Raw genomic sequence first — 56740 nt, forward strand, 5'->3', positions numbered from 1 at the left:
CGCGGCGCGGATAGATCCGGCTTCGGCTGGTTCAGGCAGAGGTAGCGGCCACGACGACGCGATCGCGCCCCTCTGACTTCGCACGGTAGAGCGCCGCATCCGCGTTCTCTATCAGGGCCTCCCCACTCGCGCCGTGCTCGGGGAAGGCCGCAACTCCCAGGGAGACGGTCACCGGGCCCAGGGACTCGCCCAGGTGCGAGACGTGCAGGTGCTTGGCGGTCTCCCGGAGCTGCTCGGCACGCGACCTGGCGCAGTTCAGCGCTGCCTCGGGCAGAATCAGGACGAACTCCTCGCCTCCGAAGCGGCACGCGATGTCGCCCGCGCGCAGGTTGGCGCGCAGCATTGTGCCCAGCTCACGCAGCAATGAGTCGCCGGCGCTGTGACCGAACGTGTCGTTGAACTGCTTGAAGTGATCGAGGTCCAGCATCATCACGCTCAACGGCCGCGCTCCACGCTCGGCCCGCCGGATCTCCCTCTCCAGCGTCTCCTCCATGTACCGGCGGTTGAACAATCCGGTGAGCGGATCGCGGACCGACTGGCTGCGGAGCGTTTCGCGCAGTCGGAGATTCGCCAGCGCCAAGGCCGATTGCTCTCCCAGCGTTGAAGCTACCATCTTCCTGGTCTCCAGCAGCGGCAGGAGAGCGCCTTCAGCGGTGCCCGGGCGGGTCAGGCAGAGCAGTCCCATTGCCTCGCCGTGGGCCACAAGGGGGATGCAGAAGTATGCCTGCGGCAGGGGACTGGAGAGGTGCCTGCAGTTTGGGCCTTCGGCGGTATCCTCCACGATGTGGGCCCGGCCCCTCCGCAGCGCCCAACAATCGTCCGGCGAGAAGACCCGCTGCGTGGAAGGCTCTTCGCCCCACGAGGCCACCACCTCGACGAAGTTGCGCGACGCGCTCTGCATGCACAGCGCGCCCGGCTCACCCGGGAACAACCTCTGCGCGGAATGGGCGATGACCGAATGGGCCTCGGCCATGTCAGAGCAGGCCTGCAGGAGCTCGCCCATCTTGCTCAGCACGGAGATCTCACTCGTCTGCCGCTCCAGGTCGCCCACCCACACCTTGAGCTTGTCATTGGCCTGCCGGAGGGCCTCTTCGGCCTCCCTGCGCGCGGTGATGTCCTCCAGCGAGCCCTCGAAGGAGAGCACCCGGCCGTCGCTGTCGCGAACGGCGCGGGCGTAGTCCCGCACCCAGATGATCCGTCCGTCCCTGCGGCGTAGTTTAAGCTCGACCCCGCGCACCACGCCCTCGCGTTCCATCAGGGACAGCCATCGCTGCCGGTCCTCTCCGTCGGCATAGACATCGGGCACCTTCGCGGACAAGAGGGCTTCACTGCTCGGATATCCCAGAATCTGCGCCAGCGCGTGGTTCGCGGTTACGAACTCACCCGATGGGGTAGTTTCGTAGAGGCCGATGGGCAAGCCGTCGAACAGACTCTGATATCGCTCCGCGCTGGTCCGCGCAGTCGCTTCCGCCTGCAGGCGTTCTTGCATGAGAACAGCGCGTTCGCCTCGCTGGCGGCGCAGCCGCTCGAAGACCACGGCGGCAAAACCGTTGATGATAAGGAACACCCCGACCAACGCTACGTCCATGGCGGGCAGGTGGATGGCCAGGGTGCGGGCGTAGTAGGCCAGAGCGGCGGCGTACCCAGCACCGGCGAAGCTTCCAAGGATCATAACACCCCAGAAACCTATCCGCCCGGCCACGAAGAGCAGCGCGGCCATCCACGCCATCAAGAACAACTCCCGAACCTCGGGTGCGATGAAGGCATACAGGGTCAGCAGGCCGGCAGTGGCTGCCATCGGCAGGTAGACATAGTGCCTGTCCCACTTCAGGCGTGCGTCCCAGCCGAAGTGGGGGATTAGCCAGAGCACCGCCTGCACGACGATCGTAACGGTGAAGGCCATCGCCCAGCGGGAGAGATCGAGCGACACGATGTCCATCTTGTGCAGGATCGGCACGACCAGCTGCAGGAACACCAGCCCGGCGCTGGCAAGCAAGACGCCGCGCTTCTTGACCTGGTTCTGGGTGGTCCGTTTGGCGCGGGCTCCGGTCAAGGTGCTCACCCGCCTTCGCGCTTAGGTGCCTGCCCGGGGCTGGCAGGTAGTATTCTCCGCCGACGCTGCATCGCCTGCCGAGCGAAGCGACGAAACAGGCCGTGTGGGCCCGGTGATCAGCCAGCGGCCGGAAGGGTGAAGGAGAAGGTGCTGCCGCGTCCGGGGCCGGGGCTGGCCGCGCGAATGCTTCCGCCGTGGGCCTCGACCAGGTACCGGGCGATCGTGAGGCCCAGGCCGCTGCCGCCTCCGCTGCGGGCGCGCGATCGGTCCACGCGGTAGAACCGTTCGAAGACGTGCGTCAGGTGCTCGGCCGCGATACCCAATCCGGTGTCTTCCACGTCAATCCTGACCCGCGGTCCCTCGGGGCGCGCGCTCACCGTGATGCGGCCCGGCGGCGGCGTGTACTGGATTGCGTTGCCGATCAGGTTCGCCAGCACCTGCTGGATGCGGTCAACGTCCACGATCACCGCGGGCAGTGCCTCGGGCACGGTCACCTCCAGTACAAGCCCCTGGTCATCGGCCTGCGGGCGCAGGCGCTCCACGGCCGCGCCCACGATCCGGCGCACGGGCACTGTCTGACGAATCAACCGGAGCACCCCGGCGTCCAGCCGCGAGAGCTCCTCCAGGTCGGTCACCAGCCGCTGAAGCCGGTCAACCTCCACGGCGACCCGGGCATAGGTCTCGGGCCCGGCTTCGATCACGCCGTCGGACAGCCCCTCCATGTACCCCTTGATGCCGGAGAGCGGCGTTCGAAGCTCGTGGGCCACATCGGCCAGGAGAGTCCTCCGCCTGATCTCCGTCTGCTCCAGGGCCCCGGCCATGGTGTTGAAGCTGTCGGCAAGGGCACCCATCTCATCGGTGCTCTGAACCGGCGCCCGCTCGTCGTAATGGCCCGCGGCCAGGCGCTGGCTGGCGGCGGCCAGGGCCTGCACCGGCAGCACGATCCTCCTGGTCACGTACATGCTGAGGGCGCCGGCAGCCACGATCGCAGCGATGCCTGCTGCGACCAGGGCGTCGGCGACGCCGGTGCGGAAGATCCGCTCAATGTTAGTGGCTGGGGGCCCTCCGAACCGCGGCCCAGTGCCCTCTACTCGGCGGGCCACATGCCGCGAGCCGAGGAAGTTGAGCGCCGCCGTCAGCACCACCATACCCACGACCAGAACGATCAGGTACGAAACGAAGACCTGGACTCCCAGTGACCGCCTCACCGCGCCTACTCCGCCTCGAACCGGTAGCCGACACCCCGCACCGTGGTGATGAACGCGGGTCGGCCCGGATCGTCCTCCAGCTTCTTGCGCAGTTCCTTGATGTGGACGTCCACGACGCGCTCATCGCCGAAGAAGTCGGGCCCCCAGACCCGTTCGATGATCTGCGGTCGGGTGAACACCAGGCGGGGCGCTCCGGCCATGGCCAGCAACAGGTCGAACTCCAGCGTGGTCAGCGCCACGGGGTTCCCGTCCTTCCACACCCCGCGCTGGCCTGGGTCTATCCGCAGGTGCCCAAAGGTGAGCGGTCCGGGCTGCCTCTCGCCACCCCGGCTGCGGCGCAGGAGCGCCTTGACGCGCGCGACCATCTCGCGAGGGCTGAACGGCTTGGTCAGGTAGTCGTCACCTCCCACGCCCAGCCCCACGACCTTGTCGGTTTCGTCGGAGCGCGCGGTCAGAAGCAGCACGTAGGCGTCCGACCACTCCCTCAGCCGCCGGAGCACCTCCAACCCGTCCATGCCCGGCAGCATGATGTCCAGGACTATCAGGTCTGGGTGCGCCCGGCGGGCCAGGGCGAGCGCGGCCACGCCGTCCGCGGCGACCTCGACCGTGAACCCCTCGCGCGTCAGATACCGCGAGACGACGTCGCGGACAGACGCCTCGTCGTCAACAACCAGGATCGTGCGGCCGGAGGACATCTGTTCCGGGTGCTCCCCCAATGCCCAGAAGGGCAGAGAGACCGCTCCGCGGCCTCTCTCCCAACCGGGCTTGAACCTGCCAAGACGCGGGACCGCGATGCGGTCCCGGTGGGCTAGCCTATGGGCTTGACGTTGGAGGCCTGGGGACCCTTCTGACCCGTCACGACCTCGTACTCTACCTTCTGGCCCTCGCTGAGGCTCCTGTAGCCATCGGCCTGAATCGCGGAATAGTGGACGAAGACATCCTTGCCGCCCTCGTCGGGAGTGATGAAGCCGTAGCCCTTCTCCGCGCTGAACCACTTGACTGATCCGATCGGCATGCCCTACCCACCTTTCCTTCTTTGCCGTCCGACGACTCCGCCGGACGGCAGTGCAGCATCGCCCTACGAAACTGTTATATTGGCACCCCGGGCGGGGGATTCCTCCTTGGCGGGCGAATCCTTGATAGCAATCTGTGTGGGGATCTGTATGGGGGGAGGCAGGGTGCTCAAGAGCCGTGCGGCCCGAGCCGCCATGTTGCTGGTGGGGCTGCTGGGCGCGCTGGTGTCCGCGGGCCTTAGCCCTTTGCCCGGGACCGCCCAGGTCCGGGCGCCTGGCGGCGCCGTGCGCTCAGTGCTCGAGAACGGGTTGACGGTAATCGTCCAGGAGCACCGCGCCGCGGACGTCGTGGCCCTGCACACCTGGGTTCGGGGCGGGTCGAAGGACGAGGATGACGAGACCAACGGCGCGGCCCACTTCCTGGAGCACATGCTCTTCAAGGGCACCGCGAAGCGGCGGGCCGGTGAGATGGACCGAGAGGTCGAAGGAGTCGGCGGCGTCCTGAACGCGGGCACCTCGCTGGACTGGACCTACTACCACGTGGTGTCGTCCAGCCGGCACTTCGACCAGATGCTCGAACTGCAGTCCGACGCTATGATGCGCTCGACGCTCGAGCCCTCAGAACTCGAGCGCGAACGCAGGGTCGTGCTTGAGGAGATCAACCGTCGCGACAACTTCCCGACGACGCGCGCCTTGGAACTGATGCGGGGACTGGCGTTCACCGTGCATGCCTACAGACGTTCGGTGCTGGGCACGCGCGCAACGATCGAGCGGATGCCGCGGGAGACGCTGCAGCGGTTCTACCGAACCTACTACGTGCCGGATAACATGACGGTGGTTGTGGTCGGGAACGTTCGGGCCTCACAGGCCTTGGCCAGCGTGAGGCGTGCCTACGCGGGATTCAGCGGCCCGTCGGTTCTGCGCCAGCCGGCTCCGGTGGAGCCACCGATAGAGGGCGTGCGCCGCCTTGTGGCCGAGCAGGACGTCCGCGTCGCCTACCTGGTCTTGGGATTCCCGGGCCCGACGGTGCGCGACCGCGACGTGCACGCGACGGATGTCCTGGCGTACGCGCTGGGGCGGGGGCTGGGCGCGCGGCTGCGCCAGCAGGTCGTGGAGCGCGCCCGCCTGGCGCAGAGCATAGGCGTCTCGTTCCTGACCACCGAGGATCCCTACCTGTTCGTCATCTCCGCGGTCGCCGAGCCGGCGCACGCGGAGCGCGCCGAGGCCGCGATCCTGGCGGAGGTGGCCGCGGTCGCCGACCAGGGGATCACCGAGGTCGAGCTGGCGCGCGCGCGGAATCTGCTGGAAGGCGAGCACATCTACGGCACGCATACAACCCGCGGTCAGGCGTACACGTTGGGTTTCTACGCCACCATCGCCGACCTGGAGTTCGCATCCGCCTATCTGGCACGCGTCCGCCAGGTCACCAGGGATGACGTACAGCGGGTCGCGCGGCGCCTGTTCGACGCGCGCCGGTACGCGGTCGCTGTCATCCGGCCCGCCGGGAGGTGAGGCGGGCCTTGCGTCTCCTTGCCGCTGCCCTGCTCGTTTCTCTCCTGGCCGCCTCCGGCCCCGCGGCTGGCGCGACGGTCGTTTTCCGCCAGGCCGCCGCATCACGCCACCTGCTGGAGAATGGGCTGACCGTCATAGTCAAGCCCAACCCTGTGAGCGACCTGGTCGTAGTGGAAGCCCTGGTCCGCGCCGGTCCACGCCTGGAGGAGCCAGCACAGAGCGGGGTGACCTTCTTTGTGCGCAGCATGCTGGTCCGCGGGACGCACCGCCGCTCCGCTGATCAGATCGCCCAGACGATAGAGGGAATTGGCGGCCTGCTGGGAGGCGGAACCGGCTCAGACTTCACCTCGCTGTACACGGTGACGCCGGGCCGCCACCTTGATCTTGGAATGGAGCTGGTAGCCGACCTTCTGGCGAATGCCCGGTTCGATCCCAGGGACATCGAGACCCAGCGCGGGGTAGGCTTGTCCCGGATCAGGCAGAATGCCGACCAGCCGCTCCAGCGCGCGGTGGACCTACTGGGCGCTGCCCTGTATCCTTTTCACCCCTACGCGCAGCCCATCATCGGGACCGCGGAGACGGTCGCTGCGCTCACCCGCGAGCAACTACTCGAGTTCTACCTGACCCACTTCACGGCATCCAACATCGTCCTCGTCGTTGCTGGGAACACCACCGAGGCCCAGGCGCTGGAGAAGGCGAAGCAGGCGTTCGGCGGGCTGCGCGCAGGGTCGCCGCCGCGCCGCGTCCGATGGCTGCGCACGGTGGAGCGCGCCCTGGTGCCTCCCCTGGCATCGCCGCAGGAGGTGCGGGAGGTGCGCCCAATCGCGGCCGCATGGATTGCCATGGGATACCTGGGTGTGCCCATGGGGCACCGCGACTTCGCGGCGTTGCGCGTGCTCAGCGCCATTTTGGGCGAGGGGATGTCGTCGCGGCTGTTCACCGAGATCAGGGAAAGGCGCGGGCTGGCCTACCAGGTCGGTTCCGCGTATCTGGTGCGGGCAGGCCCGGGCCACATCCGCCTGAGCGCAGGGACCGATCCGTCCACGCTCCCGGCGGTCACCGCTGCCATGCTGCGTGAGGTGGAGCGGCTTCGCGCCGAGGTCCCTCCTGCAGACGAGCTGGAGCGTGCCAGGAGGGGGATTATCGGGCGCTACGCCCTGGCCCGTGAAGAACTGGAGGCCCAGGCGTTCTACCTCGGGTGGTACGAGATCCTTGGCGTTGGGTTTGCCTACGACGAGCGCTTCCCCGAGGAGATCGACCGCGTCACTGCAGGCGACGTGCTGCGGGCGGCGCGGAGGTACCTGACTGTCCCGGCGCTGGTGATCGTTGCGCCATAGCTCCACGGTGCCCGGAGGTGCGCGGCACAAGGTAACGAACTGGTAAACGCTCAATGGCCCTGGGGGGTCGAACACAGAGACCACATCACGCACGAAGCAACGATGGGAGGCATTCATGCGAACAGTCTTCGGAACGGCCTACAGGGCATTGCTTGTCGCTCTATTGGTATCGGTTGCGGTGCCGCCGGTGGCCCAAGTCACGGCAGGGCCGGCTCCGTCGCTCTTTCCGCTCGTCACCGGCGCGGTGTGGACCCGCAAGAACGATGATGGAGTCGAGTCTGTCACAAAGGTCGTGGGCCCCAAGACCGTCGGCACCGTCCGGTGCATCGTAGCCGAGCGCAAGGCGATCGAGCGCGGCCGCGAGCGCACTGAGCGCACCTGCTACCAGGTAACAGCGGCCGAGGTCCTGATCATCGAGTGGACCTCGCCCAGGGGTGGGCTAACCGTGAGCAACCCCCCGCGCCCATTGATGAAGCTTCCTCCCAAGGCAGGGCAGGCCTGGTCGTGGAGCCCGGCGGATTCCGCGTTCGAGTTGAAGATCACCTCGAAGTGGATCGCTGAGGAGACGGTCAAGGTGGCCGCCGGGACGTACAAGGCCTGGAAGATGCAGACGGTGACGGCCGGTGAGGACACTGAGATCACGGCTTACACCTGGTACGCGCCGGGCGTCGGCGCGGTGCGGAGCGAGCGGAAGGGCTATCGCGGCGATCGCCAGATCAGCGGCTGGACCGAGCTGGTTAGATACAAGGCACCGTAGAGCCGGGCCTGCGGGCCAGTAGCCCCGGGACTCCATCAGGGAATGAGTGAGAGGGCGGCGATACCCCCGCCCTCTCGTAGTCAATGTCGCAGGTTGCCCCGAAGGTTGCGCTGCAGTTCGCTCCGCTGGCTGTGCCGCCTCACCGTAGCCGCATGGTGATTGCCGCGTACCAGCCGTCCCAGGCCATCGTGCACGGGCACGGGGTCCTTCCCACAGCAGTCGTTTCCCACTTGATTGACCGGTAGCCCACCTCGAGTCCGGCCTCCGGCGACAGCGACCTTCCCAGTGCCAGGCTGTAGTCCCTGACGCTGGCCGTGCCGCCTGGCGGGTCGAGTACCCCACCCAGGCTGTGATTGATCGTCCACGACCCAAAGGCAGCCGAGCCCGACAGGTACCACGCCTCGCGGAACGGCACGTACAGGTCGAGACCGTAGCGCAGGCCGCGTGCAGAGAACTCGCGAGCTCCACCTCCCGACGAAACGCCCAGGAACCCGCTGCCGTATCCGGCAAACACGGTCATCTCAGCGCCGCGCCAGTTGGCCGGCGCTATCAGGTAGTGAAGGTTCGTGGAAAAGAACCGGTTCGTGCCGGGCGATGCTCCGAACCCGCCCTCGGTGTCCACAAGGTTGTTCACGCCGCCTGTATCGTAGGCGATACTCCAGATGAACCGGTTGACGGGTCGCGAACGGAACTCAAACCCCAGCAGCGTGGAATCCCAGACGATGTTGCCGGGTGCCAGACTGTCGAGGTAGTTCTGGGTGCGGATGCGGGATGGACCGTTGGGTTCCTCCCCGGGCAGCGACGCGCTTGGTGGGGTTGACCACAATCTGAGCTTGAAAGTCTGGGCTTCGGCCGCTTCGGGCACCCATGCCACTAGCAGCGAAATCGCGAGGACGGCAGCCATGATGGCTGTAGTTCTGCGCACGTTCCACCTCCGAACAGGTAGGGTCTTGGCGGATACCTTTCGCCCCATGCGGGCATGATTCTGCTCAAGGGGGAGAGCAGCGCGCCCGCAGGGAATACCCGGGTGATGTCTCCTGCCGGCACCACATCCGCCAGCCGCCAGACCTGGATGCTGCTTGCGACGGTCTTTCTGGTGATGGTGGGCTTTGGCATCGTGATGCCGATCCTTCCCTTCCTCGCGCGGCGGTTCGGGGCCTCTTCACTGCAGATGGGTCTGCTCATCACGGCATGGGCGGTCGCTCAATTCGCGGCATCACCGTTCTGGGGGCTGGCCGCCGACCGGATCGGCAGGAAGCCGGTGCTGATCATCGGCCTGTTCGGCTACACGCTCGCGTTTCTGGGCATGGCGCTCGCCCAATCCTACGAGATGCTGCTGGCCGCGCGTGTTGTAGGCGGACTCATCTCGGCCTCCGTGCTGCCGTCCGCGCAGGCCATCGCCGCAGACCTCAGCGCGCCGGAGGAGCGCAGCACGGTGATGGGCAGGATGGGCGCGGGGTTTGGCCTGGGTTTCCTCGTGGGGCCCGCGGCCGGCGGGATCCTGGCGCTTGCCGGGCCACTCGTTCCTTTCCACGTTGCTGCTGCCACGTCGGCGCTGGCCGTGCCTCTGGTTGTCCGGCTGGTGCGCGAACCACCCCCCGACGCCCGGCGTGCTGCCGCTGCGCGCCTCGGCACGCGAGCGCTGGCGCAGGCCCTGCGGAGCCCGGAACTCCCCCTGTATCTGATGGCCCTTGCCACGACATGGGGGGGGTCGAGCCTGTTCTCGATGCTCGGCTACTACGCGATTGACCGGGCAGGCGGGACACCCGCGGACGTCGGCGTGATGTTCACCGCCCTGGGGCTAGGATCGGTGGTGGCGCAAGGCATAGCCGTGGGGCCGGTGACGCGGAGGTTGGGAGAGGTCCGCACCATCCGCGCCGGATTCGTCGCCGGTGCCGCGGGGTTCTTGGTGGTGGCGCTGGCCGGATCGGTGGCCGCGATCACCGTAGCCGTCTGCATGACCTCGCTTGCGATGGCGTTTCTGCGGCCCTCACTGGCCGCGCTCAACTCCCGCACCACCCGGCTGGGCTACGGCACCTCGCTGGGGATGCAGACGTCGTTTGACAGCCTGGGCCGAGCACTGGGGCCGCTGGGGGCAGGGACGCTGTACGGCATTGTTCAGGCCGGACCGTTTCTCGGGGCCGCGGCGGTCTACCTTGTCGCGGCCGTCGGCGCTCTGCGACTTCAGGACGGCGGCGGGCGCCGTCCTACCGTCCCCAGGTGAGCACGCATGCGGCCCAGGTGAAGCCGCCGCCGAAGCCGATCAGCACGAGGTGATCGCCGTCCTTCATGCGGCCGTCGGACCGTGCTTCCCAGAGCGAGATGGGCACCGACGCCGAGGAGGTGTTTCCGTAGGACTCGATGGTGCTGACGAACCGCTCCAGCGGGAGGCCAATCGCGCGGGCCACTGCTTCGGTAATGCGCTGGTTGGCCTGATGCGGCACCACCAGCGAGATGTCGTCCAGCGAGAGCCCCGCCTTTCGAACGACCTCAAGGATAGTCTCGGGCACGATCCGCACAGCGAGCTTGAACACCGACTGCCCGTCCATGCGGGCGCGGTGGAGGCCTTTGGCGACGACCTCCTCGGTCATGGGGATGCGGCTGCCGCCCGAAGGCAGCTTGAGGATGTCCGCGGCGGAGCCGTCCGAGCCGACGACCGTCGACAGCACGCCGCCGCCCCCCGAGGAAGGACCCATCACGACGGCTCCGGCGCCGTCTCCGATGAGTACGCTGGTGGTGCGGTCTCTCCAATCCGCGAGTCGGGTCAGCACCTCGGCGCCAAGGACGAGCACGTGCCTGACAATCCCGGCTTCGATCATCTGCGCGGCGGTGACCACGCCGTAGACGAAACTCGAGCAGGCGGCCAGCAGATCGAACGCCCCGGCCCGCGCCGCGCCGATCCGTTCCTGGACAAGGCACGCGGTGGCAGGGAAGATCATGTCGGGTGTCGTGGTCCCGCAGATGATCAGGTCTAGTTCCGCCGCCGAGATCCCCGCGTCGCGCAGCGCGGCTTTGGCCGCGGGTACGGCCAGGTCGGACGCGGCCTGGTCGCCGTCAACTATCCGCCGCGTCCGGATGCCGGTCCGCGTGACGATCCACTCGTCGCTGGTTTCGACGATCTTCTCTAGGTCGGCGTTGGTCAGGATCCGCGGCGGGACATGGATGCCGAGCCCCAGGATGGCGGCCCGCGTGACGATCTGCTGTACCTCTGGATGGCTGGGCGTGGCTTTCGTCTGACACATGCTTCCCTAGTTTCGGCGGTCTGGGGGGCTGTCCTGCCTGCCGTGGTGCGGCCAGGGAATCGGTCCGCGGCCCGCAGCGTTGGACAGGAGGAATCCAAGGCAGAGGAGGACCCCATGTCCACGCAACTGGACGAGGCGACACGCGCGTTTCTCGGCGAGCCCAATCCCGCGGTGCTCGCAACGGTTTCCCCGGAGGGCCGCCCGCAGGCCACGCCGGTCTGGTTCACGCTGGAAGGCGACCAGATCCTGATCAACACGAGCAAGGGTCGCGTGAAGCTGCGCAACCTCAAGGCCTAACCACACGTGGCCCTGACCGTTGTTGATCCGAAGAACATGTACCGCTACGTGCAGATTCAGGGTAGGGTCGTCCGCCTCGACGCCGAGAACGGCGCCCGCGACATTGACCGGCTCTCGGTGCGCTACACGGGGAAGCCGTACTCCTACGAATACGGCGGAGGGCCCGAGGATCGCGTGAGCGTGCTGATCCAGCCGCTGGCCGTCAGCGGGATGGGGCGCTAATCATCCAGCGCCGGAGACCGTTCAGGTCGCGCACGGTTAGATCGGGGCGGGGATCACCGTCAGTTCGGGACCGCTCCGCCGTAACGCCGGTGAGTACAAGGATCGTGAACAGCCCGGCGGCGCGGCCCGCCGCTATGTCGGTGCCGAGTTGGTCGCCAACCATCGCGGTCTGCGCCGGGCGCGTCCCTATCCGGGCCATCGCCTCACGAAGCAGCCGGGGGTCGGGTTTGCCGATCACGACCGGCTTCCGGCCGCTGGCGTATTGTAGCGCGCTGACCAGAGCCCCGGCGCCGGGCATGGCACCGGTCTCTGTGGGGACCAGCGGATCCGGATTGGAGGCCACGAACTCTGCTCCCCGGGCAAGCGCCTCGGCGGCCAGGGCGAGCTTCCGGTAGGTCATCCGCCGGTCCAGCCCTACCACGACCGCCGCGACGTCTTCCCACGCCAGGACAAACCCTGCCCTGGCTATCGCCCGCCGGAACGGCGGTTCGCCGACGACCAGCACGCGGGATCCGGGCTTCAGGGTGGCGCGCAGGTACGTCGCTGTTCCCACCGAAGAGGTAACGATGCGCTCGACCGGCACTCGCATTCCCATCGTGGCGAGGAACCTGGTGTACTGGCGCGGGGTCCGGGTGCTGTTGTTTGTCACAAGCGCGAAGGGGACACCCTTCCGGTCGAGATCCGCCAGCAGCGCGCGTGCGCCAGGGAGCACGCGCCTGCCCCGATAGAGTACGCCGTCCATGTCGAAGAGGAAGCCGCGGAGCTTTCTCAGGATCATGGTTGCGGCTTCTCCGGAGCTGAACGACTCCCCTTCCGGATTGGAGTGGACGCAGACGGGAAGAACAGGAGGCCATGATGGCAGCAGCAGACGTGATCGTGGTAGGAGCCGGCTGCACCGGCGCGAGCGCCGCATTCTGGCTCGCGTCACGGCACGGGCAGAAGGTGGTGCTTCTTGATCGGGGCACCGTTGGCGGCGGACCCACCGGCCGCTCCAGCGGCATCGTGCGCATGCACTACTCCTACGCACCCCTGATTCAGCTGGCACTGCGCAGCCGCGATGTGTTCGTGAACTTCGATGCCGTCGTCGGCGGGAGCGCCGACTTCAGGAAGACCGGATTCCTGCTGCTGGTACCGCAGGGGCAGGAGAGGACTGTCGAGGCGAACGTCCGGCTGCAACGCGCTCTCGGTGTGGACACCACGGTGCTGGACCGCGAGGCCATCGCCGATCTCGACGCCCGGCTGCGCACCGACGATGTGGGCGCAGGGGCCTACGAGCCCGGCTCAGGGTATGCCGACGGGTACGCCACAGCGACCGCGTTCGCAGCCGCGGCCAGGCGGCACGGTGCAGAGGTGCGGGAAGGCACGCCGGCCGTCCGCCTGGTGGTCGAGGGCTCACGGATCGCCGGGGTGGAAACCCCAACAGGCCGGATTGCGGCCGGGGCTGTGCTGGTTGCCGCCGGGCCGTGGACGCCAGTACTGCTGGGTCCTCTGGGGATTGATCTGCCCATTCGCACCACGCGCCACCAGGTGGTGCTGTTCGAGGTGGAAGAGCCGGCAGCGCCTCTCGGCTTCATCCTCGTGGACCTGGGGATGGGTTTCTACATGCGCCCCGACATTGGGTACCAGTTCCATGGCGGGTCGGTCGAGGAGTACCCAGACGAGGAGGTGCCTGCCGATGCCTTCAACGAGGGAACCGACTTTGATTTCGTCGAGAAGATGGCTCAGCGATTGGCGCACCGCGTGCCTGCTTTCTCGGGCGTGGGGGTGAAGGGGGGGTACGCCAGTCTCTACGACGTCACCCCGGATTGGCAGCCGATCCTGGGCCCGATTCCTGACGTGGGCGGCCTGTTCATCGCCGCGGGCTTCAGCGGGCACGGGTTCAAGTTGAGTCCCGCGCTCGGAGAAACCCTGGCAGGTCTTGTCGTGACCGGTCGCTGCGGCGAGATAGATCTTGGCCCGTTCCGGCCATCACGGTTCGTCGAGGGCGCTTTGTTCCACAGCCCGTACGCGCACGGGATCGTGGGCTGACCGAGCCGGGAGGCCAGAGCCCCCTGCATCCGCGCCGCAGGCCATCAGGCGGGGCAGCACGGCGGTCAATCCCGCGGTGTGGAAGGCCTTCTTCTGCGGTCTATGTGGTCCGCGACGGAACCGAGGTGCCCTGTGACTCCATGAGGCGCCAGGATTATCGTTAGCATGAACAGCGTGCCGATGACGGTCGCGTGCCGGTGGGTGAGTTGGCCGATGAAGCTCTCGAGCAGCACCACGATCGCCACACCCACGACCGGTCCCGCGAATGTCGCCACGCCGCCCAGCGTCGAGACAAGCAGGATCCAGACGGAGCGCTGAAGGTCGAAGACGCTGGTATGTACAAATCCCGTGTGGTAGACGAAGAAGATCCCCGAGATGCCGGCAAGCGTCCCCGCCAAAACGAAGGCCAGGTAGCGCAGTAGCGATACGGGGTAGCCGAGCGCCGCCATGCGCGTGGGGCTGGCGGCTATCCCCCTGAGTGCGAGGCCGAAGTGGGAGCGCGTTATCGCCAGCATTACGGTGAGGCAGACGAGCGAAGTTGCCAGGAGCGCGAAGTAGAAGTTTCGCGGGTCCTTGAGGGCGACCCCCATGACCACGGGTGGTACTACCCCGGGGATCCCGTCGTATGCATGAGTCAGCGACACCCAGCGATTCGCGACTCCCCACATGACCTGTCCGAGCGCGAGGGTGATCATGAGGAAGTAGATCCCGGTCGTGCGGATCACGATCAGTCCAGCGGCGGCGGCCAGCAACGTTGCGCCGCCCACCCCCACGACAACCGGCCACGGGAACGCGATGCTGTACCTGACAGACATGATCCCCACCGCGTAGGCTGCGAATCCAAAGAACGCTACCTGGCCGAGTGAGGTCATACCCGCTCTCCCGGCAAGAAAGCTGAAGCTCACCGCCAGCAGGCTGTAGAATAGGATGCGGTTGGTCAGGGTCAGATAGTACGCGGGCATCCATCCTGGCAGCGTCACAAGGAGGGCGGCTCCCATGACGACGATCGCCCAATGCCAGATCCGGCGCATGGCCACACCTATCTCCCAAACAGGCCCTGAGGCCTGACCGCAAGAACGAGCGCCATTGGCGCGAACACGAAGAACAGGGAGAAGTCCGGGAAGTAGGCGGTGGCGAAGCTGAGCGTCATCGCGGTTATCAGGGCCCCCACGGCCGCACCGATCAGGCTGCCCATCCCGCCAATGACTATCGTGACGAGCGAGAGGGCGAGTGCCTGGAAGTCCTCGCCCGGGGCGAGCGCCCAGTAGGACCCCCCGATCACTCCCGCGAAGCCCGCCAGCAGCCCGGCCAGCATAAACACCGCGGTCATCGTGCGGCCGACGTTGATGCCGAGCGCGGCGGTTGTCTCCCGGTCATCCACGCCTGCCCTCACGGCCATTCCCAGCGAGGTCCTCATCAGCAGCAGCCACAGCCCTATGCCCACAAGGACCCCAAAGATCAGCACGAAGACCCGGAACCCTGGGTAGACCACCCCGAGCACGTGCAGGCGCGGCGTGAGCAGCGCGGGGGGCTGGAGGTTGAGAGGATTGCCTCCCCAGACCGCCACGGCCGCGTCACCGAGGATCATGGCCACCGCGAGCGTAAGCAGCGACTCGGGCAGCTCCTTGCCCCTCACCCACACCAGGAGCGCCCGCTCAATCAGGCAGGCGATGGCCGCGATAGAGAGGCCGCCGGCGAGCAACGCGAGGGGCCAGCTGCCCGTGATTCTGAAGGCGGTCAGACCCAGGTACCCACCGACCAGGTAGTAGGCACCGTGCGATAGGTTCACTATGCGCATGAGTCCGAATGCGAGGGTCAGCCCACTCGCCATCACGAACAACAGCGCAGCATAGGTCAGACCATTCAGGAACAGCAGATTCAGCATCTGGTCACCGCCGGCTTCCCAGCCCGGCGCCCGTAGACGTGGCCGGGACGGCCAACCGCGCGCGCCGGGCTGGTCCTTGCCTCAGGCAAGCCTGATCGACTTGAACGAGCGCACCTGCTCGGTGATCGCGCGCTCGGTGGGTAGCCGCTCCACGCTGGAAGCGCCGAAGAACCCAGCGATTCCTGGCATCCTTGCTAGGGCCTTCGCCACGTTCTCCGGCTCGTCGAACGGCCCACCATGACAGAGCACGAGGATGTCCGGCCGCACGGCCTTGGCCGCCTCTGCCATGGCCATGACCTTCTGGATCGCCTCGTCGAGGGTGAGTGCGACCGCAGCCCCGATCGTGCCCGCCGTGGTCAGCCCCACGTGGGGCACGAGGATGTCCGCGCCGGCCGTGGCCATCCTGTTGGCAGTGTCGGCGTCGAAGACGTAAGGTGCGGTTATCAGGTCCATCTCGTGGGCCAACCGGATCATCTCGACTTCCTTGTCGTATCCCATCCCGGTCGCCTCCAGGTTCTCCCGGAAGACGCCGTCGATGAGCCCCACGGTTGGGAAGTTCTGGACGCCCGAAAAGTTAAGCCGGGCCACCTCGCCGAGGAAGACCTCCATATCCCTGAAGGGATCAGTGCCACAGACTCCGGCCAGGACCGGCGTGTGCTTGATCACCGGGATGACCTCGTATGCCATCTCTATCACGATGGCGTTGGCGTCACCGTACGGCATCAGCCCGGCGAGAGAACCCCGCCCAGCCATGCGGTAGCGACCGGAGTTGTAGATGATGATCAGATCGATTCCGCCGGCTTCTGCCATCTTGGCCGAGATGCCGGTACCAGCACCGCCGCCGATGATCGGCTCGCCCCGGCCGATCTTCTCACGAAACCGCTCGAGGACAACCTGTCGCGGAATCCTCTTGCCCATGGGGTTGCTCCTTTCGCTATGTCGTTCGTGCAAGGAACTGCAGCATCTTGGCGCTCACCGCGTCGGCGAACGCGTCGTCGTTTATGTTGTTGTCGAGCTCGTGGACCTCGACGCCCGCGCCGGTATGCTTCTTGATGGCGTCGAAGAGCGACCGGTCGGCCTCTGGCCACCAGAACTCCTTGCCAGGCGCGTCCAGCATCGAGACACCCCGTAGCGGCAGAAAGATGGCCGCCGGTCCGGCAGACCGGCTGACCTTCTCAGCGATGATGCGCCCCAACTCGGCGTTTTCCTCAGGGGAGGTGCGCATCAGCGTCACGTTTGGATTCCAGTGGTAGAAGCGACGGTCCCTGAACTTCTCAGGCACCGTCTCGGGCGCCCAGAAGTTGGCCATGTCCACGCATCCGGGCACGACCACCTGCGGAATGCCCTTCTTGGGCGCCGCGTCCATCCGCGTGGGGCCCGCCGTTAGGACTCCGCCCACCAGCTCGTCGGCCCACTCGGTGGGCGTAATGTCGAGCACCCCGGTGATGTATCCGTCGTCTATCAGGCTTTCCATCGTCTGGCCACCTGTCCCCGTGGCGTGGAACACGAGCACCTCGAACCCGTTCTCTTCCATGATGCCGCGGCAACGGTTGACTATCGGAGTCGTGTTGCCGAACATCGAGGCGGCCAGGAGCGGCTTTTCTCGGATTGCGGGCGTCGGCGTCTCGACCATTCCCACGATTGCACCGGCGGCATTGGCGTATATCCGCGCGCTGATTCTGTTGACACCGGCAACGTCCACCACCGAAGGCACCATTACGACATCTTTGGTCCCGACGTAGGGCTTCGTGTCCCCGGAAGCCAGCGTGCTGACCATCACCTTCGGGACGCCCACAGGCAGCGCGCGCATCGCGGAGGTCCCGATGATCGTCCCGGCCGATCCCCCCATCGCGAGCACCCCGTCTATCCTTCCAGCGTCGTACAGCTCCTTCACGACCGCCGCAACGCCGCGTGTCATGACTTCCATCGCGTACCCACGGTCGGCCTTTGCCTGCAGCTCCTCGACCGTCGATCCGCCGGCTTCTGCCACACGCTCTCGCGGCACATCCGCGGGGAACGCCGGCATCCCTACCACGCTTGTGTCTATGACGACGACTGCGTGGCCCCGCCGCTCGACCTCCTGCTTTACGAAGGCGAACTCGGGCCCCTTCGTGTCCAGTGCGCCCACGATTGCGATCCGCTTTCCCATCGCTCGCTCCCTTCGGCTACGGTCTAGATCCCAAGATGCTGCCGCCTTGCCTCGGTGTCGACCGCGAACTCCTTCCCCGTGGCGTGGTGAACGATGCGGCCGGCGGTCAGCACGTACACCCGGTCGGCGAGCACATCCGCGATCCTCTGCTGCTGCTCGACGAGCAGCAGGGCAGTCCCCATCTCTCTGAGCCGCCGCAACGTTGCGATGAGGTGCTGGACAACCAGCGGGGCGAGACCCTCGGAGGGCTCATCGAGCAACAGCAGGGCGGGATTCGTGACCAACGCGCGGCCGATGGCCAGCATCTGCTGCTCGCCTCCGCTCAGCCGTGTCCCTGGCAGTTTCCTCCTCCGGGCGATCTCGGGGAAGAGGTCGTAGACCGCGTCAGGAGTCCACGCCGTGCCGTCGGCTCCCTTGCGGAAGGTGAGTCTCAGGTGCTCGTCGACCGACAGAGACGGGAAGAGACGGCGGCCCTGAGGGACGTACCCGATGCCCAGGGACGCCGCCTGGTGCGAGTGCAGCCCGTCGATCCGGCGGCCCCTGAACGTGATGAGGCCGTGAGAGGCGGGCGGGGTCATGCGCAGTATCGAGCGCAAGAGGGTTGTCTTCCCCATGCCGTTGCGCCCAACAACCGCGACGCACTCGTGCCCCGCCGCGAGCGACACGTCCTGGAGCACATGGCTCGTACCGTAGAAGGCATTCAGACGGACGACTTCGAGCAGGTATTCACCCATGGTTGACCCACTCGCCCATGTAGACTTCCTGGACGCGGGCGTCCGCACGCACCACATCGGGCGCGCCATCCGCGATCACCCGCCCGTTGTGCAGCACGGTCACGCGGTCGGCAAGCCCGAGCACCACATCCATGTCGTGTTCCACGAGCAGCAGTGTCACTGAACGGTCGAGGCTCCCGAGGAAGCGCATCATGCGCTGGCGCTCAGAAGGCGCCAGTCCCGCGACCGGCTCGTCGAGCATCAGCAGCCTCGGGCGGGCGGCAAGCGCAACGCCGATCTCGAGCTGGCGCTGCTCGCCGTGCCCCAGGGCGTCGACCTTCGCCGAGATCCTTTCACCCAGTCCGACGAACTCTGCCACTTCTCGCGCCCTGTCGAGGCGCGCCGAGTTACGGCGCCAGGGCTTGAGGACATTGGTGGATACGCTCCCGCCAGAGGCAAGAAACAGGTTCTCTTCCACGGTGAGGTCCAGGAAGAGATTGGTGACCTGGTACGTCCTGCCGATGCCCAGCCGGGCCCTCTGCTGAACGCTCAGGTGGGTGACGTCTTCTCCAAACAGCGACACGCGGCCATGATCTGGTGGTATCTCGCCCGTGATCGAGTTGAAGAGAGTCGTCTTTCCGGCACCGTTTGGGCCAATGAGGCCCCGGCGCTCACCGGCGGGGATGGAGAGGCTCACATCATCGAGGGCAGTAATGCCTCCGAAGGTCTTGGTGAGCCTCTCCGCTCGCAGAGCTTCCGGCGATCGGTGGTCCATGGTGCGCGTTCTACTTGTGCCAACCCGAATCCGCCATGGTGCCTACCTTCCGCGAAGCCGAGGGAGTCTCGCGAGCACCGCCGCGCAGTCACTCGGCGGGAAATCACGCGAGTCCGGAGGCGCCGCAATGTAGGCCTCCGGGTCGAACGGGCCGAACTGGGAAACATCCTTGAAGGTCGCGATGACGGTGTTAGCCAGGATGTTCCCGATGCGCTGGACCTTCCGGATGTAGATGTTCTGAACCGGGTTGCCGTACTCGTCCAGATAGAATGGGCCGCGTGGAGCGTCCGGCATCCTGGTCGCGCGCAGCGCCTTGATGAACGCGTCGCGGTCCTCGATCCTTCCACCGACAGCCGCGATAGCGCGAAGCACCATCTTGGCCCCGACATAGCCGTGCTCGGCTGAGGTTGGAGGGATCTCATTCCACCGCTTCATGTAGGCGTCCCGGAACCTCAGGAAGGCCGGGGTCTTGAGCGTCTCCGCGTACTGTATTGCCGACAGCGAGCCAATTGCGCTGTCGCCGAGCTCCTGGAGTGTGATGGGCTCGTAGGCGTTGGACGCGCCGAGCAGAACGTACTTGTCAAGGAGGCCGAAGTCGCGGAACTGCTTGTAGAATGCCACCATGTCCGTCCCAGCGCCGTCGTACATGACCGCGTCCACGTCGCGCGGCATCGCTGCTATGATTGAGCTGTAGTCACGCGTCCCGACAGGGTGCCAGATCTTGACAACCTCCTTGCCGCCGGCCATGCAGAAACCCCGGATGAAGCCCCCGAGCTGGTTCCACGGGAACGAGTAGTCCTGTCCAATGGAGACGATGCGGCGGTACCCGAAGGTCCGGGCCACGTACTGGCCAAACGGGAACATCGGCTGAGCACCGCTCCAACCCGCGCGCACCACATTGTGCGCGCGCAGCCGCATTGTGATGTCCTCAGGGGCGGAGTAGCCGATTACCACTGGCAGGCCGGTGCCCCTCGCCCAGTCCACCATGGCCAGGCCCTCTCCACCGCAGGTGGGTCCCACGACGGTATCCACCCTGTCACGCTCGTGGACCGCCCGCACCTTGGTCATCATTATGTCCGCGGTGCACTGGGTGTCCTCGATGAAGGTGCGAATGCGGCGCCCGGCCGCCATGTAGTTGGCCTCTTCAAAAGCGAGAATGGAGCCCCTGATCTGCGGCTCGCCGAAGGCCGTGAACACGCCCGTGCGTGCCCCGAGCAGCCCCACGCGTATCTCGCGGGCCTGTCCCAGGGACTGCAGGGCGCCAATGGGGGAAAGGACCATGACAACGGCAATTGCGGCTACTGCTGTCCAGGTAACCGCCCTGGTCCAGGGCCTGAAGCTGCTCACCCTTCCTTTCATCGCTGTTCGACCTCCTCTCTTGATTCTCCCCGCTGAGACGTACCCCACAACGGCGGAGCGGATCTTGACCAGCCTGTACTGCCTTGCTCTACCCCGTGCCGCTTGCCTGACCCCTGCAATGGCCCCCGGCGGCCATTGACCCGCTGCGACTCCGGCGGCTGGCTGACGCCCTCTAGGCTCTCCGCCCTGGGACGGCCCGCCCTCTTCTGCGTCCGCACTCCATGTAGCCGGCTGGAGCGCGCTCCGGATGCCTCTCTTCTCCGGGCTCGACGCCGGTCAGCGCGCTTGCCAGGCTCCGCCCCACAATCGCTGCGGCTTCTTCCAGTTGCGGCTCGTCGAGGCCCGCAAAGCACAGCCGCATTGCGTATGGATCGCCTCCGCTCGGCCAGAAGGCCGGGCCTGCCACGAAGTCGACCCCCTTCGCCGAGGTGCTCTTCAGCAGGTCGGCGGCCTGCACGGGGGCGGGGAGCCGCGCCCACACGAACAACCCGCCCTCAGGTCTGCGAGCCATCAGGCGGCCGCGAGCGTGCCGCGCGAGCGAGGCCAGGAGCAAGTCTCGCTTCGACCGGAGGCGCTGGCACGCCCGCCGGAGATGTGGCTCAAGCAGGTTCTCCTCAAGCAGCCGCGCCATCGCCCACTGCGGGAGGCTGCTGACGTGCAGCCCGCCCCCGGCCTTGGCAACGGCTGCCTGACGTATGACGCCGGGCGGTCCCGCGATCCATCCGACGCGGACCCCGGGGAAGACCAGCTTCGAGAAGGTGCCCACATGTATGACACCTCCCCATGTGTCGAGCGCCTTCAGGCGTGGAAGCCGCGCACCTTCGTAGCGGAGCTCCCAGTAGGGATCGTCTTCCACAATCGGTACCGCGCGGCGGGCGGCGGCTTCGATGAGCAGATGCCTCCGCTCGAGCGATAGAGAAACACTGCTCGGGTTCTGGAATGTCGGGATTACGTAGATCAGCTTCGGCCTCGTGTAGGCCAGCACGGATTCAAGAGCCTCCAGATCCAAGCCGTCACCGTCAGTCGGCACGCAGATGATGCGCGCGCCAACACCCTGGAAGGCCTGGATGGCACCGCGATACGTGGGCCCTTCGGTAACCACAGTATCGCCTGGGTCAACCAGGATTGACGCCAGGATACTCAGCGCCTGCCGCGCCCCTGCGGTGATGAGGATCTCCTGTGGCCGGACGTCGGCGCCTCCCGCATGCAGGTGAGCGGCCAGTGCAGCGCGCAGCGCGGGAATCCCCTGCGGGGGGCCCGGCTCGAAGGCTCGTGCGCCCTCGCGCTCAAGGACCAGGTCGAACATCTGCCTGAAGGTGCCGATTATGGACGGATCGGCCGCGACCTTACCCGAGGCCAGGCTGAGCCTGCCCGCCTGTTCTGTGTTCACCTCACCCATGAACGGGCGCGTTACCCTGCTGATTGATGCGGAGAACTGCGGCTGCCACGAGGGGTTGGGCACCGCGCGGTCGAGGGGAAGGGCCGCGAATGTGCCCCGCCCCACGCGGCTGCGCACCCATCCACGGCGCTCAAGCTCGCGATAGGCCTGAACCGCTGTGTTCCTGCTGACACCGACCAGTTCCGCGAGCGCTCTCTGCGGAGGTAGCCGTTCGCCGATGGCAATGCGGCCGTGCCCGATTCGGTGCTCGATCTCGGACGCTATCTGGAGGTACAGGGGGGTCTGCGACGATGAATCGATGCGGAACCCCGCGAGCCACGTCCCCACCGGGCCTTCCGGCATCAACCTCGTCAGCGCCGATCTGTTCATGTGGCCCCCTGGGCGCGCGCAGCCCTTGTGCGGCCGTTTCTCTGCGAGAGGCCAGTGACAGAGTAGGTGCGCAGCGATGATCCGTAAAGTACCAGGGGCGAATTGGTTCTCTCGCGTCCGTCACGCACACAGATACTACCCGGGCTCCTTTCCGCGTTCCTGCTTCGGACGGCAAGATCTCTGTGCGGCGCGGAGCACACAGCAGGCCCCGCAGCGCGGAGCTGTGGGGCCTGGTCGCTGAAGGGTCGGGGGTGGAAACCGGCACGACGTCCTCCGGCACCGTTGGACCAGAGGGGACACCCCCGACCCGAGCCTTCGCCTGCACACTTCAGCCACTCGCAGCCAAGAATCCTCCCATACATTCCGCCGGCCTCCGCGGGCCAGCCAACTTCAGTGCCCGGGTGCCCGGGTGGTTCAATCCAAGTGAAGTTCTGTGGCCTCCTGGAAGGAACTTCACCAACCTGTGTCGAACACAGCATCACTTCGGGCATCCAGCTTCATACGCACCCCTCGCGCCATACTCCGCTGCGGCCTGCCCGGTGGGACGCTCAAGGAGGAGGACCACATGCGCAAGATCATCGCCCTTGCCTTCGCGATCTCGCTTGTAGTGGCGGCAACCTCCGTCCAGCCCGTACCGATGTCCACCGCCGGTCACGGTGACGGCGAGCTGCTGAACGGTGGCTGGGCCGGTCACGGTGACGGCGAGCTGCTGAACGGTGGCTGGGCCGGTCACGGTGACGGCGAGCTGCTGAACGGTGGCTAGCCGAAGCCACAAGCGGAGGGAAGACCGTGACGCTTGGTGAGAAGGTCCGCCAGGCCCGCAAGAGCCGTGGCCTGACTCAGCGACGGCTGGCAGCGGGCGACCTATCCGAGAGCTTCATCAGCATGCTCGAGCACGACAAGGTTCGCCCTTCACTCGAGACGCTGCGGGTGCTAGCCGGCCGGTTGAACGTGCCGCTTGCAGATCTGCTCGATGCCGACCCCCCCCCGCGCAAGAAGGTGGCCCTGAAACTCGAACTCGGTACATCGCTGTTGCGGAAACACAGCTTCACCGAAGCCCTGGAAGCATTCCAGGAGGCGGAACGGGCTTCGGCTCCGGATCCCGGGTTGGAGATCGCCTTCCGCATCCAGATGGGGTTGGGCCAGGCGCTCACGGGTCTGAGGCAGTTTGAGCTGGCCGAACTCCACCTGGAGCGCGGGCGTGCTATCGCGGGTGCGCTCGGGCGGCCGGATCTCGTCGCGCGCGTGGCAAGCGCCACTGGGTTCCTTTCCCTCCGGCAGCGCGACTACCCGGCCGCCCGAGATGCGTTCTCCCGGGCCTTGAGCGCGATCCGCTCAGTCGTCCCTGTAGACGTTGAGTTCGAGGGCAGGCAACTGGCCAACCTCGGTCGGACCTACTCGGAACTCGGCCTACCCGCTCAGGCCCTTGACTGCTACCAGGCAGCCCTCGAACGGCTCGAGCCGCTGGGTGATGTGGGCGCGATGGGACTGCTCCACTTCAACCTCGGCGTCGCCTACGAGCGGCAGCAAGCCTTTGATCTGGCCCATGACCACCTGGCGCGGGCCGCCCTGTTGTTCGAAGCCCAGGAGAACCTCCATCTGCTGGGCACGGTCAAGCGCAGCCTGGGCATCCTGCTGGTGAGCCGCGGACGCCTCGGTGAGGGAACAGAGGCGCTCGAGCAGAGTCTTACCCTTGCCGCGCGCCTGGCCGACGACGCCGGACGGGCGCAGACGCTGACCGAGCTCGCCCGGGCCGCCATGCTGCGCGGAGATCTCGCGGAGGCGCGTGGCCAGGCAGAAGAGGCGATCCGCCTTTCAGTGAAGCTCCAGGATCCTTCAGAGGCGGCGCGGGCCGAGGCAGTGGTGGCAGCGGTCTGCCATCGTGAGGGCCGTCTCGACGAAGCCGCCCACAGGTACGCCTTCGCGCTGGAGCAGTTCGAGCGTCTCCAAGCAGCGGGAGAGATCGCCCGGATCAGCCGTGACTACGCCTTCCTCGCGCTCGAGCGCGGGGAGGAGGGAAGCGCGGCCAGGCTCTTCGCCCGGGCGTTCCGCGCCCAGGAGGCCGCTCTCGCCGCAAGTTAGACTACCAGCACCCGGCCGGCTTCGGAGGTGGGCGCGATGCCCGACCATGGGGATGAGGCAGGCCCGCCGCGCGGCCAGCGTGTGGATCTCGTCTTCGAGGGCGGAGGGGTCAAGGGGATCGGGCTGGTCGGTGCCCTATCGGTCCTCGAGGAGCGCGGCTTCGTGCCCCAGAACGTGGCCGGGACCTCCGCCGGCGCCCTCGTTGCTGTCCTGCACGCAGCCGGGTACTCTGCCTCGGAGCTGCGCGAGATCATTCTGAAGCTTGACCTGCGCAGGTTCTTGGATGCCGCCTGGGAAGATCGCATACCCGTCGTCGGGATGCCGCTCAGCATCCTGCTGGACCAGGGGATCTACGAGGGTGACGCATTCCTCGCGTTTGTGCGCGGCCTGCTGGAGGCGAAGCGCGTGCGTACGTTCTCCGATCTGATCCACCCCGAGTTTGCGGATCAGCCACGATACCGGTACCGGGCTCAGGTGATCGTTTCAGACCTGACCGAACGCCGCCTGCTGGTGCTACCCCGGGACGCGCAGAGGCTCGGCGTGCGCCCGGATGACCTCGACGTGGCGCTGTCGGTTCGGATGAGCATGAGCATTCCCATCTTCTTTGAACCGGTGCGGTTTCGGCACGCGCGTACCGGGCGGGTGCACTTGATAGTCGACGGCGGGATGCTGTCCAACTTCCCGGTCTGGTTGTTCGACACCGAGGATGAGCCACCGTGGCCCACCTTCGGACTGTTGCTGGTCGAGCCCGATCCGAGGACCCCGGTGTCCGAACGCCTGCCCAGGCCCGAGGAGGCCCGCGGTCCGGCCCGCAGGGTGGTTGACTACCTCAAGAGCATCGTTCTGACCATGCTGGAAGCCCACGATCGCCTCTACGTCGAGAGCGCCGACTTTGCGCGCACGATCCCGATACCAACGCTCGGCATCGGAGGCACGGAGTTCCACCTGCCGCGCCACCAGGCCATGGCCCTGTACGAGTCCGGCCGGATCGCGTCCGAACGGTTCCTTTCGTCCTGGGACTTCGAGGGGTACGTCGCCGAGTTCAGGCAGGGCAAGGACCAGTCGCGCCGGAGGGAGATCGCAGGCCGGATTCGACGGGCACGGACGCTACGGCCTCGAGGGGAGTCCTGATGCCGCGAATCGTGCCCGACGCGTGGATGCCCGAGTGCCGCATGCAGCGCATCATCACCCACTGGACCGGCGGAGCGCACCACGCCGGCTCAGAGGACCGGGAACACTACCATGTCCTGATCGAGTCCGACGGACGTCTGGTGCGCGGCGACCACGCAATATCGGACAACGTGAGCACGGCCGGCGACGACTACGCCCGGCACACCCGGATGATGAACGCGGGAAGCATCGGCATCGCGGCATGCGGCATGGCCGGCGCCATGCAACGACCGTTCCGGGCCGGAAGGTACCCGATGAACGCTGGCCAGTACGAGGTGATGGCAGCGGTGGTAGCCGATCTCTGCGAGCGGTACCGCATACCGGTGGCTCCCCGCACTGTGCTGGGGCACGGCGAGGTCGAGTCCGCGCTCGGCGTGCCGCAGGGAGGCAAGTGGGATCCCATGGTGCTGCCATGGGATCCGCAGAGGTCCACGGTCGAAGTGGGCGAGGCATTTCGCGCGAGGGTTGTGCAAAGCATGGGTGGCGCCGCGCGAAGGGAGCGGCTACTTCCGGTGCTCGTGGTCGTGGACGGCCGCACGGTCTCGGACGAGGGACTGCTCAAGGGCGGGTCTGCATGGTGCCCCCTGCGACCGCTGGCCGACCTCTTGGGCTGGGCGATCCTCCGTATTGACGGTCGGGACGCCACCCTGCGCACCGAGGTTGGGGACTGCGATCTGGCCGCGAATGTGCGGGGCGACCGCGGCTACGTGAAGATCTCCGAGTTGTGTGCCCGGTTGGGATGGCCGGCTCCTGTCTGGGACGCTGCCACGCGCACGGTCCGCGTGCACTCATTCAAGGGAGAGAGGGGGTCGCGATGAGCGATCAAGAACAGCGGGAGATGGTGGCGGGTTTGGCGCGGAGCGTGGTGGAGGTCATCGCGCCCCAGGAACTGCCCGGCTTTTCTGCCTGTCAGGAGGCGTTCTTCGCGGATGCCGCGGGCTCCCTGGAGGATCGGACCCGTGAGGCCGCGCTGCGCGCGTCTGGCACGGCCGGGGGAGCCGCGGTGGTTTCCCCGGTCGCGCTGGCAGTGGCCAGCGAGGTCGTGGCGTTCATACTGAACGAGATCAAGAAGACGCTCAGACAGGAAGCGGCGAGCGCAATCAGCGCGTTCGTCAAACGGTGGTTGGCCAGGTTGCGATCCGCGGGTCGGACCGGTGAGCCGGGCGTCCAGGGAGGACCTGGGGAGGAGCGGTCGGAGCCGGACGCGCCGCCCGAGCTCAGTTCCGGCCAGATCGCGCAGATCTACGTGCTGGCCGTCGAGACCGCCCGCCAGTTCCGCCTGTCCACATACGAGGCCGCCCGCATGGCCGACGTCACGGTCCGGAGTCTGGCCGCGGGAGAGCCGTAGCCGAAACCGCTACCTGCGCGACCGCGCCGCCATTCGCGCTGCGGCTTCGAGCCTGCGCCGGGACTGCCGGATGTCACCTGCCCGCGCGAGCGCCTCGCCGAGACCCTCCAGCGCCCGGGCCGTCAGGTCATCGTGCCGGGCAGACCTGCGTGATTGGCCAAGCGCCCTTCTGAACGCCGCGGTCGCCTCGGGTACATCATGCCTTCTAAGGGCAAGCAGGCCTTCAGCCAGGATCTTCCGAATGGCGATGCGGGGGTCGGCCAGGACTGATGGTTCTGGAATCCGCTCAAGCGCGCCCGCCGCCCGGTCGTTGGCCCCCGACTCGATCTCAACCTCTGCCAGGAGCAGACAGGCCTCTGCGCGGCGTCGGTGCCACCCGTGGGCCGTGGCGATCTCGATGCTGAGCTCGATCGCGCGGCGCGCGGCATCGGTGCCGCCGGCCTTCCGCGCCTCCTGTGCCCATGCCAGCAGGCCTTCCACAGCTGCCAGATGCTGATCGGCGACGCTGCCTGCCATGCTGGACAGCGCCATCTCCAGCCTGCGGCCCAGGTAGCGCAGGGTATCCATGGAGGGGTCCGCGTGCCCGCTTTCCATCTGGCTGATGAAGCTCTTGGTGTAGACATCGCCGGCCAGGTGTGTCTGGGTCATCCCGATCTCGCGTCTGCGCTCGCGGATCCGTCCTCCGATCGGAACATCCTCGGGTGATGCGTGGCGCCGTGATGGATGACGTCCCATCCGATGGTCTCCCTGCGCGGGTGGGGATACTTCACCCCACCTTGTTTGCTCCCCAATAGAGTAGTCGCTTTCCACTGGCGTGGCTACACCGATCTTCGCGCGCCTTGACACACCATGGTCCGTCTGTTATACGGTGGCCAACACCGCGCAGGGGGAGGCACAGTGAAACCCAGTTCCTGGAAGGGAATCATCGCGGCGTACCAGGAGTTCCTGCCGCCCGTGGCCACACCGGTCACGCTGCACGAAGGCAACACGCCCCTGGTTCCCTCATCGTGGCTGGAAGGGCGCCTGGGGCGCCGCGTGTGGCTCAAGATGGAAGGCAGCAACCCAACGTGCTCGTTCAAGGACCGCGGCATGACCGTCGCCGTGAGCCGGGCCGCGGAGGAGGGCGCCCGTGGAGTGATCTGCGCTTCCACCGGCAACACCGCGGCCTCGGCCGCCGCCTATGCCGCCCGGGCAGGGCTTTCGTGCGGCATTCTGCTGCCCGCCGGCGCGGTGGCTCGGGGGAAGCTTGTTCAGGCCGCGGCGCACGGCGCGCGCGTGATCGCGGTTGAGGGGGAGTTCGAGGAGATCCTCGGCATGGCGATGAAGCTGGCAGCGGAAGAGGGATACACGCTGGTCAACTCGCTCAACCCGCTTCGGCTCGAGGGACAGGCCACGGCATCGTACGAGATCTGCGATGCATTGGGCCGCGCGCCTGCGGCCGTGGTTCTTCCGGTGGGGAACGGCGGCAACATCACCGCGTATTGGATGGGGTTCCTCCGCTACCATGCGGCGGGGCGGATCAACTCGCGCCCCTGGATGATAGGAGTGCAGGCCGAGGGTGCCAACCCCCTGGTGCGGGGCTCGCCCGTGGCCCGTCCCGAGACCGTGGCGTCGGCGATCCGCATCGGCCGTCCGGCAGGATGGAAGGGTGCGGTCGAGGCCGTGGAGGCCTCGGGGGGCCGGTTCCTGCAGGTGAGCGATGCCGAGATCCTCGCGGCCCAGCGGGCGCTCGCGGAGGAAGGGGTTTTCGTCGAGCCCGCCTCGGCCGCCGCTGCCGCGGGCGCCCTGCATCTTCCCGAGGCCGGGTTTCCCGACGGCGACCTTGTGTGCGTGCTGACGGGCCACGGCCTGAAGGACCCCGACGCCGTGCGAATGTTGGAGCCGAAGCGGGTGCCGCTATCGCCGGGAGGATTGCGGGCCGCGCTCGCGTAGCCCTGTGGCGAGGAGGGGAACCGTGGGGCTCATCGTGCAGAAGTATGGGGGCAGTTCGGTGGCGACGGCCGAGCGCCTGCGGCATGTCGCCTCCCGCGTGGCCTCGACGCGCCGGGAAGGCGCGAACGTGGTGGTCGTCGTGTCCGCGCCGGGACACATGACCGACGACCTGATCGCGCGCGCGCGCGAGATCTCCCCGCGCCCGCCGGCGCGTGAACTCGACATGCTCATGGCAGTGGGCGAGCAGATCTCGATCTCGCTCCTGAGTATGGCGGTCCAGGAGATTGGGGAGCAGGCGATATCCCTGACCGGTGGTCAGGTGCGGATCGTCACCGACGGCGTGCACACGAAGGCCCGAATCCTCGATGTTGACCGGCGGCGCATAGATGCCGAACTGGCGCAGGGCCGCATCGTCATCGTGGCCGGGTTCCAGGGGGTTACCCCCGAAGATGAGATCACAACCCTGGGACGCGGTGGGTCCGATGTCACCGCGGTTGCGCTGGCGTCGGCCCTGGGCGCAGATCAGTGCGAGATCTACACCGATGTGCCGGGCGTGTTCACCGCCGATCCCAGGATCGAGCCCAACGCCAGGCAACTGGCCCGCCTGTCGTACGACGAGATGCTCGAGATGGCCTCCAGCGGAGCAGTCGTCCTGCAGGCCAGATCTGTGGAGTACGCCAAGGCGTACCGCGTGCGGATGCACGTGCGCTCGACCTGGAGCGAGGCGCCAGGCACCATCGTTGAGGAGGTCCCCGACGTGGAACGCATTCGCACGGTTACCGGAGTTACCCACGACGTTGACGTTGCGCGCATCACGATCACCGACGTTCCTGACATCTCGGGCATCGCCCACCGCATCTTCTCGGCGCTGGCCGAGCGGCAGATCAACGTGGACATGATCGTCAAGGCCGCCAGCCGGGGCGGCAAGGCGGACATCTCATTCACCGTGACCAAGGCCGACGCCCCGGTCGCGGAGGAGACCGCCCGAGGGGTGGCGTTGGAGGTCGGCGGTGGGGAGGTGGTGGCCGTCGAGGGCGTGGCGAAGGTCTCGGTCGTCGGGGCCGGCATGGCGAGCAACCCTGGTGTGGCCGCCAAGGTGTTCGGCGCGCTGGCGGATGCGGGCATCAACATCCAGATGATCAGCACTTCGGAGATCAAGATCTCGTGTGTGGTGTCCGCCGAGGAGATCCAGAACGCCGTGCACTCCCTGCACAGCGCCTTCGATCTGGAGGGAGTCCGGCCGGTTCAGTAGGAATCCGCAGTTCGTCTGTTGAAAGGATACAAACTACAGGGGTGAGGCGATGCGGTACTGTGCCCCCACGCACGACCCCGCGGCGCGCGATCCGCTGGTGCGCGCGTGCGAGCCGCTCGTGCGTGGGATCGCCTCCGACTACCGGAACCCGGGTCACGAAGAAGATCTCGTGCAGGTTGGGTTCCTGGGGTTGCTCAACGCCATCGAGCACTTCGATCCATCAAGGGGGACGCCATTCCAGGTCCTTGCCCGCCATTTCATCCGTGGGGAGATCCGGCATTACCTACGGGATCACGCTTCGGTCCTGCGCCGGCCCAGATGGCTGGATCAGGTCAGCGGCCAGATCGAACAGGCGGTGGGCGCGCATCTCGGCGAGAACGGCCGCTACCCCGGGCTCGCCGAGCTGGCCGAGATGCTCTCCATGGACGAGGAATCGTTGACCAAGACCCTCAAGACGCGTCAGGTGGTCCGAACCATCTCGCTCGACGTGGACGACGAGTGTGGCCAGCCCAGGGTGGACGCGGACAGCGCCGGACGACCGCGGACGGCCTGGCTGGAGGTGCCAGTGGAAGACCGGATGATGCTGATAGAGGCCCTGGAGACGCTCAACCCGATCCAGCGCGTCGTCGTCTTCTACATCTTCTTCACCGATCTGACGCAGTCGGAGTGCGCCGCGCGGGTTGCTGATGCCAGACCCGCCCGCGACCTGACCGCTCAATCCTAGACGTCCTCTTCGTATCGCTCCCGCAGGCCCTGAATCACCGTAGGATCCGCCAGCGTTGTTGTGTCGCCCAGCACGCGGCCATCGGCGATGTCGCGCAGCAGTCGCCGCATGATCTTCCCGCTCCGGGTCTTTGGAAGCTCCGCGGTGAACATGATGCGGTCGGGGCGGGCAATCGCGCCGATCTTCTGGGTCACGTGCGCCCGCAACTCGTCGGCCGTATCGCCGCCGCCGTCAATCCCCTCCTTGAGCGTGACGAATGCCGCCAGCGCCTGTCCCTTGATCTCGTGCTGCATCCCGACGACGGCAGCCTCGGCCACCCTGGGATGGGCCACCAGCGCGCTCTCGACCTCCATTGTGCCGATCCGGTGGCCTGCGACGTTGATGACGTCGTCCACACGGCCCAACAGCCAGAAGTGTCCGTCCTCGTCCCTGCGCGCCCCGTCGCCGGTGAAGTACACTCCCGGAATCCGCTCCCAGTACTCTCGGCGAAAGCGGGCCGGGTCGCCGTATATGCCTCGGAGCATCGCAGGCCACGGCCGGCGCAGCACGAGGTAGCCGCCCGTGTTGGGAGGGACCTGGACGCCGTGCTCGTCCACGACCCGGGCCTCAATGCCCGGAAACGGCACCGTGGCCGAGCCGGGCTTCAACGTCGTGATCCCCGGGAGCGGGGTGATCAGAACCATCCCGGTCTCGGTCTGCCACCAGGTATCCACGATCGGGCAGCGGTCTCCCCCGATGTGCTTGCGATACCACATCCACGCCTCGGGATTGATTGGTTCGCCCACGGTGCCCAGCAGCCGGAGCGCCGAGAGATCATGCCGTGCCGGCCAGTCGGCGCCCCACCTTATGAAGGTGCGGATCGCGGTCGGCGCGGTGTAGAGGATTGTGACGCCGTACTTCTCGACGAGCTCCCAGAAGCGGTCGCGCTCCGGCCAATCGGGTGCCCCTTCGTACATCAGGATTGACGCGCCGTTCAGCAGCGGGCCGTACACGACGTAGGAATGACCGGTTACCCATCCGATGTCGGCGGTACACCAGAACAGGTCTTCCTCCCTGAGATCGAAGATCCACTTGGTGGTCAGGTAGGTTCCGACCATGTAGCCGCCCGTCGTGTGGACGATGCCCTTTGGCTTCCCGGTGGTTCCGCTGGTGTACAGGATGTAGAGCAGCTCCTCGCTCTCCATCTCCTCGAATGGGGAGTCCAGGCGCATCCCATCCAGGGCACGGTGCCACCACCGGTCGCGCCCCTCGACCATGTGGATTGCCGCGGCCTCGCCGATGCGCCGTACGACCAGCACGTTCCGCACCATGGGAACATCGGCGATGGCGTGATCCACGTTGCGCTTGAGCGGGATGATCGTGCCTCTGCGATAGCCACCGTCCGCGGTGATGACCGTGTTGGCCTGGGCGTCGTTGATGCGGTCGCGCAGCGCTTCCGCCGAGAACCCTCCGAAGACCACCGTGTGCACCGCGCCGATACGTGCGCAGGCGAGCATTGCGATGGGCAGCTCGGGAATCATCGGCATGTAGATGGCCACGCGGTCCCCGCGCCGTACGCCCATGGAGAGCAGGGCGTTGGCGCAACGGTTCACCTCACGCGCGAGATCCCAGTACGTGAGCACGCGCGTATCTCCGGGCTCGCCTTCCCAAAGGATGGCGGCCTTGCTACGCCGGGCCGTGGTGAGGTGGCGGTCCAGGCAGTTGAAGGCCATGTTGGTGCGGCCGCCCACAAACCAACGCGCTTCCGGCAGTTTCCAGTCAAGGACCTGGTTCCACCTACGAAACCAGTGCAGATCGCCGGCCGCGCGTTCCCAGAAGGCCTCAGGCTCGCGGCCTGCCTCCTCGTAGATCCCCTCGTCGGTGACGACCGCACGTGCTCTAAACGCCTCTGGCGGGGGGAACCTCCGGCGCTCATCCAGGAGTGATTCGATTGGACGGCTGGACATGTGCCGCCTCCGGGTGCCTGGTTTGGGCAGGGTATTCCACCAGGATGCGGCCGAGTCCTATCCCGGCAGGAGAGGGACATTGGGGTCGGTCCGAAGAAGGGATCAACGATGAGTGAGATCACCGACCTGCCGGCCTTGGCGCTGGCAGAGAGGATCCATGACGGGCGCCTCACCGCTATCGGCGTGGTCGAAGCGTACCTGGAGCGGATCTTCCACGAAGACCCGCGGATAGCGGCGTACGTCACCCTCCTGGCCGGACGCGCCCGGGCCGAAGCGGTCACCCGCGATGCCGAGGCGCGTTCAGGGCGCTGGCGCGGGCCGCTGCACGGCGTGCCGGTTGCCGTCAAGGACCTGATCCAGATTGAGGGCGTGCCGCTCACCGCGGGTTCGTCGTTCCTTGGGGGCGAGCCCTCGCCCGAGACCGCGACCGTGGTGCGGTTGCTGGAGGATGCGGGGGCGATCGTGCTGGGCACAACGACGCTGCACGAGTTCGCCCTTGGAATGACCTCACTCAACCCGCACGGCCGCACCCCCCGCAATCCCTGGCGGCTCGATCGCGTGGCGGGCGGATCGAGTGGAGGTTCGGCCGCGGCCGTGGCCGCCCATCTGGCGGCGGGCGCTGTCGGCACCGACACCGGCGGCTCTGTACGCATCCCCGCGGCCCTCTGCGGCGTGGTGGGCCTGAAGCCGACCTTCGGCCGGATCAGCCGACACGGCGTCCTGCCGCTGTCCGGATCGTTTGACACCGTAGGTCCCATAGCGCGGTGCGTCACCGACGCGGCGTTGTTCCTGGGCGTAATGGCAGGTGTAGATCCGGCCGATCCTGCATCACGCGACGTGCCGGTGGATGCCTATCTTGAGCAGGCGGAGCGGGCACGGCCGGGCCTGCGCGTGGGCCGGCTGTCTGGCCCGTTCTTCGAGTCGGACCTCGACCCTGCCGCGGCCCAGGCGGTGGAGGACGCTGCCCGCGCGTGCGTTGAGGCCGGCTTCACCGTTCGTCCGGTTTTCCTGCGGACTCCCGAGGAGGCCAACCTGGCGCAGGTAACGCTGCTTCTTGCCGAAGCGGCCGCGTTCCACCGTGATGCCTATCCGGGGATGCGGGAGCGCTACGGCCGGGATGTGCGCGCACTGCTGGACCAGGGAGAGACAGTCACCGCAGAGATGCTTTCCGAGGCGCGGAAGGTACAGTCGCGGGTCATGGCCGAGATCTCCGGTGTCTTCGGTGAGGTGGATCTCCTGCTGGGGCCTGCGCTGCCCGCCGGCGCCCCTCGTCTGGAGGATGCCGACCCGCAGGGCGCCGCATGGTCCCAGGTGCGCCAGATGCTGGGCAGGTTCTCCCGGCTGCACAACCTGGCGGGCCTTCCCGCGATCGTCCTCCCGGCGGGTCTCACCAGTGAAGGGCTGCCCGTGGCAGTGCAACTGGCCGCGGGCCAGTTCCGCGAGGGCACGCTGCTTGGTTGCGCGCGAGTGATCGAGCAGGCGCTGGGATGGCCGCCTAGTGGATGAGGGCGCGCCCGCGTTCTATCGCGACAGCAGGATCCATCCCAACAGGCCAATTGCCGCGGCCATCGCGATCGCGTACGGAGCGGTGGCCCGCATGACCCTGCCCTCCTGCCCCAGCAGCCCGGTGGTTGCGGTCGCCAGGACCACCTTCGCCGGCGCAATCATCGAGCCGAGCGAGCCCCCGGAGGACTGCAGGGCGGCCATCAGGGCCGGGTTCATGGCCAGCATCTGCGCTCCGTCGCGCTGGAGCGCGCCGAACAGCACGTTCGAGTTGGTGTTGCTTCCGGTGATTACCGCTCCCAGCAGGCCGATGAAAGGCGATATCAACGGGAAGAACGATCCCACCAGCAAGACGAGCCCGCGGGCCAGGAGGTAGGTCATGCCGCTGTAGAGCATGATCATGGCGGTGCCGACCAGGGCCAGTATCGTAAGCGTTGTTGGCAGTCCCTGCTTGCTCACGCCCTTCCAGACAGCGCCCCAGTCCGGCGACGGGCGGCCCAGTAGATTGAACAGCACTGCCGCGATCCCTGAAGCGTATAGGAGCAGCGCGCCGGGGTGGCCGAAGATCGGGAGCGCAAAGGCCCCTGCACCCGTCTTCCAGCCCAGGCCGGTCGTGATCTCGGGGTACCTGAAGGAGAACGCCACGTGCTCGAGGGTCTGGTGCAGCCCTGGCACGAACGTGGCCGAGGCTATCACAGCGATTAGGACGTAGTAGGGCAGAAAGGCCATCTGGAACGGCATCTCCCCGGTACCGGAGCCGGCAATCTGCTCCAGGGGGGCACGCGTGGGCACGGCGCCGGCGTCACCGCGCCTGCCCAGTCGGGTGAGGCCGATGCCGACGGCGAGGCCGACCATTCCGGCGCCGAACGAGGCGATCGTCCAGTGCTGCGTGACGGAAAGCACCAGGTGCGTCAGGCCCATCGCCAGGCCCATCGTCAGGATCGAGCCGAACGCGCGCCCAGACGATCGGGCTCCGCCGTGCATGTGGGCGACCGCGAACCCGCTTGCAACCGCGGAGAGCCCCAGGAACACCGCGATCCAGTTTCCCATCTCGTGCGGCGGCAGGCCGGTGACGGCGCGGAGCGCCTGGAACGAGGAGGCCATGTCTCCCATCGTTACCGACCAGGCGTGGCCGATCAAAGGGATCGCGGCGGACTCAAGCGGCGTGAAGCCCAGCCCCAGGAGCAGTGGGGCGGTTACTGCGACGGGAACGCCGAACCCGGCCACTCCCTGCAGGAACGAGCTGAACGCGAACCCGATTATCAGCAACTGCAGCACGCGGTCGCCGGTGAGGTGCCCGATGGCGCGCCCGATGCTCCGTATCGCGCCCGACTCGTCGGCGAACTTGTACAGGACCAGGGCAGCCCAGATGATGTAGAGCACGTGAAGGCTCAAGGCAAGAGAGCGCCACAGCGCAACGGCCACACCACCTGCCGGCACCGCGAAGATGGTCAGACCAAGCGCGGCGGCGGCAGCCAGCGCCACGGCGCCCGACCGCACGCCACTCCAGTTCAGTCCCAGCAAACCCACGAGCACGATGACGATGGGTACGGCGGCCAGCCCGACGCGCCACACTTCATCGGGCATTGGGATCACCCCGGCTGGTGTCATCCTGCAGTACGCCTCCTCAATCCGCAGATGCGATGAACGAACGACAAGATTCCATCCTGACCGACCGATCACCTCCACCTGGAAGGACGCCCGCCGCGGTTGAGGCGGGGAAAGGGGCGGTGTACACTGGGATAAGGCGGGCGTTTGGAGGCTTCTGTTGCAGGCGATCGAGAACCTAAAGACGTTTTTCGCGCAGCCGCGCGAGGTCGCGGCGGTATATCTTTACGGCCGGTACGGTCATGGTCCGAGCTACCCCGACACGGACATCGAGGTTGGCTTGGTCTTCGACGACGGCACAGAAGAGGACGAGGTGCGCGAGTTCCTCGACCGTATCTCCGACGTCAACCCTCTGGGGGGCGAACCGGGCGTAGTCATGCCGTTCGCGCTCAACTCGCACATCCTCCCGGTTATTCACGAGGTTCTGACGAGCGGGACGCTGCTGGTGGACAACCGTCCCCAGGTGCGGGAGTCCTTTGTCGAGCAGGCCCGGCAGCGATTGGCGGATGAACGCGCCGGCCTTCTGGACGACGCCAAGGAGGCCATCATGCAGGCCCGATCGCTCGGCCTTGCCGTGACGGCCACCGCCGGGTTCGTGCTGCCCCAACCGCCCGGGTATCTGGATCCGATCCGCATCGGCTGGCGCATCGGGCGAATCCTGGCATCCGTAGCCGTGCTCGAGGCTACCACGCGCGACCTGGAAGCCGTGGCAAGAGATCCCGAACGGCTCGGCCAGTCTGTGGGGTGGTTCAGCAATGCCGCGGGTGCCGCGGCCGGCATAGCCAAGGCCATGCTGACGATGTTCAACATGGAAAGGCCGCCGCGCCGCTGGCAGGTGTTTCTTCCCATCGCGGATACCGGGCTGATGACGATGGACCTGGCGCTTCATCTGGGCGCGCTCACCGAACTGCGGTGGCAGATGCTGGCCTCCGGCGGGATCCACTCCACGGACCGGATGCTGGGCGGAATCCGCGCGGGTCTCGCGCCCTTGATCGCCTTCGCCCGGCTGGCGGCCTGGTACTGCGAAATGCCTGGCGGCCGCGGCGACGCCAAGGTCCATTGAGCCAGCAGCCGCGATCATCCCAGAATCAGCCAAGGAGACCGAAGTGAGCGATCCCCTGACCTTGAAGATCCTGCCCACGCCCAACGTCAACGCCCTGAGGTTCTTGGTCGGCCGCAGGCTAACCGAAGGCCGCAGCCAGACATTCCGTTCAGAGAAGGAAGCCGCCGGTCACCCGCTGGCGGCCGGCCTGTTTGCCATTCCCGGGGTCGTTCAGGTGTTTGTGCTGAACGACTTCGTGACCGTCACGCGCGACCCGGCGGCGGGGTGGGACGAGATCGCCGGTCGCGCCGAAGCCACGATCCGGGAGCACCTGGCCGGAAGCTAGACCGCCGGCCGCTCAATCACCAGAGCCACCGGGTTCTCGAGCAGCCGACGTATCTCGCCCAGGAACCGAGCGGCTTCTACTCCGTCGGTGACGCGGTGGTCTGCCGATAGCGTTGCCTGCATCACGGTCGCGACGGCCAGTCTGCCCTCGCGCACCACCGCCTGCGGTCTTGCCGTGCCCACGGCCAGGATTGCCGCCTGTGGCGGATTGATGATCGCGGCGAATGCGTCCACATCGAACATCCCCAGGTTACTGACAGTGAAGGTGCCGCCGACGAGGTCTTCGGGGCGCAGGCGTCCGGTGCGCGCGCGGTCGGCGAGCCCGCGGGCCTCGACAGCGATCTGCCAGACCGGCTTGCGAACGCAGTCATAGAGCGTCGGCACGATCAGCCCCTCGGGCAGCGCGACCGCAACGCTGACGTTCACTTCCGACAGACGTCGCACCGCGCCGTCCGCGAACACGGCGTTCAGGTTGGGGAACCGCACCAGCGCCAGCGCCGCCGCTTTGACGATCAGGTCGTTGATCGAGACCTTCTCGGCCTCGCTCCTTCCGTCGTTGAGCTGCCGGCGCAACGCCAGAGCATCGTCCACGGCGACCGAGACCGAGATGTAGAAGTGCGGCGCCTGCTGCTTGCTTTCGGTCATCCGCCGGGCGATAGTCTGGCGCATGCGGGTCAGGGGGATCTCGGTCGCGGGTGCGGCGCCCGGGCCTGCGGCTGCCCGCGAGGCCGTTGCCCGCAAAGCCGCCACGGCCGCCTCGACGTCCTCCTTTGTGATCCGGCCCTCCGGGCCGGTGCCGGGGATCGCCGACAGCGATATCCCGTGCGCCGCGGCCATCTTCCGGGCAAGCGGCGAGGCGCGCACCCGCGCTGCGGTATCTGTCGCAGCCACGCGCTCGATAGGCGTCTTCACAGATGTCGGGCCGGTTTGCTCACCGGACCGGGCGAGCAGCGCGATCGGCGCGCCGACCGCCGCCACCTCGCCGGCGGGCACGAGCACTTCGGTAAGCACGCCGTCCCACTCGGCCTCGAGACTCACGTTCACCTTGTCGGTTTCGATCTCGGCGATTGCCTCACCCTGCGTGACCGGGTCACCGGGCTGTTTCATCCACCGGATGACCTTGCCTTCCGTCATGGCATCGCCCATCTTGGGCATGATCACCTCAGCCATCGCTCTGTCCTCCCGAGGGCCGTGCATTGGGCGTTGGGATCTCCCGATAGAGGGTCCTGGCAGCCGCCCTCACGATGTCCTCAGCGCCCGGGAGGGCCAGAATCTCGATATTGCGCGCGTACGGCATTGGAACGTCGGCACCGGTGACCCTTTCAACCGGCGCGTCCAGGGAGTCAAACGCGCCCTCGGCGATCGTGGCGGCGATCTCGGCCGCCGTCCCGAACGGCCGCCACTGCTCCTGTACGACCACCGCCCGATGCGTCCGGCGCACCGACTCCAGGATCGTGCGCTGGTCCAGCGGTCGGAGCGTACGTAGGTTGATCACCTCGGCCTCGATACCCTCCACTGCAAGGTGCTCCGCCGCTTCCAGGGCGACCCCCCGCATGCGGCTGTAGGCCACGATCGTGACGTCGCCGCCCGACCGGGCGATCTCGGCTGCGCCGAACGGCATCGCGAAGTCACCGTCGGGCACCTCGCCCTTGAATCCATATAGCGAGGCGTGCTCGAGGAAGATCACCGGGTCGCTACCGCGGATCGCAGTACGGAGCAGTCCCTTGGCCTCGGCAGGCGTGGCCGGCACAACTACATGCAGACCCGGGATGTGCGCGTAGAGGGCCTCCAGGCTCTGTGAGTGCTGAGCGGAGAGCTGGACGCCCGCGCCGTTGGGCCCGCGGACGACCAGGGGGATGTTCACCTGCCCGCCGGAGAAGTACCGGATCTTTGCCGCGTTGTTGACGATCTGGTCGAAGGCCACCAGGGAGAAGTTCCAGGTCATCATCTCAACGATCGGCCGCAGTCCGAGCATCGCCATGCCGATTGCTGCGCCGATGAATCCGGTCTCGGAGGTGGGGGTGTCAATGACCCGGCGGGGGCCGAAGCGTGCCAGCAGATCGGCGGTTACGCGGAACGTGCCCTGGTAGAGACCGACCTCCTCGCCAAGCAGGATGACCGTCGGGTCGCGGTCCATCTCCTCGATCAACGTCGAGCGGATCGCTTCGCGGTACGAGAGGATGGGCACCGGCTACGCCTCCCAGCCGTAGACGTCGCCGTAGACGTCGGCGTGGAGTGCTTCCGGCGGCGGCGGTGGGCTCTCCTCGGCATACCTGACCGCGGCCAGCACCGACTGCTCAGCCTCTTCGCGGATCGCGGCGACCGCCGCGTCGTCGAGGAGCCCGACCGCGCGCAGGTGGCCTTCGAGGGCAGGGATCGGGTCGCGTCGCCGGGCCTGCTCCACCTCTTCCTTGCTGCGGTAGGATTGGACGACGTCGGCCGCGCCGTGGCCGGCGAATCGGTAGGTGACTGCCTCCACGGCAGTGGGCCTACCCGAGGTCCGGGCCTCGGCGATCGCGCTCTCGGCCGCCAGGCGCACCGTCAGGAAGTCCATCCCGTCCACGCGCTCGCAGGGGATCGCGTAGCCGGTGAAACGCGCGGCGAGGTCGGTCACAGCGGACGAGCGGGCTACCGACGTGCCCATTGCGTACCCGTTGTTCTCCACGATCAACACCAGAGGGCAATGCCCGGCCTGCCCCCACAGACCGGCCATGTTGAGGGATTCGTGGAACGCGCCGGTGTTCATCGCGCCATCTCCCAGGAAGCACAGGCAGACGCGGTCGCTCCCTCCATAGCGCAGCGCATAGGCCGCGCCCACGGCAAGCGGGATGTGCCCACCGACGATGCCGTAGCCCCCGTAGAAGCCGCGGCCGACGTCGAACAGGTGCATTGACCCGCCCTTTCCTCTGGCCAGGCCCGTGGCCTTGCCGTACAACTCGGCCATGACCACGCCGGGCGGCGAGCCGCGCAACAGCGCGATCGCGTGGTCACGGTACGAGGTAAAGCAGATGTCGTCGCCACGCATGGCGCTGATGAAACCGACGGCCACCGCTTCCTGCCCAGAGTAGACGTGCAGGTATCCCCCTATCTTACCTCGCCGGAACGCCCGCTCGGTCTCTTCCTCGAAGCACCGAGCGAGCACCATCCGGCGGTACCATGGCAGTGCAGACTGCAGGTCGGCCATGACGGCTAGATTAGGGGTTTGCCCCCTGTTCCCTTCTGCCCGTATAATGGCGCTGCACCCCGGAGATCACAGTGGTTGCCGTGACAGAGCTTCCTTACATTGCCGCCCTCCCGAAAGTCGAGCTCCACGTCCACCTTGAGACGTCGCTCCGCCTTCGCCGTTTGCTCCGACGGCGCGACCCCGACATCCCGCTGATCGGACAGCCCCACCTGGTGGCAGATCCCTCGCGGTTCGCCGGCTACGACCGACTCCGACGGCTTCGGTATGCTGAGAGGGCAAACCGCCTGCCCGATGCCGCGTACACGCGCGCAAGCATCGCCGCGATCACAGCCGAGTTGATCGCCGAGGCCTCCGCGCAGTCGGTCAGGCACATCGAGGTACGCGCCGGAGGCCGGCGCGCGTTTTCCGTGCTGGGAGTCCGCGGCATGCTCGAGGCCATGGCCGAGGGCGCAGGGGAATCCCGGCGCCTTGGGCTGTCCTACGGGACGGTCGTGACGGTGATCCGCGAGCGCGGGCCCGAGGAGGCCGACCGGATCATCGCCGAGGCCGTGGCGGCTTCCGGCTGCGCCGTGGTGGGCGTGGATCTGGCCGGTGACGAGGAGAACTACCCTGTGGCGCTGTTCTCGGCGCCCATTGCGCGTGCCCGCGACGCGGGTCTGGGCATCACGGTGCACGCCGGCGAGTTCGCCGGCCCGGCCGGGATCTGGGCCGCCGTCTATCAGCTTGGCGCGACGAGGATCGGTCACGGCATACGGGCCATAGAGGATCCCGCACTGTTGGACCGGCTCCGCGAACGAGGTGTGGCGCTGGAGATCTGCCCGACCAGCAACCTTCGCCTCGGCCTGGTGTCCTCGCTCTCGGCTCATCCCGTGGGGGCGCTCTTGAATCAGGGTGTCCCGGTTACGATCAACAGCGATGATCCGGTAATGCTGGGGACGACGCTGACCGGAGAACTCGCCTGCATTGCACGGGTACACCGCCTGGGCCCAGATACCCTTGGGAACCTCCAGGTGACGGCCGCGCGGGCGGCCTTTCTGCCGGCCGGAGAGCGCGAGTCGCTGGAGCAGACCATCCGATTGAAATCTTGACCAAATCAGTCTAGAATGTCCGGGTGGCGCGCCCCTGAGGGACGCTGATTGGCGCCGGAAGGAGACAGGCATGGCAGATCTGGACATCCGCGACCTCCACGTGCAGGTTGAGGACAAGGTCATTCTCAAGGGGGTCAACCTGCAACTCAGCGCCGGGGAAATCCATGCCATCATGGGGCCTAACGGTTCGGGCAAGAGCACCCTGGCCAACGTCCTGATGGGCAACCCCTTCTACCAGGTCACGAGCGGCGAGGTCTTCTACCGGGGCGAGGATCTCCTGGCGATGGCTCCCGACGAACGCGCCAGGAAGGGGCTGTTCATCGCGTTCCAGTACCCGGTGAGCATCCCGGGCGTGACGATGGCCAGCTTCCTGCGCACCGCGGTCTCGGCGCGGCGGGGATACAAGCAGGAATTGATGCCGGTCTCCGAGTTCCAGAAGCTGCTCCGCTCCAAGATCGAGGCGCTGAAGATTGACCCAGAGGTCCCGGGCCGGTACGTGAACGACGGGTTCTCTGGAGGCGAGAAGAAGCGGGCAGAGATCCTCCAGATGGCGCTGCTAGAACCGCAGATCGCGTTCATGGACGAGACCGACTCCGGTCTGGATATTGACTCCGTCAAGGTGGTCGCAGACGGCATCCTCAGGATGTACGACGAGGCCCAAGGCGGCATGGGCGTGCTGGTGATCACGCACTACTCGCGCATCCTGCACTTCCTGCGCCCCCACCACGTGCACATCATGTACGACGGCCGCATCGTCGTCTCGGGCGGCCCGGAGCTCGCCGAGGAACTGGAGCAGCACGGCTACGAGGGCATCCGGCAGCAGTTCGAGGTGGTGGCGTCTGAGGTCCAGGAGGAGGGTGCGGTCAGGCGCGCCGGCAAGGTCTTCTGGGTCGTTCACTAGTTCTCGGGGAGAGCCGAGTGGCCGCAAACAACCCGCTGGGCATAGACCTCGACCACTACGAGTGGGGGTTTCGCGACCCGGAGAAGTACGTCTTCAAGGCCCGCAAGGGCCTGGACCGCGAGATCGTGGAGATGATTTCCTCCATGAAGGGCGAGCCCGAGTGGATGCGCGCCTTTCGCCTGCACTCGCTGGAGCACTTCTTGCGGCGCCCGTTGCCCACGTGGGGCGCGGATCTCACGCAGATAGACTTCAACGACATCTACTACTACCTCAAGCCCACCGATGGCAAAGGCCACACATGGGAGGACGTGCCCGAGGGGATCAAGCGGACGTTCGACCGTCTGGGCATCCCCGAGGCCGAGAAGAAGTACCTGGCCGGGGTGGGTGCTCAGTACGAATCCGAGAGCGTATATCACAACCTGAAGGAGGAGTGGGAGAAGCTCGGGGTCATCTTCCTGGACACCGACTCGGCCCTCCGGGAGCACCCCGACATCGTGCGCGAGTACCTCGGGACCGTTGTGCCGCCCGAGGACAACAAGATGGCCGCGCTCAACAGCGCCGTGTGGTCCGGCGGTTCCTTCATCTACGTACCCGCGGGCGTCAGTGTGGACATCCCCCTTCAGGCCTACTTCCGGATCAACGCTGAGAGGGCAGGCCAGTTCGAGCGCACGATGATCATCTGCGAGCCCGGTTCCTACGTTCACTACATCGAGGGGTGTACGGCCCCTGTCTACACCACGGACTTGCTCCACAGCGCGGTAGTGGAGATCATCGTGAAGGAGGGCGCGCGCTGCCGCTACACTACGATCCAGAACTGGTCCACGAACACCTACAACCTGGTGACCAAGCGCGCGGTGGCCTACCGGGACGCGACCATGGAGTGGGTTGACGGGAACATTGGCTCCAAGATCACGATGAAGTACCCGAGCGTGTACATGGTCGAGCCCGGCGCCAAGGCCGAGGTCCTCTCGCTGGTCTTCGCTGGGAAGGGCCAGTCCCAGGACCCCGGTGCGAAGGTGATCCACGCCGCTCCACACACCCAGTCCACCGTGGTTAGCAAGTCCATCGCGAAGGATGGCGGACGGGCCGGATACCGCGGGCTCGTGAAGGTTTACCCCGGCGCCGTGGGCAGCAAGTGCGCCGTGCGCTGCGACGCCCTGATACTCGACGACCGCAGCCGCTCCGACACCTACCCCTCCATGGAGGTTGACGAGATGGACGCCTCGATTACCCACGAGGCCACCGTCTCCAAGGTGAGCGACGAGCAGCTCTTCTATCTCATGAGCCGCGGGATCAGGGCCGACGAGGCCATGAACATGATCGTGCGCGGCTTCATCGAGCCGGTCGTGAAGGAACTACCACTGGAGTATGCGGTGGAGCTGAACCGGCTGATCGCGATGGAGATGGAGGGTTCCGTTGGCTAGTGGCTCCCCTGGCGCGGCCTGCGTGACCCGCGAGACCGTGCAAGCGTTGAGCACCAGGATGCGGGAGCCCGACTGGGTGCGCGCCCGGCGTGCTGCCGCGTGGGATGCGTTCGAGCAGCTTCCCATGCCCCTGGTGACGCACCCTGAGAAGTGGCGCCGGACCGAACTGGGCGACCTGGACCCGGGCGCGTTCTGTCTCCCCAACGGGACCGGGGACACCGCCCAGCCGCGGTTCATCGGAACGATCGCCCGGGAGGCCGGCGAACGTGCCGGGCTTGTCACCCATCTGGACGGGAGTCTGGCGGCCCGCGAGCTCACGGCTGCCGCGGCCCGACAGGGAGTGCTCCTCTCGGACATCGCCACTGCGGTCAGGGAGCACCCGGACCTGGTGCGCGATCACCTCATGACCACTGTGGCGATGCCCGACGAGCACCGGTTCCGGGCGCTGCACGCCGCGCTTTGGACCGGGGGCACCTTCCTCTACGTGCCCAAAGGGGCAGAGGTCGTCCTGCCAATAGTGAGCCAGACCTGGTTGGGCGTCCAAGGGTGCGCCCTCTTTCCACACACCCTCCTGATCGCGGAGGAGGGGAGCAGCGTAACCCTGGTCGAGCTGTTCGCTTCCACGGGAGACGGAGGGCGCACGCTGTCCTCGGGTGCGGTCGAACTGATCCTGCGCGCCGGAGCGCGCGTTCAGTATGCGGCCGTTCAAGAGTGGGGCCTGTCTATGTGGGAGGTGGGGAGCCTGATCCGCGCGCACCTCGCCCGGGATGCCTCACTGCGCAGCCTGGTTGTTGCGCTGGGTGGGGGGCTCGTCAAGGTGGACGTCGAATCGCAGCTCCGGGGGCCTGGAGCCTCCTCGGAGATGCTTGGGGTCTACTTCGGGACCGGGGGACAGCAGGTTAACTTCCACACACTGCAGGAACACCGGGCGCCCAGCACCTCCAGCGACCTCCTGTACAGGGGTGCGGTGAAGGACACGGCCAGGGCCGTGTTCTCGGGCCTGATAAGGGTGGACCCGGGCGCGCAGAAGACCAACGCGTTCCAGGCGAACCGCAACCTGATTCTCTCCCGTGGCGCTCGGTCCGACAGCATTCCAATGCTGGAGATCATGGCCGATGATCTCCGGTGCACTCACGGGTCGGCCACCAGCCACCTGGACGACGAACAGGTCTTCTATCTGATGAGCCGGGGGATCTCGCGCAAGCGTGCGGCGTTCATGATAGTCGAGGGCTTCTTCGCCGACATCTTCGATCGCATCCCAAGAGAGCGCGTGCGCTCCTACCTGCGGGCCAGGGTCGCGGAGAAGTTGATCTGAGATGGCCGAGTTCATCCAGGTTGCAACGCTTCAAGAGGTCCCGCCGGGCACAGCCAAGCAGGTTGAGGCCGGCGGCCGCAAGATCGCCGTGGTGAACGTCCGCGGCACCGTCTACGCGGTGGATGACACCTGCACCCACGAGGACCAGTCACTTGCGGCTGGCCCGGTGGTGGGCGAGATCCTGGTCTGTCCCAAACACGGATCGCGGTTTCACGTGCCCTCGGGCCGCGTGCTCTCGCTGCCGGCGGTGCGGCCTGTGGGTACGTACCCCGTAAGGGTGGAGGGGGACGCGATCCTGGTCTCGCTTAAGGGCAGTCCCGGACAGGGAATGCCGCACAGGCGTTAGTCAGGAGGTGTGCCCTTGGCTCTAGCCGCAGGCATCCGCGACGACTTCCCGCTCCTGAGCCAAACGGTGGGCGGGAAGCCCCTGGTCTACCTCGACAGCGCGGCAACCTCGCAGAAACCGCGCCAGGTGCTGGAGTCCCTTTTCGAGTACTACCGCTCCTACAACGCCAACGTACACAGGGGCATCTACTGGCTGGCCGAGGAGGCCACTGCCAGGTATGAGGAGGCGCGCACCAAGATCGCCTCACTCCTCGGTGCCGCGCGGCCAGAGGAGATCGTCTTCACGCGGGGCACCACCGAGGCGCTCAACCTCGTGGCCGGGACCTGGGGCCGCGCCAACGTTGGCCCTGGGGACCAGATTCTCTTGACCGAGATGGAGCACCACAGCAACATCGTGCCCTGGCAGATGCTGGCCGCCGAGCGCGGGGCCGTCTTGAGGTACATCCCGGTTACGGACGAAGGCCGGCTCGACCTCGACACCCTGGACCGGCTGCTGGCCGGCCGGCCGAAGATTGTGGGGCTGGCCCATCAGTCCAACGTCTTGGGGACGATCAACCCGGTCAGGTGGATCGCGGACCGTGCGCACCAGGCAGGCGCGCTGGTTGTCGTGGACGCGGCGCAGAGTGTGCCGCATCAGAAGGTGGACGTCACGGCGCTGGGCGCCGACTTCCTGGCGTTCTCCGGGCACAAGATGCTCGGGCCCATGGGCATCGGAGGGCTGTGGGCCCGTTACGCGGTGCTTGACGCGATGCCCCCCTACCACGGTGGGGGCGAGATGATCACCAGCGTGGGTCTCGACCGGTCCACGTACAAGGCCCCGCCACACAAGTTCGAGGCCGGAACCCCCGACGTCGCGGGTGCGATCGCGCTGGGCGTGGCCGCGGACTACATTAGGCAGATCGGCCTCGACGCGATCACCGAGCACGTGCGCGACCTAACGGCCTACGCGCTCCTGCGGCTGATGGAGATCCCGGGGCTGACGATCTACGGACCCCGGACGGCCACGGACCGGGGCGGTGCCGTCGCCTTCACGCTGGACCGGGTCCACCCTCATGACATCGCCCAGGTTCTCGACGGCGATGGCATCGCCGTACGCGCCGGTCACCACTGCGCCGAGCCGCTGCACCGGCGATTTGGGATTCCGGCATCCGCACGCGCGAGTTTCCACCTGTACAACACGCGTGCGGAGGTGGACGCGCTGGTCGAGGGCCTGCTCAAGGTCCGCCGCCTCTTTGCGCGGGCATCCTCCACGGCAAAGGGGGGCGCGCATGGCGCTGGATGATCTCTACCGCGAGGTGATCCTCGACCACTACGCGCACCCCCGCAACCGGGGCACGCTGGAGCCGAACGACGTGGCCGTGGAAGGAGCCAACCCGCTGTGCGGGGACGAGCTGGTGCTCTTCCTGCGCCTCCGGGACGGTCGGGTCGAGGAGGTGCGCTTCGAGGGACGCGGGTGCTCGATCAGCCAGGCCTCGGCCTCCATGATGACCGAGGCGGTCAAGGGCAGGACGCTGGACGAGGTCCGGGTGCTGGTCGCCGCGTTCAAGGGCATGATGCACGGTGAGGAGCCCGGCGACGAGATGGGCGATCTCGCCGCGCTGCAGGGGGTCCGCAAGTTCCCGGTGAGGGTCAAGTGCGCGACGCTGCCCTGGATCTCCCTGGAGCAGGGCCTGGACGAGTACGCGGCGCGCTAGGATGCCCGCTTCCGGCTGACCGCCCGCCTGGCGGCGGCGGCGATCTCGCCCGCGGTGAGGCCGTACGCCTCCATCAGCGGCCTGGGCGGTCCTGACTCACCGAACCGATCCTGAATCCCCACACGCTCCACACCCACCGGATGGTGGGCGGTGACCAGCTCGCATATGGCTCCTCCCAGCCCTCCATAGACCGAGTGTTCCTCGGCGGTGACGATGGCGCCGGTCTCGCGCGCCGCCGCAAGGATCGTGGCTTCGTCGAGTGGCTTGAGGGTTGACACGTTGAGCACACGGGCGGAGACGCCTTCTGCCCCCAGCAGCTGGGCTGCCTCCAGCGCCTCGGCAACCATGATCCCGCACGCCGCCAGCGTCACGTCGCCGCCGTCGCGCAGCACCGGGGCCACCCCGATCGAGAACTGGTAGGAGTCGTCAAACAGGACTGGCACGCCTCCACGCCCGAGCCGCACGTACACAGGTCCGACGTGTTCGGCCACCGCGCGGATGACCTGCGCCGTCTCCACGGCGTCCGCCGGGACGATCACGGTCATCTTCGCCAGAGACCGCATCAGCGCCAGCTCTTCCACTGCCTGGGCGCTAGCCCCATCCTCTCCCACGGTCAGGCCGCCGTGGGTGCTGACCAGTTTGACGTTGAGGCCGGGCTGCGCGACCAGCACCCTGATCTGGTCGTAGCACCGCCCCGGCGAAAAGGCGGCGAATGAACTCACGAACGGGATCTTGCCGCATGTGGCCAGGCCCGCCGCCACGCCGACCATGTTCTGCTCGGCTATCCCGCACTCGAAGAAACGATCGGGATAGTCTGCCGCGAACGCCTCCAGCCGGTTGGAGTCGCGGAGGTCGCCGGTGAGTGCCACGATGCGCGGATTGTCTCGGGCCACCTCGATGATTGCCTCACCGTAGGCGTCCCGGGTTGCCTTCGATGCCGTGGTCCGTGCCAGCGTTATCGCCATCCGATGCTACCCCCGCGCTTCCACATTCAGTTCGGCAATGTCCAGTTCGGCAAGCGCGCGGGCCAGCTCGTCCTCGGTCAACGCCTTGCCGTGATACCCTGCCGCGCCCTCGGCGAACGAGACGCCCTTGCCCTTGACGGTGCGGGCGATGATCGCGTGAGGCCGCCCGGCGGCGGATGCCGCCCGGTCCAGCGCGGAGACGATCGCCCCCATGTCGTGGCCGTCTATCTCGGCTACGTCCCAGTTGAATGCCCGCCACTTGTCGGCGAGGGGGTCGAGGCGGATGCGCTCCTCGGTGCGGCCTGTCTGCTGGACACCGTTGCGGTCTACAATCGCCACCAGGTTGTCCAGGCCGTAGTGGGCCGCGAACATGGCGCCTTCCCAGACAGAGCCCTCCTGGCACTCGCCGTCGCCCAGCACCGCGTACACGCGGTAGGGACGCCCGTCGCGCTTGCCGGCAAGCGCCATGCCGATCGCCGCCGAGAACCCCATGCCCAGCGAGCCCGTGGACATGTCAACCCCGGGCGTCCGGACCATGTCGGGATGCCCCTGCAGGATGCTGCCCATCTGGCGCATCGTCCACAGGTGGCCGGGGTCGAAGTATCCGCACTCGGCCAGCACCACGTACCAGGCAGGGCAGGCGTGGCCCTTGCTGAGCACAACCCTGTCGCGGTCTGCCCACGCCGGGTCTTTCGGGTTGTGCCGCAACTGATGGAAGTAGAGCGCGGTCAGAAGATCGATCACCGAGAGAGAGCCGCCCGGATGTCCGGAACCGGCTCTGGTTATGATCTTCAGGATTGTCTTGCGAAAGGCGTGGGCGCGCGATCTCAGCGCGCTCAAATCCGCATGTGAACTCATTATCGCCCCCCGCGCGCAGGATGCGCGACAGATGAACAACAATTCTAGGTTCTGGGAAGGGAGATCAATACCCTGCCGGTGGCCCGCAGCAGCCCAAACACGTACCGGAGGTGGGTTTGACGGTCATCGTGGCCGGTGCTACCATGAGTGCGGTTTTCTCAGTTCCGGATCGCGCGTCTGTTGAGCGACCGCGCCCGCGATCTCCCTGGGGAGGAGAGCATGGTTGCCCCGCTGCAGCGGGATATTGTCCCATCAGCGAGACCCGCGTCAGTAGAGAAGGCGATTGAGGTTCTTGACCGGCTACCAGTCGGCAGCGTCGTTCTCACCAAGGTCGAGACGCTGCTCAACTGGAGCCGTGCCGCCAGCCTGTGGCCGCTGGGCTTTGGACTGGCTTGCTGCGCGATCGAGATGATGGCCGCCTTTGCCGGCAGGTTCGACCTGGATCGCATGGGTGTGATACCCAGGGCGACGCCGCGCCAGGCCGACCTGATGATCGTGGCAGGGCGCTGCACGATCAAGATGGCGCCGATCACGCGCCGGCTGTGGGAACAGATGCCAGAGCCCAAGTACGTGATCTCGATGGGATCCTGCGCAACATGCGGCGGCCCGTTCTACCACGACAACTATTCGATCCTGAAGGGAATAGACCAGATCATTCCAGTGGACGTCTACATCCCCGGCTGCCCACCGCGGCCGGAGGCGCTCATCGAGGGGATACTCAAGCTCCAGGAGAAGATAAAGGCTGGGCCGTTCCTCCGCCGCGACGCGGCGGTGAAGGCCTGAGCACTGGCCGGTACGATGGCGCTGCGCACCGAAGAGCTGATGCTCAACATGGGCCCTCAGCACCCCAGCACGCACGGGGTGCTGCGCCTGCTGATAACCCTCGACGGCGAGAACATCGTGGACGCCAGGCCGTACATCGGCTACCTGCACTCTTCCGTCGAGAAGATGATGGAGCAGCGAACCTACCTCCAGAACGTGGCCCTCGCCGACCGCGGTCTGGACTACCTGACCGCGCTGGCCAACGAGGAGGCCTACCTGCTGGCCGTCGAGCGGCTCGGTGGGATCGAGGTGCCCCCGCGCGCGCGCTGGATCCGCACGCTCATGTTGGAGCTCCAGCGGATCTCCAGCCACCTCGTGTGGTTGGGAACCTGGGGGAACGATCTAGGGGCCACGACGGTGTTTCTCTACTGCTTCCGCGAGCGTGAGCGCCTCCTGGACCTGTTCGAGCAGGCCACCGGCGGGCGGCTGCACTACGTGTACTTCCGCCCAGGTGGCGTCAGCCAGGATCTGCCCGCGGGCTGGACCGACCGCGTCCTTGCGTTCTGCGACGAGTTCCCGGGTCACCTGCAGGAGTACAGTGACCTGCTTACCGGCAACCCGATCTTCCTGGCACGGGTGCATGGCGTGGGGGTCCTGCCCAAGGACGCGGCCATCGGCATGGGCGCGTGCGGCCCGGTGGCCCGCGCCTCAGGGGTCGGGTTTGACGTCCGCAAGGCCTTTCCCTACGAGGCATACGGAGAGGTGGAGTTTGACGTGCCCACCCAGGATGCCGGCGACTGCTTTGCCCGGTACCTGGTACGCATGGAAGAGATGCGGCAGAGCGTGCGCATCGTTCGACAGGCGATTGAGCGCCTGCCGGACGGGGAGGTCCGTTCCAAGGTGCCGGTCGCGGTGAAGCTGCCGCGGGGCGAGACCTACACGCGCACAGAGTCTCCACGCGGGGATCTGGGAGTCTACCTGGTGAGCGAGGGGGCCGACCGGCCCTACCGGCTCAAGGTCCGCGCGCCGTCGTTTGCCAACCTCTATGCGCTCTCCGAGATGATGCGCGGCTGGAAGGTGGCGGACGTCATCGCGATCCTGGGAACGGCTGACATCGTCCTTTCGGACGTAGATCGGTAGACGGAGCATGGCAGAACTCGCCGTACGCGCATGGGATGCGGTAGTCGGCCTGGCAACCGGGCTGCGGGTCACGCTGCGGGCCCTTGGGGCCAGGAAGAACACCGTCCAGTATCCCATAGAGAGACTCGACGTTTCCCCGAACTGGCACGGCCTCCTGGCCCTGCCCGTGGATCCCGCGACCGGGAAGGACAAGTGCATCATCTGCTTCCAGTGCGAGCGGGTTTGTCCCGATCGGTGCATCCACATTGAGGCAACAGGCAAGGGAAAGGAGCGCCAGCTTACACGCTTTGACATCGAGATGGACAAGTGCTGCTACTGCGCGCTGTGCGTCGAGGTCTGCCCGACCGAGGCGATAGTGTTCGTGCCGTGCTACGAGGCCAGCACCCGCGACCGGGACAGGTTGCTCTATGACCTAGACGATCTGCACCGGGCGGAATCGAAGGAGCCGGTCGCGCGCGGGATCATCCCGGTGGGAGGACGGTCGTGAGCTGGGAGCTCGTCGAGCAGCTGAAGGCCCGCTTTCCCGAGGTGGAGCCCTTTCCGCGCAGCGAGCCGTCGCCGGAAGAGGAGCCGCCGGGGCACAAGCACGACGCCGCGAAGGCGCCGGTTCGCCATGTTCCAGGCGCCGTGGTGCCCGCGGGCCGTCTACCGGAGATTTGCCGCGCGGTGCGGGATGAGGCGCCGTTCCTGCTGGATTACTGCTCGTTCGTGACAGGCGTGGACCGTCCCGAGGCTGGGCAGATCGAGGTGGCCTATCACCTCTTCTCGATAGCCGCTCATCACGAGCTTTTGCTGAAGGTGAGTGTGCCGCGCGACGATCCCCGGATACCCAGCGTCAGCGGCATCTGGAACGCGGCAAACTGGCACGAGCGGGAGACCTACGACCTGTTCGGGGTTGTGTTTGACGGCCATCCAGACCTTCGGCGGATCATGATGACCGATGACTGGGTCGGCCACCCCTTGCGCAAGGACTATGTCTACGAGGATCCGCGATGGCTGGTGGACCTGGTGGCGCAGCGCCGGCGCGAGGCCGGTTCGTCCTGAACCGCCGCGAGTTCCTGTCTACGCTGGGGCTGGCTGCCGCGGCCCTGGCCGGGGTAGAGGGGCTCATCGTGCGTCCCACCTTCTCCCAGGTGCAGGCCGGTGCCGCAGCGCGGTCGCTCTTCGACCGGATCAAGGGCCTGCCGCCCGAGGTAACCCCCACCGACAAGTTCTTCGTCATCAGCAAGAACCCGCCCGGTCGCGATCCCAGGGTCGGCATTGAGGGATGGACCCTGGAGATCGTGGGACTGGTCGGCAGGCCCATCAGGTTGACCTACGAGCAGGTCCGTGCGATGCCCCATGTGGTCCGGTACCATACCCTGGAGTGCATCAGCAACAACGTGGGCGGCGATCTCATCGGCAATGCGCTCTGGCGGGGCGTTCGGTTCCGCGACCTGATTGCCTCCGCCGGTGGTGTAGGCCCTGGGGCCGTCCGGTTTGCGCTGCGCTGCGCGGACGGATACACCGAGGGCCTTCCGGTCGCGGAGGCGATGCACCCGGACGCGATGCTGGCATACGAGATGAACGGGCAGCGGTTGTCCCCGTCCCACGGATTCCCGGTCCGGCTGCTGGTCCCGGGCCTCTACGGAATGAAGAACACCAAGTGGCTCACGAAGATCGAGGCGGTCCCCACCCAGTTCGCGGGCTACTGGCAGGCATCAGGGTGGAGCGACGAGGCGGTTGTGAAGACAACCTCGATGTTCCGCCTGCCAGGTCAGCGGCCGGTCAGGGTGGGTGAGGTGGAGTTAGGTGGCGTGGCATACGCCGGGGATCGCGGGATCGCGGAGGTTCAGGTCAGCACCGACGAAGGCAGGACATGGGCGAGGGCCGAGGTGAAGAAGCCGCTGGGTCCCCACACCTGGGTGTTGTGGGGGGCTCTGTGGGTGCCGTCCAGGCCAGGCGAGTACGCGCTGCGGGTGCGCGCGCGCGATGGCGGCGGCGTGATGCAGACGGCCGCGGAGGCGCCCCCGGCACCCGACGGCGCCAGCGGCTACCATGCGGTGCGCGCTCGAGTGATTCCATAGCGGTGAACTCATAGCTGAGGGGAGATCCCAAAGACGTGAAGCCGAATCCTTACGATCTCGTGGTCATCGGCGGCGGTCCGGCCGGGTACGTCGGCGCGATTCGGGCAGCACAACTGGGGATGCGCACAGCGGTTGTTGAGCGCCACAAGCTGGGCGGCGTCTGCCTGCACTACGGCTGCGTACCCACCAAGGTGCTGCTGCACACCGCGGAGCTGGTTGAGAAACTGAAGAAGGCCCAGACCCTGGGCATCGAGACCGGGCCGGTGCGCGTGGACTACGCACGCCTGCAGAAGCGCAAGGCAACCGTGGTGGAAGGCCTGCACAAGGGCGTTCAATACCTGATGCGGAAGCACAAGATTGACGTCCTTGAGGGCACCGGCGCACTGCTGGGCCGTACCCGTATCGGCGTTGCGCTCTCTGACGGGTCCGAGACCGAGCTGGAGGCCAGGCACACGCTCCTGGCGACCGGGTCCGCGCCCAGGAGTATTCCTGGGATCGTTCTGGACAACGAGCGCGTGCTCGACAGCACCGGCGCGCTGGCGCTCACGGAGGTGCCGAAGACGATCGCGATCCTCGGCGCCGGTGCAATCGGCGTGGAGTTCGCCAGCCTGTTTGCCGCGCTGGGCAGCGAGGTCACCCTGATCGAGCTTCTGCCGACCCTGCTACCCCTCGAGGACCCCGAGATAGGACGGACAATGGAACGCCTGTTCGCGCGGAGGGGAATGAAGATCTACACGGGCACCACTGCCAGTGGCGTTGTCCGCTCCGGCAGTGGGCTGGCCATCACGCTGAACCGCGGAGGCGAGACAATAGGCGTGGAGGCCGACTACCTGCTCGTGGCGGTGGGCCGGGGTCCGGTCACGGATGGCCTGGGGTTGGAGACGGCAGGCGTCGAGACGCAGAAGGGCGCCGTTGTGGTGGACGCCCAACTGCGCACCTCCGTGCCCGAGATGTACGCCGTGGGTGACGTCATCGCCCGCCCGTTCCGGCTGGCGCACGTTGCCTCCGACGAGGCGATCCACGCGGTCGAGACGATCGCAGGTGTCGAAAGCAGGTCCATAGATTACCAGGCGGTCCCGCGGCCCACGTTCTCTATCCCACAGGTGGCCTCGATGGGGCTCTCCGAGCAGCAGGCGCTGGAGGCCGGACATGAGGTGAAGGTGGGGCGATTCGCCTTCCAGGCCAACAGCAAGGCGACGATCGAGGGCGAGCGCGACGGTTTCGTGAAGGCAGTGACAGACCATCGTACCGGCGAGATCCTGGGCATACACATGCTGGGCCCCGCGGTCACGGAACTCCTGGCGGAAGGGGTACTTGCGAGGTACCTGGAGGGAACGGTTGTGGAACTGGGCGGCGCGGTCCATGCGCACCCCACGCTCTCAGAGACACTGAAGGAGGCGGCGCTGGACGCGTTGGCAAAGGGGGTCCATGGTTGAGCCGGATCATGATGACCGACGGTAGCCGGCGCCCACCTTGGCTGAAGGTCCGCCTGCCGGGAGGCGAGAATTACGCCGACCTGGCCCGGATCATGCGGCGCCGAGGGATGCATACCGTCTGCGAGGAGGCCCGGTGCCCCAACATCGGCGAGTGCTGGGAACGCCGGACCGCCACGTTCCTCATTCTCGGTGACACGTGCACCAGGCGTTGCTGGTACTGCGCGGTTGCCCACGGAAGGCCCGGTGCGCCGGATGAGGGCGAGCCCGCGCGGGTCGCCGACGCGGCAGCCGCAATGGGCCTGCGGCATGCGGTCGTGACCTCGGTGAACCGGGATGACCTGAAGGACGGCGGTGCAGGCACCTACGCCGCGACGATCCGCGCCATTCGCCGAGAACTCCCCGGCTGCACCGTGGAAGTGCTCGTGCCGGACTTCAAGGGCGACCCCGAGGCGTTGCGCGCGGTTCTGGAGGCCGGCCCGGAGATCCTGGGGCACAATCTGGAGGCCGTACGCAGGGTTTTCGCGAGCGTGCGGCCAGGCGGCAACTACGACCGGTCCCTCGAGCTGCTCCGCCGGTGCAAGGAGTGGGGGTACAACCCGTTCACCAAGAGCGGCATCATCGTTGGCATGGGAGAAACCGAGGACGAGCTCCTGGATGCAATGGACGATCTGCGCTCGGTGGACTGCGACGTGCTGACGCTGGGGCAGTACCTGCGGCCGGGAGGCGACTTCCTGCCGATTGCCCGCTACTACGCTCCCGAGGAGTTCGCTGAGCTGCGCGATGAGGGCCTTCGTCGCGGGTTCAGGTACGTGGAGGCAGGTCCGCTCGTGCGTTCTTCCTACAGGGCCGACGCGCAGGCGCAGGCGGTGCGCGCTTACAACGCGCCGCCACTGGCGGCAGGAGGATTCCCGAGGTGAGCGAGCCGGCCTCGGCGCCGCTGCTGAGCAGGGAGCAGCTCGCCCGCTACTCCCGGCAGATGATCCTCGAGGAGTTGGGGGTCACCGGCCAGCGCCGCCTGCTCGACAGCAAGGTCCTGGTCGTGGGCGCGGGCGGGCTGGGCTCGCCGGTGGCGCTCTACCTTGCCGCGGCCGGGGTGGGCACCCTCGGGATCGTGGACGGTGACCGGGTGGACGCCTCCAACCTGCACCGGCAGCTTCTCCACCGCACGCGCGATCTCGGCAGTCCCAAGACCGAATCCGCAGCGCAAACCCTCGGGGAGATCAACCCAGGCATCACCGTGGTGACGTTCCCGACGGTGCTCTCCTCGGCCAACGCCCTCGAGATCATCGGCCAGTTTGACGTGGTGGTCAACGGCAGCGACAACTTCCCCACGCGCTACCTGGTCAACGACGCGTGCGTGCTGCTCCGCAGGCCGCTTGTGGACGCCAGCGTCTTGAGGTGGGAGGGTCAGGCAACGGTGTACCTACCCGGGCGTGGCTGCTACCGCTGCCTGTTCCCCGCGCCGCCTCCTCCGGGCTCGGTACCCTCCTGCGCCGAGGCCGGCGTCGTCGGCGCTGTGGCCGGGCACATGGGCACCATCCAGGCGATCGAGACTGTGAAGCTGCTGCTCGGTGCCGGTGAGAGCCTGGCCAACCGCCTGCTGCTGGTGGACGCGCTCGCAGGCGAGACGCGCGCCGTCCGATGGAGCCGGAATCCGGAATGCCCTGTCTGTGGAGATCACCCGACCATCACGGCACTGATTGACTACGAGGAGTTCTGCGGCTTGCCTGGCCGGCCGCACGCACAGACCACTGACGCCGCCCCTGGTCCGATCGCCGAAGTGGACCCACACGAGGCAAATATCATGCTCGAGCAGGGAGCCCAGCTGATAGATGTCCGCGAGCCCTGGGAGTGGGCGTCTTCCCGCATACCTGGCGCCAGGCTCATTCCTGTGGCAGAGGTACCCAGGCGGGCCTCGGAGATAGATCCGAACCGGCCCGTGATCGTGCAGTGTTCGGTTGGCAGTCGCAGCACCGGGGTGGTCGAGGTACTCCGCAAGGCAGGCTACACCCGCGTCTACAACCTGGCAGGCGGGATCATCGCGTGGGCGAATCTCGGCCTGCCCACCGAGACCGGCTCAGGGCAAAGGTAGTCCGGGCCGAGGGCGGCTGCACGATGCGACAGGCGATTCTTCGAGCGCCACGAGTGCTTGACCTGATCGAGACGGCCGTGCCATCTCCCGGCCCGGGCGAGGTGGTCGTGCGCGTAAGGGCTGCGCTGACCTGCGGCACCGATCTTAAGACCTACCGGCGCGGGCATCCCCGGGTTGCCTTTGGGCCCTTTGGCCACGAA

The 56740-nt window shown here is 67.0% G+C and carries 57 protein-coding genes (1 of these 57 cut by a window edge); 34 read left to right on the forward strand and 23 right to left on the reverse strand.

Annotated elements, in window-relative coordinates:
* Positions 1-31 precede the first annotated feature (31 nt).
* The 4 genes from FJX73_06125 to FJX73_06140 all read right to left on the reverse strand — a co-directional run bounded on the left by FJX73_06125 (position 32) and on the right by FJX73_06140 (position 4276).
* Positions 32-2062 carry a diguanylate cyclase gene (locus FJX73_06125; protein ID MBM3470351.1) on the reverse strand — a complete coding sequence of 677 codons (2031 nt, stop codon included), beginning with the start codon at positions 2060-2062 and terminating at the stop codon, positions 32-34.
* Positions 2063-2169: 107 nt separating this feature from the next.
* The gene (locus FJX73_06130) at positions 2170-3261 is read right to left on the reverse strand and encodes a HAMP domain-containing histidine kinase (protein MBM3470352.1); all 1092 of its coding nucleotides are present in this window, start codon (positions 3259-3261) and stop codon (positions 2170-2172) included.
* 5 nt (positions 3262-3266) lie between these two features.
* Positions 3267-4055: a response regulator transcription factor gene (locus FJX73_06135; protein MBM3470353.1), complete on the reverse strand. Its 789-nt coding sequence runs from the start codon at positions 4053-4055 to the stop codon at positions 3267-3269.
* A gap of 14 nt (positions 4056-4069) precedes the next feature.
* A complete protein-coding gene (locus FJX73_06140; protein MBM3470354.1) occupies positions 4070-4276 on the reverse strand; it encodes a cold-shock protein in 207 nt (68 codons plus the stop codon).
* Between FJX73_06140 and FJX73_06145 the strand changes: the two genes are divergently transcribed.
* The 3 genes from FJX73_06145 (at position 4275) to FJX73_06155 (ending at position 7880) form a co-directional block, all read left to right on the forward strand.
* Positions 4275-5786: an insulinase family protein gene (locus tag FJX73_06145; GenBank protein ID MBM3470355.1), complete on the forward strand. Its 1512-nt coding sequence runs from the start codon at positions 4275-4277 to the stop codon at positions 5784-5786. The two genes, FJX73_06140 and FJX73_06145, sit on opposite strands and share 2 nt — an antisense overlap.
* Positions 5783-7123, forward strand: coding sequence for an insulinase family protein (locus FJX73_06150; protein ID MBM3470356.1), 1341 nt, complete (start codon positions 5783-5785; stop codon positions 7121-7123). The genes FJX73_06145 and FJX73_06150 overlap by 4 nt, the downstream gene beginning before the upstream one ends.
* A gap of 115 nt (positions 7124-7238) precedes the next feature.
* Positions 7239-7880: a hypothetical protein gene (locus FJX73_06155; protein MBM3470357.1), complete on the forward strand. Its 642-nt coding sequence runs from the start codon at positions 7239-7241 to the stop codon at positions 7878-7880.
* Between the two features lie 139 nt (positions 7881-8019).
* Here the strand turns inward: FJX73_06155 and FJX73_06160 are convergent, their stop codons facing one another.
* On the reverse strand, positions 8020-8805 hold the full coding sequence (locus tag FJX73_06160; protein ID MBM3470358.1) for a hypothetical protein: 786 nt from the start codon (positions 8803-8805) through the stop codon (positions 8020-8022).
* Positions 8806-8859: 54 nt separating this feature from the next.
* Between FJX73_06160 and FJX73_06165 the strand changes: the two genes are divergently transcribed.
* Positions 8860-10104: an MFS transporter gene (locus FJX73_06165; GenBank protein ID MBM3470359.1), complete on the forward strand. Its 1245-nt coding sequence runs from the start codon at positions 8860-8862 to the stop codon at positions 10102-10104.
* Here the strand turns inward: FJX73_06165 and FJX73_06170 are convergent.
* The gene (locus tag FJX73_06170) at positions 10088-11122 is read right to left on the reverse strand and encodes a ketoacyl-ACP synthase III (GenBank protein MBM3470360.1); all 1035 of its coding nucleotides are present in this window, start codon (positions 11120-11122) and stop codon (positions 10088-10090) included. The genes FJX73_06165 and FJX73_06170 overlap by 17 nt on opposite strands.
* On the opposite strand from FJX73_06170, the gene FJX73_06175 reads away from it, so the two are divergent.
* Both FJX73_06175 and FJX73_06180 read left to right on the forward strand, forming a co-directional pair.
* Positions 11039-11419, forward strand: coding sequence for a hypothetical protein (locus FJX73_06175; GenBank protein MBM3470361.1), 381 nt, complete (start codon positions 11039-11041; stop codon positions 11417-11419). The genes FJX73_06170 and FJX73_06175 overlap by 84 nt on opposite strands.
* Positions 11420-11425: 6 nt before the next feature.
* Positions 11426-11641: a hypothetical protein gene (locus tag FJX73_06180; protein MBM3470362.1), complete on the forward strand. Its 216-nt coding sequence runs from the start codon at positions 11426-11428 to the stop codon at positions 11639-11641.
* Here the strand turns inward: FJX73_06180 and FJX73_06185 are convergent.
* The gene (locus FJX73_06185; protein ID MBM3470363.1) at positions 11622-12419 is read right to left on the reverse strand and encodes an HAD-IIA family hydrolase; all 798 of its coding nucleotides are present in this window, start codon (positions 12417-12419) and stop codon (positions 11622-11624) included. The genes FJX73_06180 and FJX73_06185 overlap by 20 nt on opposite strands.
* 74 nt (positions 12420-12493) lie before the next feature.
* Between FJX73_06185 and FJX73_06190 the strand changes: the two genes are divergently transcribed.
* A complete protein-coding gene (locus FJX73_06190) occupies positions 12494-13669 on the forward strand; it encodes an FAD-binding oxidoreductase (protein MBM3470364.1) in 1176 nt (391 codons plus the stop codon).
* A 65-nt stretch (positions 13670-13734) separates the two neighbouring features.
* On the opposite strand, the gene FJX73_06195 is transcribed toward FJX73_06190, so the two are convergent.
* The 8 genes from FJX73_06195 to FJX73_06230 form a co-directional block, all read right to left on the reverse strand.
* Positions 13735-14706 (reverse strand): branched-chain amino acid ABC transporter permease, encoded by a 972-nt coding sequence (locus tag FJX73_06195; protein ID MBM3470365.1) that lies wholly within the window; start codon positions 14704-14706, stop codon positions 13735-13737.
* A gap of 2 nt (positions 14707-14708) precedes the next feature.
* A complete protein-coding gene (locus tag FJX73_06200; protein ID MBM3470366.1) occupies positions 14709-15554 on the reverse strand; it encodes a branched-chain amino acid ABC transporter permease in 846 nt (281 codons plus the stop codon).
* Between the two features lie 81 nt (positions 15555-15635).
* A complete protein-coding gene (locus tag FJX73_06205) occupies positions 15636-16472 on the reverse strand; it encodes a phosphoenolpyruvate hydrolase family protein (GenBank protein ID MBM3470367.1) in 837 nt (278 codons plus the stop codon).
* Positions 16473-16488: 16 nt separating this feature from the next.
* A complete protein-coding gene (locus tag FJX73_06210) occupies positions 16489-17703 on the reverse strand; it encodes a UPF0261 family protein (GenBank protein MBM3470368.1) in 1215 nt (404 codons plus the stop codon).
* A gap of 23 nt (positions 17704-17726) precedes the next feature.
* Entirely contained in the window at positions 17727-18437 is a 711-nt protein-coding gene (locus tag FJX73_06215) for an ABC transporter ATP-binding protein (protein ID MBM3470369.1), read from the reverse strand.
* Positions 18430-19191: an ABC transporter ATP-binding protein gene (locus FJX73_06220; protein ID MBM3470370.1), complete on the reverse strand. Its 762-nt coding sequence runs from the start codon at positions 19189-19191 to the stop codon at positions 18430-18432. Before FJX73_06220 ends, FJX73_06215 begins: the two co-directional genes overlap by 8 nt.
* Positions 19192-19233: 42 nt before the next feature.
* Complete coding sequence (locus FJX73_06225) at positions 19234-20550, reverse strand: hypothetical protein (GenBank protein MBM3470371.1); 1317 nt, start codon at positions 20548-20550, stop codon at positions 19234-19236.
* A 172-nt stretch (positions 20551-20722) separates the two neighbouring features.
* A complete protein-coding gene (locus tag FJX73_06230) occupies positions 20723-22318 on the reverse strand; it encodes a PLP-dependent aminotransferase family protein (protein MBM3470372.1) in 1596 nt (531 codons plus the stop codon).
* A gap of 565 nt (positions 22319-22883) precedes the next feature.
* Between FJX73_06230 and FJX73_06235 the strand changes: the two genes are divergently transcribed.
* The 5 genes from FJX73_06235 to FJX73_06255 are packed head-to-tail and all read left to right on the forward strand — an operon-like array spanning position 22884 to position 26918.
* Positions 22884-23081 carry a hypothetical protein gene (locus tag FJX73_06235; GenBank protein ID MBM3470373.1) on the forward strand — a complete coding sequence of 66 codons (198 nt, stop codon included), beginning with the start codon at positions 22884-22886 and terminating at the stop codon, positions 23079-23081.
* Positions 23082-23107: 26 nt separating this feature from the next.
* Positions 23108-24400: a tetratricopeptide repeat protein gene (locus FJX73_06240; GenBank protein ID MBM3470374.1), complete on the forward strand. Its 1293-nt coding sequence runs from the start codon at positions 23108-23110 to the stop codon at positions 24398-24400.
* Positions 24401-24436: 36 nt separating this feature from the next.
* Positions 24437-25531 carry a patatin-like phospholipase family protein gene (locus tag FJX73_06245; protein MBM3470375.1) on the forward strand — a complete coding sequence of 365 codons (1095 nt, stop codon included), beginning with the start codon at positions 24437-24439 and terminating at the stop codon, positions 25529-25531.
* Entirely contained in the window at positions 25531-26388 is an 858-nt protein-coding gene (locus FJX73_06250) for an N-acetylmuramoyl-L-alanine amidase (GenBank protein ID MBM3470376.1), read from the forward strand. The genes FJX73_06245 and FJX73_06250 overlap by 1 nt, the downstream gene beginning before the upstream one ends.
* Positions 26385-26918 carry a hypothetical protein gene (locus FJX73_06255; protein MBM3470377.1) on the forward strand — a complete coding sequence of 178 codons (534 nt, stop codon included), beginning with the start codon at positions 26385-26387 and terminating at the stop codon, positions 26916-26918. Before FJX73_06250 ends, FJX73_06255 begins: the two co-directional genes overlap by 4 nt.
* Positions 26919-26927: 9 nt before the next feature.
* On the opposite strand, the gene FJX73_06260 is transcribed toward FJX73_06255, so the two are convergent.
* Positions 26928-27653, reverse strand: coding sequence for a helix-turn-helix transcriptional regulator (locus FJX73_06260; protein ID MBM3470378.1), 726 nt, complete (start codon positions 27651-27653; stop codon positions 26928-26930).
* Positions 27654-27767: 114 nt separating this feature from the next.
* Here FJX73_06260 and FJX73_06265 point away from each other — a divergent pair, with 114 nt between their 5' ends.
* Genes FJX73_06265 through FJX73_06275 form a run of 3 tightly spaced genes read left to right on the forward strand, consistent with a single transcriptional unit; the run spans position 27768 to position 30826 of the window.
* Positions 27768-28850 (forward strand): threonine synthase, encoded by a 1083-nt coding sequence (locus tag FJX73_06265; GenBank protein ID MBM3470379.1) that lies wholly within the window; start codon positions 27768-27770, stop codon positions 28848-28850.
* Positions 28851-28872: 22 nt separating this feature from the next.
* Positions 28873-30102, forward strand: coding sequence for an aspartate kinase (locus FJX73_06270; GenBank protein ID MBM3470380.1), 1230 nt, complete (start codon positions 28873-28875; stop codon positions 30100-30102).
* A gap of 49 nt (positions 30103-30151) precedes the next feature.
* On the forward strand, positions 30152-30826 hold the full coding sequence (locus tag FJX73_06275; protein MBM3470381.1) for a sigma-70 family RNA polymerase sigma factor: 675 nt from the start codon (positions 30152-30154) through the stop codon (positions 30824-30826).
* Here the strand turns inward: FJX73_06275 and acs are convergent.
* Positions 30823-32772, reverse strand: coding sequence for an acetate--CoA ligase (gene acs, locus FJX73_06280; GenBank protein MBM3470382.1), 1950 nt, complete (start codon positions 32770-32772; stop codon positions 30823-30825). The two genes, FJX73_06275 and acs, sit on opposite strands and share 4 nt — an antisense overlap.
* A gap of 108 nt (positions 32773-32880) precedes the next feature.
* Between acs and FJX73_06285 the strand changes: the two genes are divergently transcribed.
* On the forward strand, positions 32881-34278 hold the full coding sequence (locus tag FJX73_06285) for an amidase (protein ID MBM3470383.1): 1398 nt from the start codon (positions 32881-32883) through the stop codon (positions 34276-34278).
* A gap of 15 nt (positions 34279-34293) precedes the next feature.
* Here the strand turns inward: FJX73_06285 and FJX73_06290 are convergent, their stop codons facing one another.
* Positions 34294-35886: an L-lactate permease gene (locus tag FJX73_06290; GenBank protein ID MBM3470384.1), complete on the reverse strand. Its 1593-nt coding sequence runs from the start codon at positions 35884-35886 to the stop codon at positions 34294-34296.
* Positions 35887-36043: 157 nt separating this feature from the next.
* On the opposite strand from FJX73_06290, the gene FJX73_06295 reads away from it, so the two are divergent.
* Both FJX73_06295 and FJX73_06300 read left to right on the forward strand, forming a co-directional pair.
* A complete protein-coding gene (locus FJX73_06295; protein MBM3470385.1) occupies positions 36044-36946 on the forward strand; it encodes a hypothetical protein in 903 nt (300 codons plus the stop codon).
* The gene (locus FJX73_06300; GenBank protein MBM3470386.1) at positions 36915-37271 is read left to right on the forward strand and encodes a scaffolding protein; all 357 of its coding nucleotides are present in this window, start codon (positions 36915-36917) and stop codon (positions 37269-37271) included. The genes FJX73_06295 and FJX73_06300 overlap by 32 nt, the downstream gene beginning before the upstream one ends.
* Here the strand turns inward: FJX73_06300 and FJX73_06305 are convergent.
* Genes FJX73_06305 through FJX73_06315 form a run of 3 tightly spaced genes read right to left on the reverse strand, consistent with a single transcriptional unit; the run spans position 37268 to position 40454 of the window.
* On the reverse strand, positions 37268-38440 hold the full coding sequence (locus FJX73_06305; GenBank protein MBM3470387.1) for a 2-oxo acid dehydrogenase subunit E2: 1173 nt from the start codon (positions 38438-38440) through the stop codon (positions 37268-37270). The two genes, FJX73_06300 and FJX73_06305, sit on opposite strands and share 4 nt — an antisense overlap.
* Positions 38433-39458, reverse strand: coding sequence for an alpha-ketoacid dehydrogenase subunit beta (locus tag FJX73_06310; GenBank protein MBM3470388.1), 1026 nt, complete (start codon positions 39456-39458; stop codon positions 38433-38435). The genes FJX73_06305 and FJX73_06310 overlap by 8 nt, the downstream gene beginning before the upstream one ends.
* 3 nt (positions 39459-39461) lie before the next feature.
* Complete coding sequence (locus tag FJX73_06315) at positions 39462-40454, reverse strand: pyruvate dehydrogenase (acetyl-transferring) E1 component subunit alpha (protein ID MBM3470389.1); 993 nt, start codon at positions 40452-40454, stop codon at positions 39462-39464.
* 65 nt (positions 40455-40519) lie between these two features.
* On the opposite strand from FJX73_06315, the gene add reads away from it, so the two are divergent.
* From add to FJX73_06350, 7 genes are all read left to right on the forward strand, one after another.
* On the forward strand, positions 40520-41542 hold the full coding sequence (add, locus tag FJX73_06320) for an adenosine deaminase (GenBank protein MBM3470390.1): 1023 nt from the start codon (positions 40520-40522) through the stop codon (positions 41540-41542).
* 70 nt (positions 41543-41612) lie between these two features.
* Positions 41613-42443 (forward strand): Fe-S cluster assembly ATPase SufC, encoded by an 831-nt coding sequence (sufC, locus tag FJX73_06325; GenBank protein MBM3470391.1) that lies wholly within the window; start codon positions 41613-41615, stop codon positions 42441-42443.
* Positions 42444-42478: 35 nt separating this feature from the next.
* Entirely contained in the window at positions 42479-43867 is a 1389-nt protein-coding gene (gene sufB, locus FJX73_06330; GenBank protein MBM3470392.1) for a Fe-S cluster assembly protein SufB, read from the forward strand.
* Positions 43860-45182, forward strand: a complete 1323-nt coding sequence (gene sufD / locus FJX73_06335) for a Fe-S cluster assembly protein SufD (protein MBM3470393.1) — start codon at positions 43860-43862, stop codon at positions 45180-45182. The genes sufB and sufD overlap by 8 nt, the downstream gene beginning before the upstream one ends.
* Before the next feature lies 1 nt (position 45183).
* Positions 45184-45528, forward strand: a complete 345-nt coding sequence (locus tag FJX73_06340; GenBank protein MBM3470394.1) for a non-heme iron oxygenase ferredoxin subunit — start codon at positions 45184-45186, stop codon at positions 45526-45528.
* 15 nt (positions 45529-45543) lie between these two features.
* Positions 45544-46809 carry a cysteine desulfurase gene (locus tag FJX73_06345; GenBank protein ID MBM3470395.1) on the forward strand — a complete coding sequence of 422 codons (1266 nt, stop codon included), beginning with the start codon at positions 45544-45546 and terminating at the stop codon, positions 46807-46809.
* Positions 46796-47221, forward strand: coding sequence for an SUF system NifU family Fe-S cluster assembly protein (locus FJX73_06350; GenBank protein ID MBM3470396.1), 426 nt, complete (start codon positions 46796-46798; stop codon positions 47219-47221). Before FJX73_06345 ends, FJX73_06350 begins: the two co-directional genes overlap by 14 nt.
* On the opposite strand, the gene FJX73_06355 is transcribed toward FJX73_06350, so the two are convergent.
* A complete protein-coding gene (locus FJX73_06355) occupies positions 47218-48186 on the reverse strand; it encodes a transketolase family protein (GenBank protein MBM3470397.1) in 969 nt (322 codons plus the stop codon). The two genes, FJX73_06350 and FJX73_06355, sit on opposite strands and share 4 nt — an antisense overlap.
* Positions 48187-48192: 6 nt before the next feature.
* Positions 48193-49044, reverse strand: coding sequence for a transketolase (locus FJX73_06360; protein ID MBM3470398.1), 852 nt, complete (start codon positions 49042-49044; stop codon positions 48193-48195).
* Between the two features lie 219 nt (positions 49045-49263).
* Between FJX73_06360 and FJX73_06365 the strand changes: the two genes are divergently transcribed.
* The 9 genes in view from FJX73_06365 to FJX73_06405 are tightly spaced (at most 59 nt apart) and all read left to right on the forward strand, a layout consistent with a single transcriptional unit that may run on beyond the window.
* Positions 49264-49827, forward strand: coding sequence for an NADH-quinone oxidoreductase subunit B (locus tag FJX73_06365; protein ID MBM3470399.1), 564 nt, complete (start codon positions 49264-49266; stop codon positions 49825-49827).
* 15 nt (positions 49828-49842) lie between these two features.
* Positions 49843-50946 (forward strand): NADH-quinone oxidoreductase subunit D, encoded by a 1104-nt coding sequence (locus FJX73_06370; protein MBM3470400.1) that lies wholly within the window; start codon positions 49843-49845, stop codon positions 50944-50946.
* Positions 50947-50953: 7 nt separating this feature from the next.
* Positions 50954-51433: a 4Fe-4S dicluster domain-containing protein gene (locus tag FJX73_06375; protein MBM3470401.1), complete on the forward strand. Its 480-nt coding sequence runs from the start codon at positions 50954-50956 to the stop codon at positions 51431-51433.
* Complete coding sequence (locus FJX73_06380; GenBank protein MBM3470402.1) at positions 51382-51990, forward strand: NADH-quinone oxidoreductase subunit C; 609 nt, start codon at positions 51382-51384, stop codon at positions 51988-51990. Before FJX73_06375 ends, FJX73_06380 begins: the two co-directional genes overlap by 52 nt.
* Positions 51939-53012, forward strand: a complete 1074-nt coding sequence (locus FJX73_06385; GenBank protein MBM3470403.1) for a molybdopterin-binding oxidoreductase — start codon at positions 51939-51941, stop codon at positions 53010-53012. Before FJX73_06380 ends, FJX73_06385 begins: the two co-directional genes overlap by 52 nt.
* 14 nt (positions 53013-53026) lie before the next feature.
* The gene (gene lpdA / locus FJX73_06390) at positions 53027-54448 is read left to right on the forward strand and encodes a dihydrolipoyl dehydrogenase (protein MBM3470404.1); all 1422 of its coding nucleotides are present in this window, start codon (positions 53027-53029) and stop codon (positions 54446-54448) included.
* A gap of 8 nt (positions 54449-54456) precedes the next feature.
* The gene (gene lipA / locus FJX73_06395; protein MBM3470405.1) at positions 54457-55365 is read left to right on the forward strand and encodes a lipoyl synthase; all 909 of its coding nucleotides are present in this window, start codon (positions 54457-54459) and stop codon (positions 55363-55365) included.
* A 59-nt stretch (positions 55366-55424) separates the two neighbouring features.
* Positions 55425-56540: a molybdenum cofactor biosynthesis protein MoeB gene (locus tag FJX73_06400; GenBank protein MBM3470406.1), complete on the forward strand. Its 1116-nt coding sequence runs from the start codon at positions 55425-55427 to the stop codon at positions 56538-56540.
* A gap of 23 nt (positions 56541-56563) precedes the next feature.
* Positions 56564-56740, forward strand: partial view of a zinc-binding dehydrogenase gene (locus FJX73_06405; GenBank protein ID MBM3470407.1) — the 5' end (the start) only. It continues 852 nt past the right edge of the window; the window shows 177 of its 1029 coding nt (coding positions 1-177); its start codon is at positions 56564-56566; its stop codon lies off the right edge, out of view.

Source organism: Armatimonadota bacterium (genome assembly GCA_016869025.1).
Lineage (GTDB): Bacteria > Sysuimicrobiota > Sysuimicrobiia > Sysuimicrobiales > Humicultoraceae > VGFA01.

Bases quoted from the DNA above. Each gene is read 5' to 3' on its own strand.
- FJX73_06145 (MBM3470355.1), top strand. From the start codon at position 4,275: ATGCCCTACCCACCTTTCCTTCTTTGCCGTCCGACGACTCCGCCGGAC.
- FJX73_06140 (MBM3470354.1), bottom strand. From the start codon at position 4,276: ATGCCGATCGGATCAGTCAAGTGGTTCAGCGCGGAGAAGGGCTACGGC.
- FJX73_06155 (MBM3470357.1), top strand. From the start codon at position 7,239: ATGCGAACAGTCTTCGGAACGGCCTACAGGGCATTGCTTGTCGCTCTA.
- FJX73_06165 (MBM3470359.1), top strand. From the start codon at position 8,860: ATGATTCTGCTCAAGGGGGAGAGCAGCGCGCCCGCAGGGAATACCCGG.
- FJX73_06175 (MBM3470361.1), top strand. From the start codon at position 11,039: ATGGATGCCGAGCCCCAGGATGGCGGCCCGCGTGACGATCTGCTGTAC.
- FJX73_06170 (MBM3470360.1), bottom strand. From the start codon at position 11,122: ATGTGTCAGACGAAAGCCACGCCCAGCCATCCAGAGGTACAGCAGATC.
- FJX73_06185 (MBM3470363.1), bottom strand. From the start codon at position 12,419: ATGATCCTGAGAAAGCTCCGCGGCTTCCTCTTCGACATGGACGGCGTA.
- FJX73_06190 (MBM3470364.1), top strand. From the start codon at position 12,494: ATGATGGCAGCAGCAGACGTGATCGTGGTAGGAGCCGGCTGCACCGGC.
- FJX73_06200 (MBM3470366.1), bottom strand. From the start codon at position 15,554: ATGCTGAATCTGCTGTTCCTGAATGGTCTGACCTATGCTGCGCTGTTG.
- FJX73_06205 (MBM3470367.1), bottom strand. From the start codon at position 16,472: ATGGGCAAGAGGATTCCGCGACAGGTTGTCCTCGAGCGGTTTCGTGAG.
- FJX73_06210 (MBM3470368.1), bottom strand. From the start codon at position 17,703: ATGGGAAAGCGGATCGCAATCGTGGGCGCACTGGACACGAAGGGGCCC.
- FJX73_06215 (MBM3470369.1), bottom strand. From the start codon at position 18,437: ATGGGTGAATACCTGCTCGAAGTCGTCCGTCTGAATGCCTTCTACGGT.
- FJX73_06220 (MBM3470370.1), bottom strand. From the start codon at position 19,191: ATGGACCACCGATCGCCGGAAGCTCTGCGAGCGGAGAGGCTCACCAAG.
- FJX73_06225 (MBM3470371.1), bottom strand. From the start codon at position 20,550: ATGAAAGGAAGGGTGAGCAGCTTCAGGCCCTGGACCAGGGCGGTTACC.
- FJX73_06230 (MBM3470372.1), bottom strand. From the start codon at position 22,318: ATGAACAGATCGGCGCTGACGAGGTTGATGCCGGAAGGCCCGGTGGGG.
- FJX73_06235 (MBM3470373.1), top strand. From the start codon at position 22,884: ATGCGCAAGATCATCGCCCTTGCCTTCGCGATCTCGCTTGTAGTGGCG.
- FJX73_06245 (MBM3470375.1), top strand. From the start codon at position 24,437: ATGCCCGACCATGGGGATGAGGCAGGCCCGCCGCGCGGCCAGCGTGTG.
- FJX73_06250 (MBM3470376.1), top strand. From the start codon at position 25,531: ATGCCGCGAATCGTGCCCGACGCGTGGATGCCCGAGTGCCGCATGCAG.
- FJX73_06255 (MBM3470377.1), top strand. From the start codon at position 26,385: ATGAGCGATCAAGAACAGCGGGAGATGGTGGCGGGTTTGGCGCGGAGC.
- FJX73_06260 (MBM3470378.1), bottom strand. From the start codon at position 27,653: ATGGGACGTCATCCATCACGGCGCCACGCATCACCCGAGGATGTTCCG.
- FJX73_06265 (MBM3470379.1), top strand. From the start codon at position 27,768: ATGGTCCGTCTGTTATACGGTGGCCAACACCGCGCAGGGGGAGGCACA.
- FJX73_06275 (MBM3470381.1), top strand. From the start codon at position 30,152: ATGCGGTACTGTGCCCCCACGCACGACCCCGCGGCGCGCGATCCGCTG.
- acs (MBM3470382.1), bottom strand. From the start codon at position 32,772: ATGTCCAGCCGTCCAATCGAATCACTCCTGGATGAGCGCCGGAGGTTC.
- FJX73_06285 (MBM3470383.1), top strand. From the start codon at position 32,881: ATGAGTGAGATCACCGACCTGCCGGCCTTGGCGCTGGCAGAGAGGATC.
- FJX73_06290 (MBM3470384.1), bottom strand. From the start codon at position 35,886: ATGACACCAGCCGGGGTGATCCCAATGCCCGATGAAGTGTGGCGCGTC.
- FJX73_06305 (MBM3470387.1), bottom strand. From the start codon at position 38,440: ATGGCTGAGGTGATCATGCCCAAGATGGGCGATGCCATGACGGAAGGC.
- FJX73_06315 (MBM3470389.1), bottom strand. From the start codon at position 40,454: ATGGCCGACCTGCAGTCTGCACTGCCATGGTACCGCCGGATGGTGCTC.
- sufC (MBM3470391.1), top strand. From the start codon at position 41,613: ATGGCAGATCTGGACATCCGCGACCTCCACGTGCAGGTTGAGGACAAG.
- FJX73_06340 (MBM3470394.1), top strand. From the start codon at position 45,184: ATGGCCGAGTTCATCCAGGTTGCAACGCTTCAAGAGGTCCCGCCGGGC.
- FJX73_06350 (MBM3470396.1), top strand. From the start codon at position 46,796: ATGGCGCTGGATGATCTCTACCGCGAGGTGATCCTCGACCACTACGCG.
- FJX73_06355 (MBM3470397.1), bottom strand. From the start codon at position 48,186: ATGGCGATAACGCTGGCACGGACCACGGCATCGAAGGCAACCCGGGAC.
- FJX73_06360 (MBM3470398.1), bottom strand. From the start codon at position 49,044: ATGAGTTCACATGCGGATTTGAGCGCGCTGAGATCGCGCGCCCACGCC.
- FJX73_06365 (MBM3470399.1), top strand. From the start codon at position 49,264: ATGGTTGCCCCGCTGCAGCGGGATATTGTCCCATCAGCGAGACCCGCG.
- FJX73_06370 (MBM3470400.1), top strand. From the start codon at position 49,843: ATGGCGCTGCGCACCGAAGAGCTGATGCTCAACATGGGCCCTCAGCAC.
- FJX73_06375 (MBM3470401.1), top strand. From the start codon at position 50,954: ATGGCAGAACTCGCCGTACGCGCATGGGATGCGGTAGTCGGCCTGGCA.
- FJX73_06385 (MBM3470403.1), top strand. From the start codon at position 51,939: ATGGCTGGTGGACCTGGTGGCGCAGCGCCGGCGCGAGGCCGGTTCGTC.
- lipA (MBM3470405.1), top strand. From the start codon at position 54,457: ATGATGACCGACGGTAGCCGGCGCCCACCTTGGCTGAAGGTCCGCCTG.
- FJX73_06400 (MBM3470406.1), top strand. From the start codon at position 55,425: ATGATCCTCGAGGAGTTGGGGGTCACCGGCCAGCGCCGCCTGCTCGAC.